Consider the following 52,751-nt stretch of genomic DNA (forward strand, 5'->3'; position numbering starts at 1 on the left):
GAATTCAAGGACTACTTGGCCGGCCTGCCCGCGGTGGAAGGAATCTTCTTTGTCACCGGAGACCGCGATTTCCTGATCCACGTGGCCGTGGCGGACTCCAATGCGCTGCGCAATCTGGTGGCGAACAACCTCAGCCTCCGGCCGGAGGTTGCAGGTACCAACACCACCGTGATCTTCGAACACGTCCGGCCGCCGGGAAGCTCGCTCGCCCCCTGATTAAGCACCCCCTCTGACCATTTGTTGACACGTCATTCTTCTCATCGCTAGGATTGTTGAAACGTCAAGCAATCTATCGAAGGCTGCCATGTCCTGGTTCAAGAATCTTTTCAGCAAGTCCAGCGCCCGCCGGTCTGCCGCCAACCCTGCGGCAGCAGCGGCCGAGTCCCGTGAGAACGAAACGGCCAGCGAAACGGTGTCCGCAGAAACTGCGGCCGGAGCTGCGCCCGTGGAGACTCCGGCTGCGGCAGAGGCCTTCGCAGGCCTCCCCAAGATCGCCATCATCACCGGCAGCACCCGCCCCGGCCGGGTCAACGACTCGGTGGCCGCTTGGGTGGCCGCCGAATTGGCCGGCCGGACCGACGCAACGTTCGAGGTTGTCGACATTGCCGACTTCAACCTTCCGCTGCTGGATGAGGCGTACCCCGCCGCCTACCAGAACTACCAGGGCGACCACACCAAGGCCTGGTCGGCCAAGATCAGCGAATTCGACGGCTACATCTTCGTGGCCAACGAATACAACCACACCGTCTCGGCGGCACTGGCCAACGCGTTGTCCTACCTGAACGCGGAATTCAACAACAAGGCCGCCGGCATCGTGTCCTACGGTTCGATGGGCGGCGTCCGCGCTGCCGAGCACCTGCGCAACCTCCTGGCCGAACTGCAGGTGGCAGTGGTCCGCAACCAGGTGATGTTCTCGCTGTTCACCGATTTCGAGAACTTCGCCGACTTCAAGCCGACCGACCAGAACGCCGGAACGCTTGCCCCGATGATCGACCAGCTCATTCCCTGGGCCCAGGGCTTCGCCACCATCCGCACCCCGCAGGCCGCCGCAGTATAGCACGGCATTTCCTGCCGTACCGCCCCGCCGTTCCCATCCGGCGGGGCGGTGCCATTTAACCTGCACGGCGTTTCAGGCTCCTAACCGCCCGCCGCCAGGATGCTGGCCATGGCGACAATGAACCCCGGCAGGCATGCCAGAGCAAGCCCGAGCAGGGCGACGCGCCCGGCCAGCATCACCTGCCGATCCCGCCGTTCGCCTCGCGGCTGTGACTGCCTGATCCTTGGCGCCGGCGCCGCTCCGCCGGTCTCCGCACGTTGGCTTGGCTGTCCGGCGGCCATGACAAGCCGTTGTCCCGCCGCTGCAGGCTCTCCCGACTCCCCGGTGCGGGACCGCCGCCTCAGGGCAGCCGCTGCCCACACCACGCCGATCGCGGCAATGATTCCTGCCAAGACCAAGACACTGGCGGCACTCAACAGCACCAGTACAAGGGCCAAAGGGATATACCAGCGCAGATCCTTCACCGCACCAATCAACGGGACGCGCCGGGACAGCCTGGCTGTAACCACGGCCAGCAGCATGCCATGGCCGATCGCCAGCGCAGAGAAGGCGGCCACCGAGAGCCAGCCGGGCCCGACGATTTGGAAGTCCCGATTGTCTGGCCGCAACGGATCCAAGACGGTGGACAGCACCAAGAGCAACAGCAGTCCGAAGGCTGCACCACCCGCCCGGCCGGCAGGCAGCCAATGCCGCAGCAACCCGTAGAGGAGGGCGGTGAGCATGCCGATAGCGACGCCAAGGACCACCAGGAATCCGGTCCCTCCCAAACTGATGTCCCCGATGACCGACCCGTTTTCAGTGAACCTGCGGTCGTCCTCGGGCGAAGTCATCGCCAGCAGCCGCATGACGAGCCGACCGCCGGCACCGGCCATGCACAAGCCGGCCACGCCGCCGCCGACCAGCAGGACGTTCGCCCACCACAGCACCCGGCGGGCAACGTTCGGCAGGAGGGCGCCGCCGTCGTTATTGGCAGTTGGCGGCCGGAACCGCTCCCCGCCCCCTAGCAACACCACAGCCAAACCCGCGGCCACCAGCAGGCCGCACAGCATCATGAGCACCATCGAACCAGTATCGGGCGACGCCAAACGGCACCGGACCCCAGTCATTGTCGACTGGGGTCCGGTGGCTGACCGGGCCCGCCGGGATGGCCGGCGGGCGGCAGCGGGTTAGGTTGTTCCGTGCGCTTCGTTCCGTTGGCGCATCATGTAGGTGATGCCCAGGGCCAGCATGACCGCGCCGAGGATGAAGTTCAGCCAGTTGGTGGCTGTGTTGGTGGACAGGAAATTGGCCCCATATGCGGCGGGTCCGACGATCAGGCCGTACAGCCACATCGCGAGGTACAGGATGCCTGCTCCCATCAGGAATTCCCGCGCACCACTGGCGCTGCGGCTCATGATGTAGCCCACCACGCCTACCACCAGGTAGACGATGTTGAGCAGCACGGACACTTGGAACACGTTGAGCAACTTCGCCTCTGAGCCTCCGGCGAAGGCCATGTCCCCGTAATGCATGGTGATGCCCGGGATGAAGCCCAGAACACCGATCACAAAGAGAACAATTCCCGAAGCCATCGCAGCGTTACGCACAGTCCCACGGGAGACATGTGCGTGTCCGGCATGCGGTGATGCGGTTGTCATTTCTCCTCCCAAACAATGAGTTTCGAAACTTCGTCGAGTAACAACTCGGCCGTTGGTAGGGCGCATCTGACGTCAGAACCAGCGCTTTCAGTGTACGTCCGTTTGCCCGCTCCGGCGCGAAAAAATCACGACGACGGCGGCCGGGTTTGGGGCGTCATCGCGGCCGTGCGGGCGGTCCCGTGGAGTGCGCCGGTCAGGCCTCGAGCAGTCGCTTGAGCGTGTGCAGATCCTGGTCCACCGCCGCCGCGTCGGCGTCGAACATGGCCTGGTCCATGCCTTCGCGGCGGTAGAGCGTGAAGACAACCTCCACGCCGTCGCCATTGCCCAGCACGCGCAGCGGGTTGTAAATCGACTCGCCTGAAGCGGTGATGACGTGGTGGTCCAACACACCAAACTCATTGCGTTCGGCAAACTTCACCCGCACCGGGCCGGCGGACGTTTCCGCCACCCACGAGTCGTCGACCATGCCGATGGAGGAGCTGAGCCCGGCGGCCCACTTCGGCAGGTTCTCCGGGTTGCTGGTGAACTCGTAGACCTCCCCAAAGGGGCGGTCGATGGCAATGCTGATGTGCCGCGCTGCAAAGGTCATGGGAACAGTCTTCAGGTTCGCTCCGGCGCGGACAAGACCCGGCGGCCGGTCCTCACCGCCGGAAGAGGCCGAGAGTGAAGTTCGGGCCACAAAGCGTGTACATGACAGACTTGGACCATGGCATCCAGGATTGGCAACGGCGAGGACCTCCAGGAGAAGGCAGCCCACATCGGCATGCGCATGGAAGACCGCTGGCAGGCGTACCGGGAGCGGCGGGCGCGGCGGCGCGGAGACGTCGCCACCGTGATGCCGTTTACCGGCTACGGCACGGACGGCTGGATCCGCGTGCTTGGCCGGGTGGTCATGGCCAGGCCCGGCGCCTTCGACAACGGCCGGATGCCCTCCAAGCTGGTGGCAGACGGCATCCGCGGCTGGCGGAACTTCATCAGCCCACCGGTGGCCAACGCGCGCGTGACCATCTCCGCCGCCGGCGTCGAACATCAAGTGGTGGCCGACCGCGGCGGCGTGGTGGACGCAAAAGTCTCCGTGGATCTTGCGCCCGGCTGGCACACCGTGACGCTGCGCTGCGAGGACTCCGAGCCGGTGGAAGCTGCGGTGTATGTGGTGCCGCCGGGGGAGCGCTTCGGTGTGGTCTCCGACGTCGACGACACGGTGATGGTCACCGCCCTGCCGCGTCCACTGCTGGCGGCTTGGAACACCTTTGTGCTGGATGAACATGCGCGCAATCCCACCCCGGGCATGGCGGTCATGCTGGAACGGGTCGCGCGCCAACATCCGGGCAGCCCAGTGTTGTACCTTTCCACCGGTGCCTGGAACGTTGCGCAGACCTTGACCCGGTTCCTGTCCCGGAACCTGTATCCGGACGGCGCGCTGCTGCTCACCGACTGGGGCCCCACCAAAGACCGCTGGTTCCGCAGCGGACAGCTGCACAAGGTCGACCAGTTGCGGCGGCTGGCCGAAGAGTTCCCGGACATCAAATGGCTGCTGATTGGCGACGACGGCCAGCACGACGAGGCCATCTACGCCGGCTTCGCGCTGCGCTATCCGGGGCACGTGGCGGCCATCGCCATCCGGCAACTGTCGGTCAGCGAAGCGGTGCTGGCTGGCGGGCGTTCACAGGACCGCCCCAGCGGCCCGGCGCGCAGCATCCCCTGGATCTATGCCCCTGACGGGAAGGGCCTGGCGAACCAGCTCCAGCAGCTGGGTATCCTGTAGCGCCGTCCCCGGTGGCGCTGGCAGTGTCGGCGTTTCCGGCTGAACACGACGGCGCCCCGCTCCTTGCGAAGCGGGGCGCCGGCGCGCGATCAGGATCGAGTATTCAACAGGCGGCCTTTTCAGAGCTGAAAAGGCCGCCTGGTGAATAGTGGATGTTTAGGCCGTGGCGTCGACCGGGCCGAAGACGGCTTCGATCATGCCGCGGGCTGTGTCGGTGTCGGTCTTCTCGGCCAGGGCAAGCTCAGAGCACAGGATCCGCATGGCCTGCTCCAGCTGGTGCTTCTCGCCGGCCGAGGAGCCGCGTCCGAGGGCCCGCAGCGAGAGGTCGCGGACCACTTCGCTGACCTTGTAGATGTCGCCGCTGTTAATCTTTTCCTGATTGGCCTTGAAGCGGCGCGACCAGTTCTCCTGGTCCTCGGGCACCTTCGCCTTGAGGATCGCGAAGACCTCCTTGACGCCCTTCTTGCTGATGGCCTTGCGCACACCGACCGTTTCCGCGTTGCCCAGCGGCAGTTCGATCATCAGTCCGTCGTGATGCGCGCGGAACTGCACAAACTTGGTCTGGCAGTCCTTGAACGGACGGGTCCGGAGATCGGTCACGGTGACGGCGCCGTGCGGGGGGTAGACGAGGGTGTCGCCAACTTTAATATTCATTGATGCCCTTTCATGCCATTATGGCAGATACTGCCACATTGGCAGCTAATACTCAAATATTGGGGTATCTTGGAAGCTGCTATGCCACAGAAATCGCCGATCAACGGCGCTTCCAGAACCGATGTGCCCGGCCCTTCCACGGCTGAGCTCCCTGCTGCTGCACCCGGATTAAGGGAGCGACGGCGGCGCCAGACCCGGACCGAAATCAGCGAGGCAGCGCTGCGTCTGTTCCAGGAATACGGCGTTGATGCCACCACCGTGGACGGCATTGCCCACGCCGCCGGGATCTCCCAGCGCACGTTCTTCCGCTACTTCACCAGCAAGGAAGAGGCAGCGCTGCCGGCCCACCAGGACTTCGACGCCGCACTTGAAGCCGGGCTGCTGACCATCGACCCCTCGGGCAATCCGCGCGAAGAGCTGGAGCGTGTCTACCAGCAGGTGATGGAGGGGTACGCGGACAACGATGCTCCGCAGGCCCGCAGCATGTTGCTGGTCAACCAGCTCATCAGGAAGGAACCGCTGCTGAAGGCGGCCCTGCTCAAGCACAATGCCACCCGCACCACGGGACTCGTGGATGCCCTGATGGACAGGTTCGGCCGCGACGGCGTCAGCGATCTGCAGATCAGGCTCGCCTTCGAGACCTGCGCGGCAGTGGTCCGGGTGGCCTTCGAAGTCTGGGTGACCCGGCGCGAGGCGGGCCGGAACGACAACCTGCCTGACATTTACGCCTCCGCCCGGCAGCTGGCCCACTGACGTGCGGTCCGAGCGGAACGCCCGGCCCTTCGTGCTGAGCGCGGGGCGGCCCGGCCGCCAAGGAGCCGGCAGGTGGCATTTTGGGCACGTCGCCAGCAGCTACGCCGAGCCGTGCGTGGCGGCGGCTCCATGAAGGCTCTCGGATCCGCCACCGCCTGTCCGTGCCAGAGCGGCCGGACGTACGGGGAGTGCTGCGGACCGCTGCACCGAGGCGGCTTGGAGGCACCGACGGCGGAAGCCCTGATGCGCTCGCGCTACACGGCGTTCGTGACAGGCGACGTGGACTATCTGCTGCGTACCTGGCATCCGGAAACACGGCCGGCGAGCCTTGAGCTGGATCCCACGCTGGTGTGGACCGGACTGCAGATCCTGAGAACCGTTCGCGGTGGCGAAGCGGACCGCGCGGGCACGGTGGAGTTCCGGGCTACTTACCGCGAGGGCGGCCAAGACCGGGTGCAACAGGAGAAGAGCACGTTCGTTCGCGAGGACGACCGCTGGGTCTACCGCGACGCCCTGTCTCTGTCCTGACTCCGGCCCGCAGCCCGTTGCCGGCTCCCGTCCCTGGCCCGGCCCAGCGGCGTGCTCCCGCCGCCCGCGCGCCTGCCGCCCGCGCGCCTGACGTCCGCCCGCCGCCTGACGCCCGCCCGCCGCCCGACGCCGCCCGCCTGCCGGGCGCGCGCCGTCGTCGTTCATCAGTCCAGGGTTAGGAACAGGACCGCGTAGATGCCGAGCGCGCCGAGCACCACCACGCTGCCGGCGACCCAGGCGGCCGCGGCGGCGTCGGCGTGGATCCTTTCGTTGGCGATGCCGGAGACTGCCCGGCGGTAGCGCAGTTTCTGGGTGAGGTAGATGCCCAAGGCCGTGCACAACGCAACGGTCACGAGCGTTGCCGTGAACCAGCCGTATTCCGGAAACCAGCGCAAAAACATCGCCGTCGCCACGATCATGGCCAGGGTGGTCCGGCTCCAGGCTAGCGACGTGCGCTCGGGTTGCAGGCCGGCGTCATGGTGTTCCGGCTCGGGGGTGGGCCGGGCGCGCCGCATCACGTCTGCCGCAGCAGGACGAAGACCAGCAGCAGCGCTGCCACCACTCCGCCGCCAATGGCCAGAATCGGGGCGATCAGCGGCAGCGGCAAGGGAGTCTTGTGTCGCATGGACCGTTCGATGTTCAGCCAGCGGAAAAAGGAACCGCAGCCGATCGCCATCGCAAGCACCAAGAGCACGACCGCGATGGTCGTGCGGATCGCCGGAACGAAAATGTCGGTGGTAAAGGCCTCCACCGCGATGCCGCCCGCCACCAGGGCCAGCGACGTGCGGATCCACGCGAGGAACGTGCGCTCGTTGGCCAGCGTGAACCGCGGATCGGGCTCGGTGCCGCCGCGGAGCAGTTTGGCGGCGAACTTGCCGCGTTCCGGACGGGGTGAAGGCGATGAAGTAGGCACGGCTTCATGGTAGTCATGTCCGCGGCTGGGCAGCGTTCATGACGGCCACGTCCGGCCCCGCGCCGACGCACGAGCGAACCCGAGCGTGCGCACGAGCGAACCCGAGCGTGCCCACGAGCGAACCCGCGCCGGCGCACGAATCCACCAGCCGCTGCCGGCAGAGAGTGCGTGCCTACGCCGCCGGGCGGTCCCCGTCGTCGTTCTCTTGGTCCATCCGCGTCACGGTGAAGAAGCGGTTTCCCGCACCCTTGCGGGAGCTTGGCACCAGGAGTTTGGAGTATTTTTCGCACCACTGGGCGGTTCCTGCGGAGTCTGCCGTTGCCGCCGCGATGGCGGCAATGTTGTCGGACCACCCCAGGACGCGCTCGCCCTCAAGGCAGAATTGAATGAGGCCCAGTTGGGTATCAACATGGAGTTCGACGTCCACCCAAACGTCGAAACCCGATACCGTGCTGGCTGTATTTTCTGTTTCGTATGTATTCATCATGAGACTTGTGTTGCGCATCACACTATGCGGCGCCCTCCTACTATAGGGTTCCGGATCCGGAATGCCAAACGGTTTCCACAGCGTAAACGGCCGGTAAAGTAAATCGGGCCATGACCGAGAGACCTTCTGCCCAGCGCCTGTCCTGCAACGTACCGATGCGTTGGGGTGACATGGATGCCTACGGGCACATCAACAACGTGGAAATCCTGCGGATCCTTGAGGAAGCGCGCATCCACGCGTTCGGCCCGCCGGCCGGGACCGGTGGACCCGGACTTGAGGTGGACCTACCGGTCTTCTCCGACCTGCCCGAATCCACCCAGGCGCTGGTGGTCGAGCATCGAGTCAAGTACGTCCGGCCGCTGAACTACCGCAACATCCCGGCCCACGTGGAGGTCTGGATCAGCGCCATCAAGGGTGCCAGCCTGACCATTGCGTACCTGATCATGGACCCGGTGACCGCCGAGCGGTGTGTGCTGGCCGAAACCACGCTGGCGTTCTTCCACACGGATTCCGGACGACTGCTGCGGCTGAGCGACGGCCAGCGGAAAATTCTGGAACCTTATGTGGGCGAGTCAAACTTCCGCTGAAACAACGACGGCGGGGCCCGGCTGCGGATCCCCGCGCAGCGGACACTTTGCTTGGGTTAGCCGGTTGTCTGCCTTGGAACCAAGGCGCGGCGTCAGTCGGGTTGTTGGCTGACGGCATGCCGGCCCAGCTGGGACAGCGCCAGCGGAAATGTGGGGCTGAACGGGAACGGCTTGCTCGATTGCACGTGCAGGTCAGGGCCTACGCAAATCATTTCCCCTGGTTCCAGCAGCCGCCAGCCGGCTTCGCCGTCCATCATTTCGCTGGCAATCACGACGCCGGGGTACCGCGCCAAGTCAGGAAAGCGCGCCCGAATGCGGCTGCTTCGGGCGTCGAGTTGGTGCTGCCCAGCAGGATCGTCAACGGTGTGCTCCAAGATGTACAGCTCGTTCGTTTCCGGATAGCGCAGCGCCCACAAATAGTCCGGAGTGGTGATGATCATGTTCAGGCTGTAGAGCGGCAGGGTGGCGATGATCCAACCGAGCGCGTCGTTGATGCCTTGGGCCACGTCGCCATGGCTGCGGCGTGTTTCGGCCGTAATCAGCGCGAAGATCCGTTCACTGTCGGTCTGGCCGCGCACCAGATGCGCGGCCCCCAGGTGCTGCAACCGCTCGTCAAGCAGTTCCATCCCGCGACAGACGCCGTTGTGTGCGAACAACCGGCCGTCTTGTTCGAAGGGGTGGGTATTCGCAACGGAGGCCTTGCTGCCCGACGAATACCGTACGTGGGCAAGGAAGGTTGAGGAGGTGAAATCCCGTGCGGCGAGTTCGAACGTCCTCCCGTGCCAGGCCGATTCGGCCTGCCGGCTGACTATCGGGGCGCCGAGCGACGTGAAGATGCCGATGCCTGCTCCATCGGGTTGGTGTCTGCCCTGCTCGGACAGGCTGTCCGGAGCGTCGAGCAGCCAGAAGGTGGCGTGGACGCGGTGTTTGCCCGCATGGAGCCCAAACAACCTGCACATTCGTGTTGCCCTCCGTCCTCGGGTGCTGGCTATTCTTCCCTTCGCAATGACTGTCCGGAGGCCGCGAGTGCTTCCGCCAGAATGCGTACCGCCTTCGGCCCCACGCCGTGCAGCGCCAGCAGTTCAGCCTCGGTGCGCCGTGCCACGGTGTCCAAGTCCGTGATGCCGGCCGAGACCAGGGCGCGGGTGGCCGGGCCCCCGACCGCCGGCAACGTGTGCGGTACGATCCCGGTGTCCGCGGCTGCTAGCTGCACGGCCAGCCGTTTCGGAGCACAACATAGCCAGGACCGGCGCAGCAGCCAGTTGAGGTCCATGCCGTTGATGTCGGCCAGAGGCAGCCGGACGCCACTCGGCGTCCCTGAGGGCGCCAACCGCTTGGCCGTCGGGTAGGCAGCCAAGGCGGCATCGGCGTCGTCGTTGGTCAGCTGTAGCTGCAGCAGGCCGCCCTGGGCCAGCGACGCAAACTCCTTCTGCCGGACGGAGAAAACAACCATGCCGGATGGCGAGGCCTCGGCCGTCTCCGGCAGGGCCAGCGCGCTTTTTCGCAGCTGGGCCGGCGTGGTCATGGTTCCGGGCCGTCCCAGCCGAGATTGCGCGCGATGCGTTCCAGGACATCGAGGGTTGCAGCGTACTCGTCGTCGCTGATGCCTTGGGCAAGAACGGTCCGGGTGCGGTCAACCACGTCGCCGAGCGAGGCCAGGCTGGCCCGGCCGGTGTCGGTCAGCGCGTAGTGGCCGTCGGTGGAACTTACCCAGCCGCTTTCCACCAGCTCTTCCACCGGCGCCAGCGGCCCTTCGTCTTCGGTTTCCGGGATGAACGGGCCCAGCGCTTCCGTGAGCTCCTCGGCGGTGGACGGTTTGTCCGCCAACAGGTTCATCATTTGCCACTGCCGGCGCGTGATGCCGTGTTCCTCCATGGTCTCGATGAACTGTTCGTCGATCAGCCGGTCAACGAGCTTCAGCCAAAATCCGATAGGTCGTAGAGGTGCCATGCCGCCACCCTACAAGGATGACCTCATAGTGATCGACAAAAACGTCGAACCCGCCGCGGAACTGGTGCCTGAACCGTTTTCTGCCGTCAGCAGACCATGCTGACTCCTGTGCCGCACGTTTCTACGATGGAACCAGCCAGGAGGGAGTTCCATCGTGCTCGAACTTCAAAAGCTTCAACGCCATCCCGTTTCCGGACCGGCGCCGCTGCTGCGGGACGTCTACGGGACCGTGCTGCGCCGGGAACGCCGTCGCCAGCATCGCACGCTTGAGGACGTGGCCACCCGCGCCGGGGTGTCCGTCCAATACCTGTCGGAGATTGAACGCGGGCTAAAAGAGGCATCTTCGGAGATCCTCGCCGCGGTCTGCGCGTCGCTGGGCTCCGGGCTGGCTGCGTTCCTGGCCGCGGCGCACCGTGAACTGGCTGCCTCCGAGCGCCGGCCGGTACTTGATCTGACCCGATCGGTTCCGCCGGATTCGTTGACGTCGGGCGCAGTGGACCCGGGCATCGGCGCAGAACCGGATTCAGGCGCAAAGCCGGGCCTTGGTACAGAATTGGGCCTCGGCGCAGAGCCGGACCTCGGTACAGAATTGAGCCTCGGCGCAGAGCCGGACCTCGGTACAGAATTGAGCCTCGGGGTAGAACTGGACCCGGGTGCTCAGGCCGCTCCGTCGCCGCCGTCCATCTTGATGGCCGCTTAGACCCGACCGTCACGGCGGCCGGCGACTCCCCCCTGGCGCCAACATCACGACGGCGGCGGCCCACCCTGATTGCCAACGTCACGGGACAAGCGGCCCCGGGCAGCGAGACCCCCGGCCTGTTGACCCGCGGATCGGTGGTGCGCGGACAGCACAACGGGCAGGTGCGGCCTTTGCGGCTGCGCCTGCCCGTTGGAGCTGCGGTGTGTGGCGTGGGTTAGGCCATGGCCGCCAGTTTGGTCTTGCCGAAGAGGGCACGGTCAACCGAGATTCGGCCGGGGCCGACCAGTGCCAGCGCCAGTGCGGCGGCGCCGAGCAGCAGCACCAATTCGTAGCCACCGGCCTCCACGAAGACGCCGGCGGACACGTGGACCAGCACCAGGGCGCCGAACATGTTCAGCGCCAGCAGGGCGGCGACCACGCGGGTCAGTACGCCGAGGATCAGGGCGATGCCGCCGCCCAGTTCCAGACCGGCCACGATCGGAGCCGCGATGTCGGCCACCGGGATGCCCATCTGGCCAAACGCGGCCTGGGTGCCGGCAATGGTCCATTCGTTGAACTTCTGCCAGCCGTGGGCTGCAAAGAGGAAGCCCAAAATAACGCGAAGGACGGTACGTGCGGTGGTGGTCAAAGCGGAATTGGTCATGATGTTGTCACCGTTTCGATGGTCAGGGGAACTCGGCCGTCTTGAACGAGCGCTAAGCATCAGGAGGTTGACGCTTCAACTAAATACTGACAGAAATTATGTTGAAGTGTCAACTTTCGCGTCGGGGAGGGATAGCTGCAGCGCTCTCCCGTCGGATGGCGCGCTCGGACGGGAGCCGAGGCTCCGTGCAGCAAGCCCGCTTGCCCAAGGTCGGCCCGGTCAGCAAGGCACCGCGGGCGGACTTAGCTACCTAAGCCCGGCGGACCGGCTGGCGCAGGATGGTCTTGAGCTTGGCCGGCTCAGTCTTGCGGGCATCGCTGAGGTAGATCTCGTGGTGCCGACCCACCCGTTCCAGCTTGTTCGCCGGCAGATATTCATCGTGCAGCCGGGCCAGCACGGGTCCTTCGTCGTCGTACGGGCCCCCATGCATGACCTGGACGCTGAGCCCTTCATCCAGTGAGCCGAGCCGGAGCGAGTCCACGGCGGGAAGTTCCTTCCTGGCCGCTGCCTGCCCTATCGCGTCTTTGACGTGGTCCGGTCCCAGCCAATCGGGCTGGCGGATCATCAGCGTCCACGACCACTCGTCCTTGGCTCGACGGGTAAACGCGGACATGTCGTTGGCCCACCACAGGCCTTCCAGCGGGCCGACCACATAGTCGCGGCCGAGCTGCTTCTTGCTGGCGAACTTCAACGTGTAGGAGACGGAATACAGTGCTTCGATCACCTGGCCGTACCACTCGGACGTGTTCGGATTGCCGTGGCCGTCTGCCTCCAGAAACTGCATCGGAGGGACGGTGAGCAAGCGGAAATCTTTGCCGGCGGAGTAAAGCTCCTTCTGGTCCTTCTTGAAATCCAGCTTGTCCATGTTTGCTTTCCGAAGTGGGGGAATGTGGTCTAGTTATATCGCGTAGTCACGGCTGAGACGAGGGAAAATGCTGCAGCAGTTCGCCGCCGAATGGTGGCGCAGGATCGCCGACGGATTCACGCGGGGTGAACCGCTCGAAACCGGAATTCTGGAGCTGGCGCTGATCCTGGCTGTTGCGCTGGTCTTGTCGGTCCCGCGCGGCAGCTGGCGGTACTTCGGGTTGTTCGTCACGGCGGTCCATGAGCTTGGACACGCTTTCGCGGCGCTGACCACTGGTCGGCTGGTGCGCGGAATCCATCTGCGGTTCGACCAATCCGGTGCGATGATCAGCCGTGGGGCAGGCCCTGCCTCGGCTGCTTGGGCAGGGTTCTGGGGATACCCGGTGCCCGCCCTGGTCGGAGCGGTATTGGTCTGGGCCGCATTCACGGGATGGTCTGGTGCGGCGCTGTCGGTGAGCGCGCTCCTGCTGCTGGCCACGTTGTTGTTCATCCGAAATCTCGAGGGCATCGTGATCGCCGTGGGACTGGCGGTTGCCTCCCAACTGCTGGTCTGGTTTGCGCCGGCGGAGTTCCTGGGCCATGTGACCCTGGCCCTTGGCATCGGGCTGCTGGTTGGAGCCGTGCGCGACTGGGTGAATCTGCTGAGCGTCCACACACGGCGCCGCCATCAGCTGGCCAATTCAGATGCCTTCATCATCGCCAAACGGACGGGGATTCCTGCCGCGTTCTGGCTGGCCGGGTTCGCCTTGGTGATCTTGGCGTGCTGGGCCGGGGCGGTGGCAACCGTCGCCGGCGTCGGCAATCTGGTGAACCTCTGACCGCCGCCGCACACCTCTGGTGGCGTCGCACCAACCACCGACCGCCCGCCGCCCACACCTCTAACCCAGCCGCCCGTGACCGTGGCTTTGCCCACAGTAATTTCGCCTGAACGGCGCACTGCGGCGGTTCCCGAGGGCCGGGAATTATCGCCCTAGGTCAGACGTTGTTGAAACGATGTTGAAATGTCTGGATGAGCAGCTATGATGGGCGCTCGCAGATAGGTCAAAACAAACTAGAGCATCAGGAGTTCTAAACCCGCATGGCAACCGATTACGACGCACCGCGCAACAAGGACGACGACAATAGCAATGAGTCGCTCGAAGCCCTTCAGGCCCAGCGCTCCGGTGGTGCGAAGACCGCGCTGATCGACGTCGAGGATTCGGACACCGCCGAGGGCATTGACCTTCCTGGTGCTGATCTCTCCGGCGAAGAACTGGTAGTGCAGGTTGTTCCTCCCCGTGAGGACGAATTCACCTGTTCCTCCTGCTTCCTGGTCCGCCACCGCAGCCAGGTAGCCCGCGAAAAGAACGGCGAGAAGTACTGCCGCGACTGCGAAGGCTAAATCTCAAATGCCGAACCCCGCGCTGTTTGCAGCGCGGGGTTCTGTTGTTAAACCAAAGCAGCGGTCTGCCAAGACCGAGTGCTCACAGCTCGCGGATGGCCTGGCTGATCGGTGTGCTTCCGTTGATGAATTCGATCACTTTCCCGGTGGTGGACGGAACGGCGAGCACCTCTGCCGCGACCAGCGCGACGTCCTCCCGGCTCACCTGACCGCCTGGCGTTCCCGGCCCGGCCTGAATCTTTCCAATCGCCGGTTCCAGAGTCAGTGCGCTGGGACCAAGAATCGTCCAGTCCAGCGACGTCGACTTCAGGTACTCGTCCGCGGCCGCCTTCGCCTCGGCGTAGGGGAAGAACGCATTGTCTTCGGGGACTCCATGATCCTTGCCGGCGCCCAGGTAGGACACCATGATGTAACGCTGCACACCGGCGGCCGCCGCGGCATCCATCGACCGGATGGCCGCGTCGCGATCCACTGCATAGGTGCGTTCTGGATTGCCGCCACCGGCACCGGCGGACCAAACAACAGCCTCGTGCCCCCGCAGTTGATCGGCCAATTCCCCAGCCGTGGCGGTCTCGACGTCGACAACCAACGGCGTCGCCCCGGCGTCCTGGACATCGGCGGCATGGTCCGGATTGCGGATCATCGCACTGACCTCGTGGCCCTGGCCGGTGAGGATGCGGGAGAGGTGCAGCGCGACCTTGCCGTGGCCACCAATAATGGCAATGCGGGACATATGCTTCCTTCCGTTGCGGTCTCTCCCCAACTTAGGCACGGACACCGGCCAATCGCCAGTGCCCAGCATGTCTGGAAGTACGACGGCGGTGCTCGCCTCGGGCAGCACCGTCCGGGGGGGTACCGTGAGCTGCATCGGGTTAGGGGTGTTTTGCCCTCGAGCGGGACGCCCTTGACTGGCGGCTTCCCCAGGCCTTAACCGTCGCTGCCGGTCAGATGGATCGCGGCCTCCGGGGTGGCCACGCGGAAGCTGAACGACTGCTCGATGTAGAAGTAAACGAACTCCTCGTCGTGCCGGTCGTAGCCGACCGAGAGGTCTTGGCCCGACTCGAACAGAAAGTCACCGCCGCGCAGGCTCATCACTATCGCCCCGCGGACCCCTGGGGCCCAGATGATCGGGCCGCCCAGCAGCTTGCGCAAGTGCTCCGACAGCAAATATCCGCCGCGCTCCGTCGCCTCCACCACTGCTGTGTAGTGCCCGGGGCCGAGCGCCAGCCCGAACGGCCCGGCGATGCCCACCCGCAGCAGGGCCGAGACGGCCTTGGCCACGCGCTTGGGGTAGTCGTTGAAGTCCGGCACGCGCGGTATGGGTGCGTGCGGCGTGGCGCTGGTGACTCCGGTGATACCCACCTGCCTCCAGCCGTGGAAGACGGCTGAGTTCTCCGCTATGGCAATTTGGAGTGCCGCCTCATCCAGATCGGTGAGGTCCACGTCCGCCGCTCCTCGATCATGGTCCAGCAATTCCATGCGGGAAACCTTGAACGGTGCCCGGACCTCCACCAAGGGGAGCACCCCGCGCCGTCGCGCCGCCACGCCGTCGGCCGGCACCGGCCCGGTCACCTGTTCCGTGCGTCCCAAATTCGTGGCGGAATACTCCCAGCCGAAGGGTCCTGCGAAATCGACCATCTTGCGGGCACCCAACGCCACGGTGAGCCGCTCCCTGGCTTCCTGATCCAACAGCTTCCAGCCGCCGTCGGAAATCGGGGCATGTTCGCGCAGCAGGTGGTTAAGGGTCATGAGAAGTCCTCCCGGAGGCTGCCGATCCCCAGCGACGGATCGGCGCGGCCCGGCCCGGCCCCGGAACCTGCGGGCGCTTCGGGGCTCGCTCCGGTTGCGGCCGCAGCCTCGGCGGCGCCGCCGTTGGCCACAATGTCGCCGTCTTGAAACAACGTGCCCCGGGCAATTTGGCGCCATCTCGGTTTCCGCCGCAGCAGGAACTCCAGATCCATGCTGAAATGCTTGAACTCCTCGGCCAGTGAGTCCTCCATGATGGCGACCGACTGCGGATCCTTTTCCAGCGACATCCGTTGCTCGTACCAGCCGATCGCCTCGGCTTCCTCGGTCAGATTGGCGCACATCCGCGCGAACGTCCGCGTCTCGGCGGAGAGCTCTTGGGCGGGTTCGTGATACTGGTCAAAGCCCATCTGGATTCCTCCGTGAGGTTGTGCCTCTGAGTCAGCGTAGCCACGGCCCAGCCACCTGACTACCCCTGACGACGGCGGAGCACGGCTGGTTCCGGGAAGCTCGGCTGGGGTGCGGGCCGAGCAACCCCGCCAGCTCCTCAGGACCGGCGACCCTGCATTTACCGCGGCGCCAGCGGTGCGGAACCGGCCCCGGATTCCATGCTGCACGGGCTCTCCGCGTAACAGTTTGAAACCGACTGTTGTGCCGGCTTTGATTTTCATACTCTAAAGGCCCTTAGCAGTTGCCCCACCGGGAGATTCCCATGAACAACCACACGCAGGTGCCCGCGTCCTTGACAGAACGGGCCGGCACCAACGATGCAACTTTCTGATGCAGAACAGCGTGAACTAGCCAAAATTGAACGGCATCTCGCCGCCGAAAATCCGGTCTTGGCCCGGATGCTGTCGATGCCGGGAAGGCCGTGGCCTGCCGGGACCCGGCATCCAAGCGAGACGGAACCACCGGGCGGCACCGGCGCGGTGATCACCCTGTCGCTGCCGATTGTCAGCCAGCAGACCCCGCCGGGGCCGGAACTGCCGCAGCCGTCATCGAAACGGCGCAGCTTGGGTCGCTGGATGATGGCTGCTGGAGTGGCAACGGTGGCTGCAGGTCTTGTGACTGGAACCGTCGCCGTCGCCGTTGGCGGTTTCCTGCTCATCGCTGCCGGCAAATACACGGCCGACGTCTAGAACGGATCTCCATCAGCTTGGGGTTTCAGTCGTCTGACTGCATGAAGCCGGATTGGTAGGCTGCGATAACGGCTTGGGTGCGGTCCCGGACCCGGAGCTTCGAAAGGATCGACCCGATGTGCGTCTTGATGGTCTCGGTGCCGAGGAACATCGACTGCGCCATTTCCTGGTTGTTATAACCGCGGGCCAGAAGACGCAGGACCTCGGCCTCGCGCCGGCTGAGCCCGGCAGCAGCAACGCGGTCGGGGGAACGGCGGCCGTTGAGTGCGGCCAACTCGCGAAGCTTGGCCGGGAAGACGATGGAATCGCCGGCGGCGACTGCACGCACGGTGTGGAGGAGTTCTTCCGGCCGGGCACGTTTGAGCAGGAAGCCGTCGGCGCCAGCTTTTAGCGCTTGGTAGACGTAGTCGTCGCTTTCGAAGGTGGTCAGGATCAGGATCTTGGGGCGCACGCTCCCGAGCGCCACTAATTGGGCGGTCGCCTCGAGGCCGTCCACCTGCGGCATCCGAACATCCATCATGACGAGGTCCGGCTGCAACCGCCGCACTTCCGGCCACACCTCCGTTCCATCGGAGGCTTCACCAACGACTTCGATGTCTTTGTGCGCACCGAGAATGGCGGCAAGACCGGAGCGGACCAACGGTTCGTCGTCCACCAGCAAGACGCGGATCGGCTGGTTCATGTGGCAGGCTCCTGCAACGGAATTTCTGCGGACAAGATCCAGCGGCCGCCGCTTAAATGGGACCGCGTGGTGCCGCCTGCAAGTCTGGCACGCTCTTGCATTCCCGCGAGGCCGCGGCCTCCGGCCCCCGAGGCGGTCTCATCCCGGCTCTTTTCTACCGGATTGGCGAGCCGGAGCTGCAGGCACCCTCCGATGGATTCGATGTGCAGCTTAGCCTCCCGCGGCGAAGCGTACTTCAGCGCGTTGGTGAGCCCCTCTTGCAGGATCTTGAACGCGGCCTCCGACGCTCCTGCCGGCACTTCCTGCAGCGTCCGGGGATCGTACGCGCGTGCTACTCGGAGGCCTTGGTCTTCCATATGGTCCAAATAATCGGGCAACTGCCGAAGTCCCGCAGGACTTTCTACTTGCTCTCCGGGGGAACGCAAAATGCCGATCACTCGATCGAGTTCGGCCAGCGCACTACGGCCGGTGTCTGCGACCGCGCGCATCGCCCGCGCTGCCCCATCGGGATCACGTCCCAGCAGGGCTTCGGCGGCAGTCGCCTGGAGGGTGGTCACCGTCAGGGCATGGCCCACCGAGTCGTGGAGCTGGCGGGCAAGCTCATTCCGTTTGGCTTCCAACCGCGCCTGCTCCTCTTCTAGCGCCCGATGCTCTGCCGGAGAGGGGCCCAGCAGAAGTGTGGCCCAGTGCGGCAATGCAATGCCGGCCAAAATGGTGAACATGATGACTCCGGTGCCCAGACCCAATGACCACAGCGCCGCCGTCGTGCCATCGGTGAAGGGGCCGACCGCGGCGGCCAGTTCGCGGGCGGAATCCGCGTTGCCGAGCAACGGCAGGATCAACACTGCGATGATTAGCGGGGCCGCGAACGCGATAGCCACGAGGGTCAGGCCACCGGCCATGAGATGAACGAGGTACCAAACCGCGCCCCTGATGCGGCGTTGCCGTGTCACGGGACCAGCGGGTTCAACCAGATTTACCGCCAAGAGCTCGCCGACGGCGGTTCGTTCCAATGCTCGGGTTGCGGAGAGCGCGGCCGGCACGGCGAGCAGCAGGACCAGCACGGTAAACGCGACGGCAGCTTTGGCTGGACTCACCGCCGCTAGCTGGGTGGCCCAGATAAAGACAACGATGTACGGCACGGCGAGCAGGGCGCCGATCATCATGAACACGAAGTGCCTGAAGATCCGCCCTGCTCGCTGCAAGGGCCTCCGGCCCGTTTCCGTCATGGGCTCATTCTCGGCCATCGCCTGCTGGCCGTCATCCGCTGAGCCCGCACCGGGGGCAAGAACCGCGGTGTTTGAGGTAGTAGGCCAGTGTTGCGGCGCCGAGCAGTAGGCCCCAGGGGATCCACAGAAGCGTCGGTCCGATCGTTGCCCAGTTGGCCCAGTCCAACGGGATGCCACCCGCGCCGCGGACTGTGAACACCCGAATCATCTCGGCCCCGGCGGGAATCGTGATGAGGGATACGAAGCCGGCCGGAATGACAGCCAACAGGACCGGGACCCGCCGTTCGCCCAGGAAGGGGATCCAGCCTGGAAACACCGAACCCCAGCGCTGGATCAGACCCAGCGTCAGCAAAACTCCAAGCAACGCCATGGCAGCCAAGCCAAGGCCGGCGTACACCAGACCAGTGTCCTGCATCTGCTGCAGAAAGACCGGCTCAACTCCGAGCGGGATGCCCGCCGCCCAAGCAAAACGCGTGATTGCATAGATCCCAGGAATGGTGGCTGCAGCGATGGTCACCGGCGTTGCCCACCGTCTGGCAGTTACCACTGAAGCCTGGCGACCGCAGCGGACACAAGCACTCGAACGCCTGCGAACGGCCACCACTGTGGTCAAGATCCACAGCGCGACCCCAATGATGCAAGCCAATTGATGGCCCACGATCGGCCACGGCAGGTCGATGGCTGTCTGAAAGAATCCCGGATCGGTAAAGGACTTGACCATAAGGAACGGCAGATAGCCCAGCGTCGCCAAAATATTGCTATCGACTACCACCAACAGCACGATGCCGCCATATGTAGAGGCAAAGACCGTGGAGCCCAACACGAAGGCCCGGGCAGAAAGCAGCCGATAGTGGGCGGCAAATCCAAGCAGGGATCCGGCCATCGCCAAGGAGGGGAGGAGATAGTTGAGGACGGCGCCCAGCGGCCCGTTTAACTCGTGAGATAGGGCCTCGGCGGGAACCAAAGGCAATGAACCTTGCGTCAGCAGGAAGAACATAGCGGCTAGCGCGTAGAAACCCGCCGCCAAGGCCGTGATCAACGGCGTGCGCTCGATGAAGCGGCCCCTAGCCACTGGAGGATGCTGTTTCACTTCTGAAGTAGTCATGATCTCAGTCTTCTCACCACGGTTCGCCCGCGGATCCCGCTGCCGGGCTAGAGGCATCCCCCGAATGAGGGAAAGCGAGTGCCTCATAGTAAAGTTGCGGGGTGATTCGCCGATACTCTGCTTTGCTGATGCTCCCGCTCGTGGCCCTGGTCGCCACCGGTTGTGGACAGATCGAACAGGCCGCCTCCGACGCAGCCGACCAGGCTGCCAACGCTGCTTCCGAAGCCGTCAGCCAAGCCGCGTCCGATCTGGCCAACGCCGCTGTTGGAGAAGCGGTCAAGCAGGCATGCGCTCCGATCCGCGACGGTAAAGTCGGTGCAGAGGAGAAGCAGTTGCTCGGCGGACTGGTCACGGCCGCAGACGCCGCCGGCGTTCCCGCCGAAATCACCGGCCCGATGTCGCAGATCGCCGAGTCCGGCGACCAGATCCCGGCCGAAACCGTCGCCTCCATGCAAAAGGCCTGCGACGACTACAGCGCTGGCTAAAGTTCCATCTGCCGCCCCTGGTCATCGTGCGGATGGCGAAAGGTCCTGACGGCACCTCGTGGCCGGGCGGCCCATCTCCCTCAGAACGGGGGAGTTTCCGGCTGCTCTGGCCACCCGCGGAATGGGCTGAAAGGTCCGCCCGGGCCGCCACCTTCTGCGACGGAGTCCAAGCCAATATCAAGTTCTGCTTGCACCGCCCGTCCCGGTGGATCCGTGTGGTCAACGGGTGTTCCTAGAGCGCCCGCGTCAGGTTTACCCAAGTCTCCCCGAGGTGGGTGCGCGGACTGCCCGGAGTTGGTGCCCAGCAGGGCCGGCTCGGGAGGTCGTTCGGGCAGCTGGGCGTCCTTGAGCCAGACGTGATTGCGTACTGGTTTTTGCGCCGGATCCACGTCGGGCGGCGGGAAGAACCAGGCGACGCCGTTGATGACCTCGATCCGCCAGTCTCCTTCGTGGATGAGGTGATGGTGGTGACTGCAGAGCATCACGCCGTTGTCGGTGGATGTTGGGCCGCCCTTTTCAAACCACCGGATGTGGTGCACCTCCGTCCAGGGCGAAGGGGCGGTGCAGCCGGGGAAGGCACAGCCGCCGTCCCTGGCGATGATTGCCAGCCGCATGTACTTCGGAAACAGCCGCTGCGACTGGCCGACGTCCAGAATCACGCCCATACCGGCAAGGACCACCGGGATGATGTCCGCATCGCAGGCTATCCGGCGGATGGTCTTCGCGCTCAGCGGTCCGGAGAAAGTACTGGCTCCCGGGCGGCCGAGCTCAGAGGCCAGGTCCTTGTAGTCGATGGTGGCCAGCAACTGGGGACGTCGTCCGCTTGCTGCCGGCAACAGATCCGTGGTCAGCGCGACCTTGCAGGCACCGATAAGCCCGTCCAGTTGCTTCTGCTGCCGGGTGCGCCCATCTGTTGGCACGGAATCGGTTGAAGCATCAGGACCCGTATCGTGTCCGTGACCCTGGTCCGCAGTGCCGCAGGCGTCAGTGGGACCGGCCATCGGGACGGATTCCTCGGCTGCCGGGGCTGTCTCGCTGTTGTCGATGAAGTCGGCCGCGTCGTCGTCATTGAGCGCGCTGACCGCGTCGGCGGCGTCGTATCCTACCGTCTCGGCCGTGGCGGTGCCTTCCCGCAATCGAGGGTTGGTGGCCGAGTTGTAGACCGTGGCCAGGACCTCGTTTTGCTCATCGGTGGCGTTGATCTCGTAGCAGTGAAGGCCGTTGCGCCGGCCCCGGTAAAACAAGCCCTGCCGTGATTTCAGGTCGGCCGGACCGGGATCGGCGCCGCCGGGGTTGAGTCCGCCCTCCCACTGCCGAATCAGGAGCCGCAGCGAGTCGACGTCGTAATCGGAGGCATGCTTGACCAGTGCCTCTTCCATCTTGCGGAGCTGCTCCGGATCGGCGGTGCGGCGCAGGCCGTCGATGGCCTTGCGGATCAAGCCGGCGGCTTGGCCGGAAACCATCCCCTCGTCCAACGCGCGGGCGAGCACCGGCAACCGCGGCGGGGGAACGGGCGTGCCCTCGGGCGCCGGCTTGGCTTCGGTGGCCTCCGCTAGTTGGAACCGGCGCGCCGCTTCCTGCCGGGCAATGCCCAGCTTCGCCCGGAGATAATCCTCGTTCGTCTTGTACGCGCCGTGCTTGCGACGATTCGGCTCGTCGGGGTCGTGTGGTGTGTCCGTCTCTCCGACGGCAGCGATGTTCTGCGCTTTGATGATGCGGGCCAGGATGAGCTGGGTTTGGGAAACGGTATTGGCCAGCTCTTCAACCTGTTCTGCCGTCCGGGCTACGGATTTTGTGCTGCGGGTCAGCCCGCCGTTCCGCAGCCGGCCGTTCAACCCAGTGATTTCGGCGCGCAACCGGTCCAGCAGAGCGGACTCATCCTGCTCTGCTCCCGGAGCCTCGTCCAGCGCCTCAATCGCCATAAATCCAGCCTATGCAGCGCGCGTACAGGCGAGCAGAACCCAGCACTCAAAGGTGGATAAGGTGGCCGCCATGGGTACTTGTGGAGGCGGAGTGCCCGCAACGGGAACCTGTGGAGTCGAGTGCCGGCGATGGGTGACCAAAACGGGTGCCTTGCAAGCGTGGAGCACCGTTTCGTGGCGCCGCCCCACAACGGTGCAGGTGAGCAACCGCCGCACCATGTTGCTGCGGCGGGCGCAGCCCACCAGGCTCAATGCGCGACCGGCGCACCTTTCCGGGCAACCTCGGCCGGTTCTTCCACCGGCTTCCGGATGAAGAACGCGGCGGCCACGGCCACCACGGAGATGATCGCTCCCGCCAGGAAGGCAGCACGCACGCCCCCCGCCACCGCCGTCGTCGTTTCCGCGCCGCCGGCGGCAAGCGCAGCGGTCTGCATGGACATCACGGTGACGAACATGGCGGTGCCGGCCGCACCGGCCACCTGCTGCACGGTGCCGATGATCGCGCTTCCATGCGAGTATAGTGGCCGCCGCACCGAGCCCAGGCCGGCTGTGAACAACGGCGTGAAAAGCAGCGCCAGACCCAGGCTGAGTACGAGGTGCGCGGCCAGCAGAGTCATCGGCGCCGTGTTCTCGGTGACCGTGGACAGGTACCAGAGCACGGCGCTGACCAGTACTGTTCCCGGCACCAAAAGCACCGTCGGTCCGAACTTGTCGTACAGTCGGCCGACGGCCGGTGCCAGCAGGCCCATCAGCAACCCGCCCGGCAGCAGCATCAGGCCGATCTTCAGCGGTTCCAGCCCCAAAACCTGCTGCATATATATAGGGAGCAAAATGATGGTGCCGAACAGTGCCGCCATGCTCACGGCCATCAGCCCCACGGACATGGAGAAGTTGACGACACGGAAAGGACGCAGGTCCAGCAGCGCCTTGTCCGAGCGCTGCAGCCGCACCTGGCGCAGCAGGAACACCAGCAGTGCCACCCCGCCGGCCGCAAACGCGACCCACATCGCGCCACCCGAGGTGGGCTCCGCCGTCGTTGTTCCATGTCCGGAACCCACCTGGCTGAGGCCGTAAATCAGCCCGCCGAAGCCAATGGCGGAGAGCACCACGGACGGCACGTCCAGCGGAACCTGCCTGGGCTCGCTGACGTTCTGGATCTTCCGGTTGCCGACCAGCAGCATGGTCAGAGCGATCGGCAGCACCAACCAGAACATCCAGCGCCAGGACAGCGCATGGAGGATGAGGCCGGAGATGGTCGGGCCGATCGCCGGTGCCACCGAAATCACAATCGAGACGTTGCCCATGGTTTTCCCGCGGTCCTCCGCCGGCACCAGGTTCATCAGCGTGGTCATCAGCAGCGGCATCATGATCGCCGTACCCGACGCCTGCACCACGCGCGCCACCAGCAGCACCTCGAACCCCGGCGCCAGCGCGGCCAGCAGCGTGCCCGACGAGAACAGCAGCATGGCCGCCGTGAAAACCTGGCGCGTGGTGAAACGCTGCAGTAGGAAGCCGGTCACCGGGATGACCACCGCCATGGTCAGCATGAACGCGGTGGTCAGCCATTGGGCCGCGCGGGCGCTGATGTGCAGGTCTTCCATCAGGTCGGTCAAGGCCACGGACATGATGGTTTCGTTCAGGATCACCACAAAAGCGGAAACCAGCAGGATGCCGATCACCCTGCGGTTGCGGCGCGATTCATCTGCCGTCAAACCGCTGCCTTGGGCCTGCCCGGGCCGCGCCGAGTCACTATTCGTCGACGGTTCATTACTCACGGGAGAATCCTCGGGTGGGAGTGCGTGCTGTTGTGGTCGGCCTCCGAAGGGCCAAGAACGCCGGCGAAAACGGCGGAATAGTAGTCTAACCCTCGGCCATCAGCTCCTATTCCCGCTACCCCTCACGGTCTGGCAAATAACGACGCCGGTGCTCGCCCGACGGGGCAGGGTCGCCTCGGAATGGGGCGGGGGAGTGCGCTGCAGTTCCCGATGCCAAGCCTTGGGCCAGAGACGGACTGCGGACCGCAAAGCCCGGTTAAAGAGGCAAAGCTTCGCCCCAAAGGGAGAAGCTTCGCCGGTTAAGGCAGCGATTACGCGTTACGGAGGCAACGCCCCGTTGTATAAGGGGCCCCGTGTTAAAGAGCCGTGTTAAAGAGGAGAAGTTTCGCCGGGAAGAGGCACGGGTCCCCTTGAGGAGGAGCCTGCCAGTTAAGAGGAGAAATCCTGCAGTTAAGGAGGAGATGCCCGTGCTTAAAGAGGAGAGGCCCCGTCGGCGCATGCCGACGGGGCTCCCTGTGGTCCTGGGCCGGCCGTTGGGGGGAATGACCGGCCCAGGAAACTGTGGGGCTACTAGATGGTGTAGTAGCCGGTGACCGGCATGGCGCTCACGTCGTGAACCAGGGTGCCCTGGCTCGGGTTGAGCGCGCTGATCATCTTGCCGCCGCCGAGGTAGATGCCGATGTGGGCGCCGCCGTTTTGCACGACCAGGTCGCCGGCCTTCGGGTTGCTGGTCGGCGTCAGGGCGCTGCCCTGAGTCTGGCTGGTGCGGGGCAGGTCGACGCCTACCTGGGCGTAAACCCACTGGGTGAAGCCGGAGCAATCCCAGCCGGAGGTGGAGGTGCCGCCCCAGACGTAGGGGGTGCCCACGCCCTGCATGGCGATGTCCACGATGCTCTGGTTGCCGCCGGTGGAAGCGGGCTTGATGTCGGTGCTGGCCAGCGAAACGGTGGCGGTGTCTGCCGGTGCAGCCTGGGTGGCTACGGTTGCCACGCTGGTGCCCTGGGCAGCCTGGCCGCCGCCGGACTGGGTGCCCTGCGCGGAACCGGTCAGCGCGATCTGGTCGCCCGGGTAGATGATCGTGTAAGCGTTCAGCCCGTTGGCGGCCAGTACGTCCTGCACGTTCTTGCCGTACTGGGCGGCGATCGTGCCTACGGTATCGCCAGCGACCACGGTGTGGGTGGCGGCGTCGGAAGCAGCTTCGGTGCTGGCGTTGGCCGGGGCGGCAACGGCGTCCGCAACATCGGCTGCACCGTAGGTCGGGACGATGACATCGGAGGCAGCGTTGGCTGGCAGGCCGACGCCCAGCATCAGACCGCCGGCAGCCGTGACAACGGCGGCGCTGCGGCCGACGGTGCCGGCGTGGGATGAAACAGCGTTGGTCAGGCCGGCCACAGTGGTGTTGCGGACGGGGGTGGCGCGGTGGCGTGCACGGTTGTTTTTGAGCAGCAAGAAGTAACCTCTCCCAATGCTTACGAGGTGAGCTGTCGGATTCGGATGGGAGTCACCCGGTCGTGCGGTAGTGCGGCATGCACTCCACGCGACTTAACCCCAAGGGCCCCAAAGGGGCCCGGAAAAGTGGGTCCCCCGCCTCTGCCAGATGTCTAGCGAACGAACTCGGGAAGGTTGGCAGAGCTCAGCAATACCTTCCGAGGACGGCGGCGGATGTTCGCCGTCGTTGCAATTACGTTACATAACGGTTCGATAACTGTCCAAGCCCTGAGATTTACCTGTGGATAACCTGAGAGCGGGGCCTCGTCGGGAAGAACAGACATCCGACGCGGGCGATACCACGGGGTATGGCCGCTACATCCACCGGCACAATCCGCCCAGAAATCCATCCACATCGCATTACTTGTACGGTGACTTGGTGGTCAACTTCACTCTCAAGCAACTGCAGTACTTTGTGGCAGTCGCCGATCACGGATCGATCTCCGCCGCCGCAGCCGCCAGCCACATCTCACAAGCGGCAATGTCTCAGTCGCTGACGGATCTGGAACGGATCGTGGGCGCGCAGCTGATGGTACGGCACCGGTCCCGCGGAGTGGCTCTGACAGGTGTCGGCCAACAGTTCCTGCGAGACGTCCGGAGCCTGGTCCGGCACGCCGATGACGTGCATAACAGCATCATCGAGCGCCAGCAGGGACTGGTCGGTCCGCTGGCCATTGGCTGCTACAGCACCCTCTCCGCCTTCTGGGTCCCGGTGATCAGCGAACGGTTCATCAAGCCCCATCAGCGGCTCACTGTGACCATGGAGGAAGGGGAAGCCGCCGAGCTGCAGCACCGGATGCAGGAGGGCTACCTGGATGCGGTGATTACCCATACGCGGCACTTGCTGCCCGGCGTGCAGGCGCGAACGGTCAAGGAAGGCCGGCCCTATGTTCTGCTGGCGGCCGACCACCCGCTGGCTTCCCGAAAAAGCGTCCGGCTTGCCGAACTGGCCGAAGAGGACTTCGTCTCGCTGGACATCCCGACCGTGCGGGACAACCAATTGGTCAACCTGCGGTTGTCCGGACTGGACCCGAAAATCGCTTGGCGTTCTTCGAGTTTTGAAGCTGTGCGGGGCATGGTGGCCCGCGGCCTCGGCTACACCGTGCTGGTGCAGCGGCCGCCGGCTAACCACAGCTACGACGGTCTTCCGCTGGCCACTGTGGAGATCGACGGGCCGGTCGGGCACAGCGACGTCTGCGTGGCCTACGCCAGCGGCACCAAGCCAAGCCTCAGGCTGAGGGCCTTTCTCGACTTCTGTGCGGAGGTTGGCGGCGCGGCTGCGAGCGGATCCGGCGAGCGCACGACGGCGTGACGCGGCTTAACGCGGCGCCCAGCCGACAAACGCACGACGGCACGGCACGGCTTAACCGTGACGGCAGCCGCTGCCTCGGGCAACGGCCGCCGTAACGTTCAGGCCTAGCGAGCAGAGACTACATGTTCTCCGCAGTGAGGTCCTGGTTCTTACCCTCCTTGATGCCCAGGATGCAAAGCCCGGCCAGCACGAACGCGCCGGCCCAGACCGCAGCGACCATCCACAGTTCACCGCCGGCCGCCAGCACGAGGCCGCTTGCGATCATCGGGGTGAACCCTGCGCCCAGCGTGGAGGAGAGCTGGTACACCAGCGAAGCGCCGGTGTAGCGCACCCGGGTCGGGAAGAGTTCGGCGGTGAATGCACCGAACGGGCCGAAGATGGTGCCCTGGATGACGCCGTTGGCCAGGAACAGGCCGATGGCAAAGAGCCACAGCGTTCCGAGTTCCAGCATCCACATGATGGGGAAGGCCAGTACCGCGCCGGCGGCGATGCCGATGAGCATCACCGGACGGCGGCCGAGCTTGTCGCTGTGCCGGGCGGCGAACCAAATGGCAACGACGGTTAATGCCGCGCCGATCGCTTTGACGTTCAGCACGGCGGTGCGGTCCAAGCCGACTTCGTCCACCACGTAGGAGATGGCCCACACGGTCATCAGGCCCTGCACGGTGTAGGAACTCATGCCCACCAGCGTGCCCATGACGACATTCTTCGGGTATTTCGTCAGCACTTCGAGAATCGGGATCTTCTTCTCGTCGGCCTTATTCTCCAACGCCAGGAACAGCGGAGACTCGGCTACTTTGAGCCGAACAACCAGGCCGATGCCCACCAAGACGATGCTGATCACGAACGGCAGCCGCCAGCCCCAGGCCAGGAACTGTTCATCCGGCAGCACGGACACGGCCGAAACCGCGAGTGTGGCCAACACTGCGCCGGCGGGGCCGCCCATGTTGGCGAAACTGGCCGCGAACCCGCGGCGCTCCTTCGGCGCGTGTTCCAAGGCCATCAGCATGGCACCGCCCCATTCGCCGCCCACGGCCAAGCCTTGGATGATGCGCAGGACGATCAGCGCCAGCGGAGCGGCCATGCCGATCTGGGCCGTGGTGGGTAGCAGCCCGATCAGCGTGGTGGCCACGCCCATCAGCATCATGGAGGTGATCAGCACGCCCTTGCGGCCGAGCCGGTCACCAAAGTGGCCGAAGATGATGCCGCCGAGCGGGCGGGCAAGATAGCCGACGGCCAGCGTGGCGAAGGAGGCGAATATACCCACGGCGGGGTCCAAGTTCACGAAGAAAACCGTGTTGAAAACCAGCGCCGCCGCGGTGGCATAGAGGATGAAGTCGTAGAACTCGATGGCGCTGCCCAAGAAGCTGGACGCCAGGATACGCCGCATTTCCGGCGTGTTGAGGCTGGGGATCTTCAGGTCGTCCGCAGGTTTGCCGTGCTTGGCCGGTGTCGACGCCGTTGTCGTGTCATTGCTCATTGTGCAGCCGCCATTTCATGGTCATCGGTTCCGCCGACTCCAGTCGGCCCCGGGTCGGTGGAAGAGAAAGAGATCACGTCCAGATCATCGGGGATCAGGAATGTGCCGTTGAAGTTCTGGCCGTGCGCCTGCCATACCGCGTCCGGCGTGGTTCCCGGCACGAGGTGGTGCAACGCCAGGGTTCGTGCCCCGGCCTGCTGTGCGATCGCGATCGCGTCCTGAGGCGAGGTGTGGGACCTGCGGTGGTGGTCGATCGAAGCCCGGGCTTCCTCGGTGTCGATGCTGCCATACGCGCGCTGGACCCAATCGAAGTCGATGGCTTCGTGCAGCAGCAGATCGGTGCCGCGGGCGAGCCGCACCATATTCTGGCAGGGTGCAGTGTCGCCGGAAATGGTGACCGACCCTTCGGCCGTATCGAAGCGGAAGGCGAAGGCGGGCGCGACGGGCGGATGCTCCACCAAAGTGGCCGTCACTGTGACCAGTTCATCGCGGTAGATCTCGAACGGCTCCATGCCGGCCGGCGTCGGGTTCTGGTTCGGGTGGTAGCCGATGGTGTCGGGGACGACGATGTCTTCGGCCACGAAATAGTCCAGCGGCGAGGGGCGCAGGGCGTCGATGACCCGGTCGTTGAGGTCGGTGGCGTAGGCCTGCATTAGGTGGTGGAACATGTCCCGGGTACCCGGTGTAGGCAGTTCCGGGAAGACCGGCGACGGCGGCACCGCCGCGCGGGGGGAGGGAGGCGGCAGTTCGCCCCGGTCACCCGGACCTAGAATGCGGATGCTGCGCTGTCCCGGCGTGAGGGTGAATAGTCCGAAGATCGCGAGCCCGGCCAGATCGATCGTGTGGTCGGAGTGCAGGTGGGTCAGGAAAATTCCGCGCAGTGACGAAACCTGGAGGCCGGCTTTCATCAGTTGGCGTCCCACTCCGTTGCCGGCATCCACCAGGTAGACGGCATCGCCGACGACGACGGCAGTGGAGATGCCGGTGCGGCGGCCTGCGTTCTCACCGGTCCACCAGCGAGGGCCGCCGGCTGTGCCCAGCGTGACGACGTGCGGTTTGAGGGAAAGGGTCATCGGGTCGAGCTCCTAAAGATCTGTCCGCCCGTGGTGCCGGCGGAACCTGAACTCCATGATGCGGCTCACAAAGACTTTCGTAAAACGGTAATAACCGGCTAACTTCAACGGTTTTACTTATGACTTGCGCCGTCCCGGACAGGACGCTCGCCCGTCCTGCCCCATTGTCCGAGCCCGACGGCGGGAGTAGGCTCCGGCTTAACCGGGCCGCGAGAACGACCGGCGCTTCGGCTTGCGGCCGGCGGCGTGGCCCAGCCACTTCGGAGAGGAATGAAGCGCCATGCCCATCACCCGCGATCTGATTATCAATGGCGAGCACGTCCCGGCGGTTTCCGGCAAGACAACCGAGGACATCAGCCCCTATACGGGCGACACTTACGCCACCGTCGCCGCCGCTGGTCCGGAGGATGTCACGCGAGCCGTCGACGCGGCGTCGTCGGCCTTTGACTCCTGGGCCGCCACCCCTCCTACCCAGCGGGCGAAGATCTTCCTGAAGGCTGCCGATCTGCTGGAGGAGCGGATGCAGCAGGGCATCGAGCTGATGGCCGGAGAAGTCGGTGGAGTGGCGGTCTGGGCCGGCTTCAACATCCAGCTGGCCGCCAACATCCTACGCTCCGCCGCGGCGGCCACCACTGCTCCGCGAGGTGATGTGCTCGCCACCGATCTGCCGGGCAAGTTCTCGCTCTCGGTCCGCCAGCCCTATGGTGTGGTGGCGGCGCTCTCGCCCTGGAACGCTCCGTTCATTCTGGGTATCCGCGCCATGGCCATCCCGCTGGCCGTGGGTAATACGGTGGTGCTCAAGCCCAGCGAGGACGCACCGCTGGCCTGCGGCCTGTTCCTCGCGGACGCCATGCTGGATGCCGGCCTGCCGCCGGGAGTGCTCAACGTGATCACGAACGACCGCGCGGACGCGAACGACGTCGTCAGTACCTTGATCTCCGACCCGCGCGTGCGGAACGTAAATTTCACCGGTTCCACCAAAGTCGGACGGATCATCGGCACGCTGGCGGCGCAGAACCTGAAGCCGGCGGTGCTCGAGCTCGGCGGCAAGAACTCGCTGGTGGTGCTGAAAGACGCAGACATCGATTACGCCGTCCAAGCAGCGGCTTTCGGCGCGTTCATGAACGCCGGACAGATCTGCATGTCCATCGACCGGGTGATCGTGGACCGCAGCATCTCCGATGAGTTCTCCAGCCGCTTTGCGGAAAAGGTGGCAAAGCTGCCCACCGGCGACCCGATGAATCAGGCCACGGTCATTGGACCGCAGGTCAACCAGAGCTCGGCGGACCGGCAGTACGCCCTGATCGACGACGCAGTTTCCAAGGGTGCGCAGGTGCTGGCCGGTGGGGAGAAGGCAGGCCAAGCGGTGGTGCCGGCGACGGTGCTGTCCGGCATCACTGAGGAGATGCGGATCTACGATGAGGAGATCTTCGGTTCAGCCACCACGGTGATGGAGGTGGACGGCCCGGAGCAGGCGGTAAAGCTGGCCAACGACACGAATTACGGGCTGACCTCCGGCGTGATCACCGAGAACCTGGCCGAGGGCTTTGAGGTGGCGCAGCGGCTCAAGACCGGAATTAGCCACGTTAACGACCAGCCGGTGCAGGACGAGCCGATGGCCCCGTTCGGCGGGATCCAGGAGTCGGGCTACGGCAAATTCGGCGGCCAGGCCGGCATCAATTCGTTTACCGAGGAGCGCTGGATCACCATTCAACAAAGCGGACACGCCCAGTACCCGTTCTAGTTTCAGTCGCGGATCCGCACGGCGGTCTCGCGCATGTAGCGGTCTACATGGGCGTAGGCGTCGCGGGTTAATGCTTTCCACAGCTCGACGGCGAGGCGCGGGGTTTCGCTCTCCAACCGGCTGATTGCTTCGGCCGGGAGGAGTTTGACCCGTACCGTTCCGTTGGCGCGGACGGTGGTTTCCTGCCGGTCCGCGCTGCCCAGGGCCATTTCGCCAAACGTCATGCCGGCGCTCAGGGTGGTGAGCTTGACCCGGCTGTTCTCCGGGCCGGGCGACGTGGTGACCACGCTGCCGGACAGGATGAAGTAGACACCGCCGAAGCGCTGGCGGATGCGGCGGATGACGTCGCCGTCGTCGTAGCTGTGCTCTTCCATCAGGTCGGCGAGCGCAGCGGCATCCTCGGCGGCGAGCGGGCTGAGCGCGGGCGAGTCGGCAACGTCCACGGTGGCCGGCTGGCAGAGCTCGTCCCCGTAGCTGGCGATCAACTGGTTTTCGGCGAATTCGACCGCGGCGGTGCGGGTGGCGAACGACGGCACCGCCCGCCCGTCTTCTTCGAACCGCTGCGCCAGGGCGCCTTCGCCGTCGATCAGCACCAAGCCGCGTCCGGCCTGTGCCAGCGACGTCCGGAGCTGCTCCAGCATGTCCAGGGCGACCGGGGCAATTTCATCCACCCGGCGCATGTCCAGGATGATCAGTTCCACCGACTCGTCCAGGTCGCTGACCTCGCGCACCATGGATTCCGTGCCGGCGAACAGCAGATCGCCGTTCAGTTCGATCACCCGGGCGCGGTGTGCGTTGTCCCGCAGCACATCTGCGGCCTCTTCGGTGCGGCGGATGCCGGACGGGGCGTCGGCGATGTCATAGCTGGCGCGGATGGCATTGCGGCCGGTGCGGGCCGCCCGGACGAAGTGCAGCCCCATGTCGTGCGAGATCCGCCGGCTGGCCTCCACCCCGCGGACGCTGCTGCCGTGATCGTTCAGCGGCGGTGAGTAGACGGCCAGACCCAGCTGGCCCGGCAACACCGCAAGCAGTCCGCCGCCGACCCCTGATTTGGCCGGCATCCCCACGTCGGAGAGCCATGCCCCGGCGTCGTCGTACATGCCGCAGGTGGCCATCACGGAGAGGACCCGTTCCTCCACCTCCAGATCCAGCACCTGTTTGCCGGTCAGCGGGTTGGTGCCGCCGTTGGCCAGCGTGGCGGCCATGACGGACAGGTCCCGGCAGGTGACCAGCACCGAGCACTGCCGGAAGTAGTCCTCCGCCACCGGGTCCGGCTCCTGCTCAATGATCTCGAAGGAGCGCAGCAGGTGTGCCAGTGCCCGGTTGCGGTAGCCGTGCCGCGCCTCCGACTGGTAGGTGCGCTCGCTGACCGACAATTCCCGGCCGGCGAAGGCCGAATAGTGTTCCAGGATGCGGCGGAAGCCGGTCTTGCCGCCACTGCCCTTGATCAGCGACGTGGCGGTCAAGGCCCCGGCGTTGATCATGGCGTTGGCCGGTCGGCCGGTGCCGGGCGCCAGCGAAATCTCGTTGAACGCGTTGCCCGACGGCTCCACGTCGACCTTCCGGTCCACGGCCTCCAGGCCCAGATCGGACAGCGCCAGCCCGTAGGTGAAGGGCTTGGAGATGGACTGGATGGTGAACTCTTCGCCGGAGTCGCCGACCTCATAGACATAGCCGTCCACGGTTGCCAGGCAAATGGCGAACTTGTCGGGGTCCACGCCTGCCATCGCGGGAATACCGCCGTAGGGCTTGCCGTCCTTAAGCCCGGCGAGCTCGGCGTGCAAGGTGCGCAGGTAGCTCTGGATAGGGGAGTCCATGCTTGCCAGCCTATGCGGTCGGGCGGCGGGGCTGGATCCGGTCGCCTGCGGAGCCTACCCCTGAAGCGGAACCAACGATCACCTGCGGGAAGTATTGGGGCGGCTAGATTGGCTGCATGAGTGATATTTTGCCGACGTCGGCGGTCGACAATCCGCTGTTCGAGTTGCTGGCGGCCGGCGATCGAGCCGGGACGCTCGCTTACGTGGCAGCGATGGACGACGGCGAGAAGCGGCGGCAGAAGGCACTGGTCCGGAAGCTCCGGCTGGTGGTGTCCGCGGAGCCGACCGGTGCACGCTCTCCTGACGGGTGGTGGCAGGGCGAGTTGCAGCCAGACCACTGGGCCGCGGCGGACATCGCGCACATGGGATGTATCGGCGCGGAACGTTCGGCCGACCTGTCCTACACCGATCGCAAGGTGGCCCGCGATGCGCCGCCGGTGCTGTTTCCCGGCCAGCTGGAGCTGTTCGTCGAATCCTGGTCGGCCCGGTACGAACGAAACCCGAAGGGCTGGGACCGCAACCGCGGTATTGAAGCGATGTTTGACTGGGTGCGCGACGGGCTGGTCCCCGCACCGGTCCAGCGCGGGGCAATGCTGCTCCTGCTGAGCCAGACGCAGGTGCAGCGCATCAACTTCCTGAAGTTCCTGCGTGCACGGCCCGGACTGGTAGACGTAACGCTGAAAGAGCTGTTCCGCGTGCCCGGAGTCAAGGGCGCCAGCGCCATGCAGTTCGACGAGGCCAGCCCCGAGGACCGCAGGTTGTCCGTCCTGCTGCCGCAACTGGTCAAGCTGGGCTACTGGGACGGCGAGTGGGTCCGGCGCAGCATTGAACGAGTGCTGGCCGGCGACGAATGGCCGGAGTACCAGAAGCGTTTTTTCAAGCTCCTGCGCAGCAATCTGGCGGAGTAAGTTGCACGTGAACCAGCCGATGAAGCAGCGGAACGCAGCGCATGTGCCGCCTGAGCCCGGTGTCGGTCGGAGGACTGTTCGTCTACGCTGTGGGAAAAGGCGGCAACGGCGAAAGGCGGGACAGTAATGACTTCCAATCCGCGGGGTACCGGGCCGAACGACGTCGAGGCCGGGGGCTCCGGCCTCGCAGCCTCCGACGCAGTGGGACCCAAGAGCGGTGGACCGGGCAGCGACCGGCCGGAACAGCCAGTGGATGATAAGCGCAGCACACGTTTGGGAATGATCTGGACGGCCACTGTCGTTGCGCTGATTCTGCTGGTGCTGCTGATCATCTTCGTGGCACAGAACCAGGACCAAGTGATGCTGCGCTACTTCGGCTTCGAGGGCCAAGTGGCGCTGGGGCTCGCGCTGTTTGTCGCAGCGGTCGCCGGCGGCCTTGTCGTTGCTGCTGCCGGCGCCGCCCGCATCATCCAGTTGCGGTACCGGGACCGCAGGATCCGCAAGAACGGCTCGCAGCCGCGTTAGCACCGGTAGCTTAGATGGCCCAGAACGGTGCCCGCCGGCTGTTCACCTTCGGCCACGGCACCAGCACGCCCGGCGAGTTGGCCGAACTGCTCACCGGTGCTGGCGTGCAGCAAGTTGTGGACGTCCGCCGCTTCCCGGGCAGCCGCAAGCACCCGGAAATGGGCAGCGATGCGCTCGCCGGATGGCTTCGCGACGCCGGCCTCGGCTACCGCTGGGAAGAAGCCTTGGGCGGACGACGGCGGATTCCGGCAGGGGAGCCGGAGCCCGACAGTTGGTGGCGCGTCGCCGCCTTCCGCGCCTATGCCGCCTATACCCGCACGCCGGAATTCGCCGGCGGCCTGGCTCGCCTGCTGGCGGACGCCGAGGCGGCCGACGTGGCGATCATGTGCAGCGAGAGCGTGTGGTGGCGCTGCCATCGCCGGCTCATCTCTGATGTCTTGGTGGTCCTGCGCAATATTGACGTCGTGCATCTGCTGCCGGGCGGCAAGGAATCACCGCATGAACCGTCGGCAGGCGCCAGGAACGACGACGGCCGGCTCTTTTGGGACCGCGCTGAGGACTAGGTCAGCGCTTGCGGCCGAAGACCAGGGACGCCACCGCTGTCGCCGCCGTCACTGTATAGACCGACGGCCAAGCACCGATCTTCTTGGCCAGCGGGTGGGACAGCCCAAAAGCGGCCAGATATCCGCCGGTGAGCGCAGCAGCCCGGCCCGTACCGACGTCGTGCTTCCAGAGTGCGTAGGCACAGGCGCCGGCCGCGGACAGGACGGCTCCTCCCAGCGGACGGTTTTTGGTGGCGCGGGCGGTCTGGAAGCCGCCGATCAGTCCGGCGCTGGTCAGCAGGGCAGGGGCAACGGAAGCCATCGAACTCTCCTCACATTCGGGACTTCCAGCCTAGCGTTGAGCACCGGAGGGCGAAGCCTCACCCGAGCGGCCATGCGGGAAGCCGGTGGGGAAACCGAGGAGAACCGGTGCCGGCGCAGAACAGCAGCTTCCCGCGGGTTCCTCGGGAGCCAGTCCTGCTGCGGCCGTGACCTCACGTCCCGCGGTCACGGCGGCCGGAACATCGCAGCTACTGCCGATGTCGGCGGAGCAGACCCCGGTTTCCGGCAGATCCAACTCCACGTTGTCGGCTGCCGCAGTATCCCCGGCCAGCGCGGCGGCGATGGAGCGGACCTGTTCGTAACCGGTGGCCAGCAGGAACGTCGGGGCCCGGCCGTAGGATTTCATCCCGGCAAGGTAGAAGTCGTGGTCGGGATGGGCCAGCAGCTTGGCGCCGTGCGGCGGTACGGTGCCGCAGCTGTGGAATTCCGGATCGATCAGCGGGCCGAGTTCCCGCGGCGCTTCGACGGCCGGATCCAGTTCCAGCCGGACTTCGCGGAGCATATCCAGGTCGGGCCGGAAGCCGGTGGCCGGGATCAGCAGGTCTACGTCCAGCTGCACCTCGCCGTCGGGCGTGCTTCCGATGACCACCAGGCTGTCCGCGCTTTTGAACCCGGTGATGGTGAACGAGGTGTGCAGCTCGACATGGCCGTCCTCGACCAGTTGGCGCAACCGGGTCCCCAGCTGCCCGCGGGCCGGCAGCCCGTCCAAGTCGCCGCCGCCGTAGAGCCGCGTGACGCTGGAACCGCGGACAGCCCAGCTGATCCGGGTGCCCGGTTCGTTCTTGGCCAGCTGGCCGAGGTTGAGCAGGGTGTTGGCGGCGGAATGGCCGGCTCCGACCACCACAACCTGCTTGCCGGCAAAGCGTGCGCGGTCGCGACCGGTGACGTCGGGCAGCGGTTCGGTGATGAAGCCGGCGGCGAAGGCGTCTGCTTCACCGGGAGCGGACAACCCGGCTTGGCCCAGCGGGTTCGGCCGGCTCCACGTGCCGGAAGCATCGATGACGGCGCGGGCCAGATGGTCAGTGACGGTGCCCGCAGTATTTTGGACCCGGACCAGGAACGGCGTTTCAGTCCGGTCCCGTGAATGGGTCTTGTCCATACCCGCCCGGCTCACCGCCACCACGCGCGACGACGTGCGGAGTGCATTCCGGAGCGCCGGAAGGGCAGCAAGAGGCTCGAGGTAGCGCTCCACCAGTTCGGCGCCGTACGGCAACGCCGACAACCGTGGTTCTTCCCAGCCGGCAGCCTCCAGCAGCCGGCGGGAAGCAGCATCGATGTTGTAGCGCCACGGCGAGAACAGCCGGATATGTCCCCAGGCGCTGATCGCGGCGCCGGCGCCAATCCCGGCTTCGAAGATCAGCGGCGTCAGCCCGCGCTCCAGCAGGTGAGCCGCGGCAGCCAATCCGATGGGGCCGGCACCAACAACGACGACGGGGAGTTCCGCGGGGTTCTCATCCTGGCTCATGGTCTGCTTCCTTGCGATGGAACGGGGATCGGATCGGATCTAATTGGCGTCGGGGTGAGCGGCGGGCAGCAGTTCGGAAATCAGCTGCTGGATGCGGCGCTTGATCTCGTCGCGGATCGGCCGGACTGATTCCACGCCCTTGCCGGCAGGGTCCTCCAGCACCCAGTCTTCGTAGCGCTTGCCGGGGAAATACGGGCATTCGTCGCCGCAGCCCATGGTCACCACCACGTCCGAGTCCTTGACGGCTTCGGTCGTGAGCACCTTGGGCAATTCGGCGGAAATGTCGATGCCTTCTTCCCGCATCGCCTCGACCGCGGCGGGGTTCACCTGGTCGGCCGGCTGTGATCCGGCGGAGCGGACTTCGACGGCGCCCTGGGCCAGATGGCTGAGGTAGGCGGCGGCCATCTGCGACCGGCCCGCGTTGTGCACGCAGACGAACAGGACGGAGGGCTTCTGAGCGGTTTCGGCGGTCATGGGCGGGATGCTCCTAGGGACGGAAGTCGGGGTGTCGGTCAGGGGCGCAGGCCGGACATCAGCTCAGCGGGAGACAGCGGCAGGCGGCGCCTCGGCAGGCGAGGTGAAGAACCGCCGTCGTGCCCAGAGCGCCACGTAGACAAGGGCCACCAGCACCGGAACTTCAATCAACGGACCGACGACGCCGGCCAGCGCCTGCCCGGAGGTCACCCCGTAGGTGCCAATCGCCACCGCGATGGCCAGTTCAAAGTTGTTGCCGGCCGCCGTGAAGGCCAGCGTGGTGGTGCGCCCATAGCCCATGTTGAGCAGCTTGCCCACCACCATGCCGGCGCCGAACACCACCACAAAGTAGACCAGCAGCGGCAGCGCAATCCGGACCACGTCCAGCGGTCGGGAGGTAATTTCGTCGCCCTGCAGCGCGAACAGCAGCACGATGGTGAACAGCAGGCCGTACAGCGCCCACGGCCCCAGCTTCGGCAGGAACGTGCCCTCGTACCACTGGCGCCCCTTTGCCCTTTCGCCCAGCGTGCGGGTCAGGAATCCGGCCAGCAGCGGGATACCCAGGAACACCAGCACCGAAGCGGTGATCGCCCAGAAGGAGAACTCGGCGCTGGTGGTCGGTAGGCCCAGCCAGGACGGCAGCAGCTGCAGGTAGAACCAACCTAGCGCGCCAAAGGCCACCACCTGGAACACGGAGTTGACCGCCACCAGCACGGCCGCGGCCTCGCGGTCGCCGCAGGCCAGGTCGTTCCAAATCATCACCATGGCGATGCAGCGGGCCAGCCCCACAATGATCAAGCCGGTCCGGTATTCCGGCAGGTCTGGCAGGAAGATCCACGCCAGCGCGAACATGAACGCGGGCGCGGCCAGCCAGTTAATCACCAGCGAGGTGACCATTAGCTTTTTGTCGCCGACCACCCGGTGGGTTTCGTCGTAGCGGACCTTGGCCAGCACCGGATACATCATCACCAACAGCCCGACGGCGATGGGCAGCGAGACATCGGCGATCTGCACCGAATCCAGCGCCGGTCCAATGCCGGGGACAAAGCGGCCGAGCAGCAGTCCGGCGACCATGGCCGCGATGATCCAGACCGGAAGGAAGCGGTCGAGGGTGGACATGCGGGCCGCCACCTGGCTGGTATCCGGTGCTGCAACGGTCGGGCTCACAGGGCTCCTCAGGGCTGGGACGTGGCGGTGTTAAGGCGCCGGGCAGGTATCGATGTTGGTCGATACAGAGTATGGGCGTAGATATCGACGAGTGTCAATCTCCATGCATAATGGATGGCATGACCTCCGTAACTGACCTAGTGCCCGGTCCCGTGCAGACCGGTCGCGACCGCGAACCAGTGCAAACCGGCCGCGACGGAGATCCGGATTCCTGCTGCACACCTAGCGGTGCGCCGCCGATGAGTTCGGACCGGGCCGTCACCTTGGCAGGCCAGTTCAAAGCTCTGGCGGACCCGAACCGCTTGCGGCTGGTCTCCATGATCTCCGCCAGCGACGGAGCGGAAGCCTGCGTTTGCGACCTGACCGAGCCACTGGGTTTGGGCCAGCCCACGGTGTCGCACCATTTGAAGGTGCTGGTCGAGGCAGGAATCCTGCACCGGGAAAAGCGAGGCGTGTGGGCGTACTTCTCCCTCGTCCCGGGTGCACTTGACCGTCTTGCCGGCGTCCTCGTCGAACCCACCTAAATCGCCTCGGCCCCGCGTGAAATCGGTATAATTGGTCTCCGGTGATGGATCCCGCCGGAGCTTCCTTTGCTCGAACTGCCTCTTGGCTGATGGTTCCTACCTTGACCACAGGTAGGTGAAGTGTTGACGGCATCGAGTTCCCAGGACAGGCGGCCGGAAGATCGCGGGCCGCATAGCGGACCGATTCTGGTCGGCGTTATTCCCGGACAGCCCGCAATTGTCGTTGTCCGCGCCGCGGAACTGGCCGCCCGGCTCGGCGTCGAGCTGGTCTGCGCCTACGTCGATACCAGCACCTACGAAGACGTCAGGGACGACGAAACCCCCGTTCTGCTGCCGATCGACCCCGACGGGGACTACGACTACATTGCAAAAACAGCCGGAGAAATCCAAGCCCATCTTGCACACGCACTGCAAGGAAGCGGCGTCGCCTGGTCCTTCCGGTATCTGCCCGGCGAGCCCGCACGGGCCTTGGCAGAGACCGCCGATACGTTGGACGCGATGATGATCGTTATTGGAACCCGCGAACCAGGGCTGGCCCACCGCCTGGAGGAGATCATGGCCGGCTCCGTGGCCGTGCACCTGGCGTACCACCAACACCGTCCCGTCCTGGTTGTCCCCTTGAACCCCCAACTGTCCGCGGAGCAAGGCTGATGACACGGAATACGAGTGGCGGGCGCCGGGAAGAACTTGCGGTTCCGGGTGTGCATGTTGGGGGAACGCCGCGCGCGGAGCGACCGGTGCATTTGCGCCTCGGCTACATTGGGCTTGTTTTTGCCGGCGGTGTGCTGGGTGCGCTGGCTCGGTACGGTGTAAACCATGCGCTGCCTGCCCCGAACGGGTGGCCGCTGCCAACGCTGACGGTGAACCTGTGCGGTGCCTTCGCGCTGGGCCTGCTGTTGGAGGAGCTCGTCCGGAGGGGGAGCGACCGCGGCGGCCGCCGGGTGCTGCGGCTGCTGCTTGGGACAGGGTTCTTGGGCGCTTTCACTACCTACAGCACGCTCGCGCTGGATGTTAATCTCTTGTTCGGCGCGGGCGACATCGCCGGTGGCGTCGGCTATATTCTTGCGGGGTTGGTCGGTGGCCTCGTGGCCGCGTGGTCAGGCGTTCTGGTCGGTGCCGCACGACACCGGCACCGGGCAGCGCGGACAGCCCGGGCAGGCACCGTGCCGCCTCAGGCCGCCGGGGAGGACGCTTCGTGATCGTTCTTCTGCTGGGGTTGGCTGGGGGAGCCGGCGCCGTTTCCCGGTTCGTCATCGACGGGACGATCCGGTCCACTTTCCGCACGGTCCTTCCGTGGGCAACCATTTCCATCAACATCAGCGGGTCGTTCCTGCTGGGTCTTCTCGCCGGGTTCGTGCTGGGCGGTGCCCTGCCGGCAGAGGCCCAAACGATAGCAGGGACAGGCTTCCTCGGCGGCTACACCACGTTTAGCACGGCCAATGTGGAAACCGTCCGCTTGATCCAGGACCGGCGCCCGGGCATGGCGCTCGTTAACGCGCTGGGAACCTTGGCCGCCACGGTGCCCGCCGCCGCGGCCGGACTAGCCTTGGCCGGCGCGTTCTAAAGGCTTCCCCGGCTGAGTGCACGTGACGCTTCCCCAGCTGGGTGCAAGGGCAAGCCCCCTCACCCAGGGTCGGAGCCGCGGCCGTCCGGGTGGCCACCAGCGGATTGCGCGGCGGTGGCAGGGGCCCGGTACCAGACCGTCAGATAGAGCCGGTGGGCAGTGATGACCAAGGCCAGCCAGGCGACCCCAAGCGTCCAAGCGACCAGGACATCGGTGAACCAGTGGTGCCCCAAGAAGACCCGGCTCAAGCCCATTGCCACCGAGAACAAGCCAGCGGCAGCGGCGGTCAGGATCTTCGACCGCCGGGTCGTTTGGCGCAGGATGAGCAGGTAGGCCACCACACCGGCGACCACGATCGCGTTGAGCGAGTGCCCGCTGGGAAACGAAGCCGAATGTTCATACGGTGGCACGGCGTCCGCCAGCGACGGCCGGGCACGCCCAATGAACTGCTTGGCCACAATGGTCATCAACAGCGACCCGCCCGCGGCGGTGACAATCAGGATGGCCGGAGTCCAGGAACGCCGACGGATGGTCAGCACGGCCAAGGCCAGGCACGCCACAATGGGCATCCCGATGGGTCCGCCGATGTTCGTGAAGGCCGTCAGAGCTGAATTGAGCCAGGGCGTCCGCAGGCCTTCCGCCGCTGCCAGCATCGGATGGTCCAGTTGGGCCACGCCGTCGCCCTCGGTCACCGCCTCATAGATTTCCGCTGACGCGACCGCGAGCAGGACAGCGATCAAGAGCCCCACGGCAAGGGTCAGGATCAACACGGCCCGTGGTCCCAGGATCCGGCTGATGCGGTCCGTCACGCGCGCCGCAACCCTGCCCGCCCGTGTGCCCCACGCGGTCAGGTCCCGCCCGCCAACAAAACGGTCTTCGCCCATCGGCCTGCACTATTGCCGCGCTACTGCGCAGCCTTCCGCCTCGCCGCCAGCAGTTTGTGTGTGCCGTCGCAGTAGGGCTTGATGCCTGACCCGCCACAGCGGCACAGCGCTACGGTTTCCCGCGACCGGGCCACCGGCTCACCGTCGCCGTCCACCAGGTCAAAGTCGCCGCGCACCAGCAGCGGTCCGTCGGGGCAGACCACGATCTCGGTCGGTTCCTTGCTCGTCATGTTGGTTCTCCTAGGTCAAGGTGGCTCAGCTGCCGCCGTAGTGCCGCCGGGCTGCTCGCTGCGGTCCGCAGGCGCTTGCCGGCATACGGCACGCCGCCGGCAAAGCGCCAGGCCAGCGCCATCCACGAGGTGACCGCGCGCTCCAGTAGCCAGAGCGGCGCCCACCAGGCAGCCGAGGGGCTGAACACCTGCGCCCCGCCGGCACGCTGCCGCCCTGCTTCCGCCAGTACGACGGCGGTGGCAGCCAGCGCGGTGCAGGCCGCGGGGCGGCGGACCAAGACCAGCGTCAGCGGCAGCAGCAGCAGTTCAACGGCCAGCCGGGCCGGCTGGGTCTGCGAATCATAGGCCTGCCGGACCCGTTGACCCACGAAGTGCCGCAGCGTCGGCGTCAACCGGCGGACATACACCCCGTCGGCCCTGATCTGGCGGCCGCCGGCGGCCTGAACGGTCCGGATGAGTTCCAGGTTCTCGAACAAGACGTCGCCGCGGTACCCCTGTGTCTGCAGCAGGGCCGAGCGGCGGACCGCCAGCGTGCCGGGATAGTCGGAGGCGAAGGCCCGGTTCAGCAGCGACCGGGCCGTGTCCCAGCGAGCGTGCCAAGGCAGCTCCTCGTAGTAGTTCTGCGGCCGCACGAGTTCGGCATGCTCCAGCATTGCCGCCACCGAGGCCAGCGACTCCGGGGCGTAGCGGACGTCGTCGTCGGCAATGATCACGAACTCGTGCCGAGCGTGCCGCAGCCCGGTGAGCACGCCCTGCACCTTCCCGTTGGGCGTGGCCGGCCCGTCCGGTCGCAGATGCTGCGCACGCTGCCGCCACAGCCGGTGATGTGCGGCGAAAACGGGATCCGGCGAGCCGTCCACCACCGTGAGGTCCACCCATTCCGGCAGCGACTCCAGATAGGTGGTCAGTTCGGCGTCGCCGGCGCCGTCCTGCCACTTCAGCGGCAGGACGTACTCGATCCTCACGCCGATGCACCGGCGGTGACCGCCACCTCCCGGCCCGGCTCGAGCGGCTGACGCAGCGCGGAGCGGCCGGCGGTCCAAGCCTCCAGCTGCCAGCCGCCCGCAAGCCCGTCCAGATAGAGCGCGCTGCCGGCGCCGAAGAAGACATCCCCGGCCAGCGCCGGGTCCTCGGCAATCAGCCCGCCGGCCAGATCCCGCCCGGCAATCTGTTCGTGCACCGCATCCGCTTCTACATGTTCATCGAAGTACTCGGTCACTTCGTCGCCGAATCCCAGCCGGCGGAAACCGCGGGCGTACTTGCCGTTGGGAATCGACGAGGTCATCTCGTAGATGGCCAGGTGGCCGCAGATTGCGCCGCGCAGGCGCCGCTGCAGCCCGAAGAGGGACATGGTGTTGACCGAGGCCAAGGTGATGGCCGGAATGCTGTCCACGTAGGTTCCGAAGGACGGATCGAGCCCCAAGCCCTGCATGGTGCGGGCGAAAAGCTCCGCGTGGATCCGGCCGGGTTTGCCGCCGCCGTATTCATCTGCCTGGATTTCCACCATCGCCGACTTGGCCCGACCGCGCAGCCGCGGGATGGCCCAGGTATGCGGGTCGGCTTCCTTCAGCTGGTACACCGAACGGAGCACCACGAATTCCTTGGCCTGCTCCAGGGTGGCTTCCCGGGCCAGGAACGCGGAGACGCTGGGCCCGTCGTCGTCCGCCGCCAGTTCGAAGAGCCGGTCCGCCACGGCCTGCTGCGCCAGCTTCGCCGGTGCCGTCACAGCCACCGAGGCGCGCAGCCGCGTCTCCACACTCTGCTCAATCAGAGCACGGACCTGCAGCAACTGCACGTCCCATTCCCACCGGTCGTCCACGCTGGCCAGCCCGCCGTAATGAAGTTCGTACAGGCAGAACAGCGCCAACTGCAGATCGTCGTCGTACAGCACATCCTCAGTTGCGGCCACGGCGCGTCCAGCTGCGGTCAGCAGCTGGGGGAGGGCCTCCGAGGCATCATCGCGTGGCAGTACGCTCAGCAGGGTCTCGCTGACCGGACCCCGGGGATGTGGAAGCTTCACGGCGTCTCCTTACTGAACCGGCGCAGGGATGGCGGCGGTTCGCTGATTTCAAGTGCATCCTCACGGTCCCGCTACGTCAAGAGGCCGCACGGCGCCGGAGGCCAGTGCCGGGCCGGGCTGCGGCCAGGGCCCTTGGCTTCGGTTCCCAGCGGTGGCAAGGTGGGAAGAGTCCGAACATCCCTGTAGGAAGGACGGAAAACCATGCCCGAAATTGCAGGCAAAAAAGTCCTGGTTGCGGTCAGCAATCGCGGCGTCGAGCAGGACGAATTGAAAGTTCCGGTGGAAAAACTCCGGGCAGCCGGAGTCGATGTACTTGTCGCTGCGCCCGAAGCCGGCGAGGTGGAAACCATGGTCGGTGACTGGGAGCGCGGCGAGAAAATCCCGGTGGACAAGCCCTTGCCCGATGTTTCCGACGGCGACTACGACCTGCTGGTACTGCCCGGCGGCACGCTGAATGCGGATGCGCTGCGGCTGGACCCGGATGCGCAGGGAATCGTGCGGTCCTTCTCCGAATCCGGCCGGCCAATCGCCGCCATCTGCCATGGGCCGTGGCTGTTGGTGGAAACCGACCGCACCCGAGGCAAGACGCTGACCTCGTACATCTCGCTCAAGGCGGACATCATGAACTCGGGCGGTCGATGGGACGACGAGCCCGTGGTGATCGACCGTGAACACGGGTGGACGCTCATAACCTCCCGCAATCCCGGCGACCTGGACCAGTTCGTCGATGGGATCAAGGAAGTCCTCGCCGAAACCACCTGAGCGGCGCCCTCAAGGTCTCCACAGTGTGCGGTGTGAAAGTTAATTTCACACCGCACACTGCTGCGAGAAGAGCCTGGCTGATCTTCGGGTAGACACCGTCCATCGGACCGGCTCTGGAGGTGCAATAACCCGTCTCCGCAGGTTAAACGCCACGTCGTTGACACTCCAGAATTTGGCCTACTAAGCTGAGCCGCACATCCTACATGTGCTATCCGGGCGCCGATTACGGTGCGTGGTGTTTAGCCTCCTCACCCTGGTTTTGCACCACACTCTACAGTTCCACACCTCAATCATCACCAGTATCGTGATGGAGTGAACATGGGCAGTGTCGGTTTATTGTATGTTGGGGCCGTTTTGTTCATTAACGGCTTAATGCTGGTGGGGCTAATTCCGGGAAAATCTGCGGCCGTCCTCAACTTCTTTGTCGGTGCCATGCAGGTAATCTTCCCGACGCTTATTATCCTGCAGGCAAATAACGACCCAGCGGTGATTTTTGGAGCGGCTGGGCTGTATCTTTTCGGCTTTACCTACCTTTATGTTGGAATTCTCCAGGTCACCGGTTGGCCGGGCGAGGGGCTGGGCTGGTTCTCGCTGTTCGTTGCCATCTGCGCCGTCATCATTGGAGTTATTCAGTTCACGTCGGTCCATGATCCGGTCTTCGGCTCCATCTGGCTTATTTGGGCGGTGCTGTGGTTCATGTTCTTCCTGGTGCTAGGACTGCACAAGGAAGGGCTAACCCTCGCAACCGGCTGGTTCACCATCCTCGTCAGTTTCCTGACCGGCACCATCCCTGCGTTCCTCCTGCTGCTGAACCGATATGCGACAGGAGGAGGCAGTGCGCTGATCATGGCAGTCGCGGGAGCCATTTGCTTGGCCGTGGCCTTCTTCCTGGCCAGCAGGGGACTTCCTCATACGAGTACCACCGGAGACACAGCCACGGCCTCCACTGCTTGAGTGACATGTCGGCTCAGGGGAAAGTGCCGTAGGAAGGAAACCGCTGCTGATGCCTATCTACGAATACCGGTGCCCCGAATGCTCAGTTTTCGAGCTGATCTGTGGAATGGGTGCAGCGCCCGATTCGACACACTGCCCGTCCTGCGGCGCCACGTCACCTCGAAAAATGAGCGCGCCGCACCTTTCCCGTGCCGGTTCGACGGAATTCCGGCTGATCGACGACTCAAAGCGCAGTGCACACGAGCCGCCGGTTGTCACCGCGCTGCCAGGCAAGGGAAGGAGTCGGCCGGCGTACACCGCGAACCCGCTGCATCAAAAGCTTCCCAGGCCCTAAGGAACATGTTTCTTCCGATCATCCTAAGGAGAGAGAACAATGCCCGAGGTTATATTCCCCCTTGATTCGACAAAGAAGTTCGAGGATCAGGAGAAAGTCGGCCACAACCGGTGGCACCCGGAGATTCCGCCAGTGGCTACGGTCAGGCCGGGAGACTCTTTTCGTGTGCACTGCCGTGAATGGTTTGACGGCGCGATCGTCAATGATGATTCGGCGGAGGATATTCTCAACGCCCCGCTTCCGACCGTGCACAAACTCAGCGGCCCCTTCGCCGTTGAAGGGGCGCAGCCGGGCGACCTATTGGTGGTTGACATTCTGGATGTGGGACCGATCCCGCAGGAGGATTCGGGACCGTTGGCTGGACAGGGCTGGGGTTACACCGGCATCTTTTCCCGGAACAACGGCGGCGGATTCCTGACCGATCAGTTCCCGGATGCCTACAAGGCGATATGGGACTTTACCGGCCAGGTGGCCTCCTCCCGCCACGTTCCAGAAGTTTCCTTCACCGGGCTGATCCACCCCGGACTGATGGGTACGGCCCCGTCCGCGGATTTGTTGGCCAAATGGAACCAGCGCGAGGGCGACCTCATTGCGACGGACCCGGACCGGGTGCCACCACTGGCGTTGCCTCCCCTGCCTCAGGACGCTGTCCTCGGCGGCGTGCCCGAATCCGATTTCGACCGGGTAGCCGGTGAAGCTGCCCGTACCGCTCCTCCACGCGAGAATGGCGGAAACCAGGACATCAAGAATTTCTCGAAGGGCACCCGGGTCTTCTACCCGGTCTTCGTGGACGGTGCCAACCTGTCGATGGGCGACCTGCACTTCTCCCAAGGCGACGGCGAGATCACCTTCTGCGGTGCCATCGAAATGGGCGGCTTCCTGGACCTGCACGTCGATCTGATCAAGGGAGGCATGGACACCTACGGAGTCAGCGAAAACGCCATCTTCATGCCGGGCATCGTGGATCCGCGGTTCAGCGAATGGCTCGCGTTCTCCGGAACCTCGGTGACGCTGGACGGTGAGCAGAAGTACCTGGATTCACACCTGTCCTACCAGCGGGCTTGCCTGCACGCCATCGACTACCTCACCAAGTTCGGCTACAGCCCGGAGCAGGCCTACCTGCTGCTCGGTGCCGCGCCGATCGAGGGCCGGCTTTCCGGCGTCGTGGACATCCCGAACTCGTGCTCCACCGTGTACCTGCCCACCTCCATTTTCGACTTCGATGTCAGGCCCTCCGCAGGAGGTCCGCACCAGGTCGAGTCGCAGATGGCGGCGCCCACAGCGGCCAACAAATAACACCAGGCTCCTCCTGGCTTAGCAGGGGGACCGCTGGCCAAGCCGGTGGCAACTGGCAGAATCGAACTCATGGATGCACGTCTGCCGCTTGCTTGGCCAGAGGTTCCGCCGGCGCATGGTGGTGTGGTGCTGCGCCAGTTCCGCAGTGAGGACGCACACCTGGCCATGGAGTTGGCCGAGGACCCGTATATCCCGCTGATCAGTTCCATCCCGTCGCCATGTCCGCAGGACGAAGCAGTGGAATGGATTTTGCGCCAGAACGGGCGGTTCACTTCCGGCGCGGGGTACTCGTTCGCCGTGGCGGATGCGCAGACGGACCGTGCACTAGGGCAGATCGGGCTCTGGCTGACGTACCTGCCGGAGGGCCGGGCCACTGCCGGCTACCTGGTAGCGCCGGTTAATCAAGGACAGGGCCGGGCGGCCGACGCCTTGGCGGCGCTGGCAGCCTTCGGCTGGACCATTCCTGAGCTGCACCGGCTGGAGCTCTACATTGAGCCGTGGAACAAGGCGTCGTTCCGCACCGCCGAAGCGGCCGGCTTCAGTTGCGAAGGACTGCTGCGCAGTTACCAAGTCATCGGTGGCGAGCGCCGGGACATGCTGCTCTACGCGGCGGTCCGGCGGCCTGTTCCTGGAGCCGGCGGATCATCACCAGCTGTTCCCGGTTGATGCCAGCAGCTGTTCGAAGTCGCGGACCTGAGTGCGACGACGGTGCCCGCCCAAGGGGGCAGGCACCGCCGTCGTACTTCCGAGGTGGGGAGAATCAGAGGTGGATCTTGACGTCCGCCTTCTCCCGCAGGCCGGTGACCAGCGCCTGGGTGGCCTCGGTTTCCTTCTGCGCCTTCACCTGCTGCTCCAGGTTGGGTCGCATTTCCTCCATGGAGGGGACCTCGGCCTTCTGGCCGGACTGTTCGCCCATCGCCTCCTGCTGCTTCTTGGCCTGAGCGTAGGCGGCCTTCAGCTCCTTTTCGGAGGGCTTGGTGTCGCCGGTTTCCTCGGCGATGAGCTTGTTCACCTTAACCTGCGTCTGCATTTCGGCATTGACCTCGCCCTCGTCCATGCCCTGTTTCTTGATCGCGGCCAGGAGTTCATCCACGGTCTTGAACTGGTTGGTCTTCGCCATCTTCTCCAGTTCAGCATCCACGTCCTTCTGCGGTGCCTTGATGCCGCGGTGGTCCGCTTCCTGGATCAGCAACTGCGTGCCGACCATGGCCTCGGCGGTCTGCTTCTTCAGCGCGTCCTGATCCACTTCCTGCCCGGTCATTTGCGACTGCATGGCCATCTGCTGGAACTGGCCCTCGTACGCGGCGGTGAATTTGGCCTTGGTGATCTTCGTACCGTTGACCTCGGCCACCACATCCGGGATGCCCTTCAGGTCCGGCTCTGGCATCTGCGCCTGTCCCTCGGCGCCTGCGCTGGACTCGGCCGACGCGGCCGGGCTGGCGCCGCCGTCCGCGGGCGCTCCGGCGCAAGCGGTGAGGACGGCGATGGAGCCGGCAACAGCCAGGCTCAACAACCATTTCTTAGTCACACTGATCTCCCATCTCGGTGGCCAGTGTGCGACGTTACCCTGCGCAGATGGGCGCCGGCACGGCAAAAGCTGGGAGAAACCTTGGCGCCCCGCGCAGAATGTCCTCCGGCACGGCGAAAGAGCGGTTGCGGCAGCCGGTAGTCTATGGCCATGAAACGCTTTGAGCGCTGGTTTGGGGCGGTTGCTTGCGCTGCTGCGGCGGTGGCGCTGCTGGTCTCATCCGGACGGGACGGCAACCGGCTGGCGGACATCGTTTTCGCCGTGCTGCTGCTGGCCGCCGCGTGGGCGGTCAGTCCGTTCTTCGGCGGCCGACAGGAGCCGTGGGCTTCGCTCAAAGACAAGAACGACGACGGCGGTGTGGTCATCTTCTGGCGGCCCGGCTGCGTCTACTGCCTGCGGTTGAAGGTCTCCCTGGGCCGCAGCGGCCGCAGTGCGCACTGGGTGAACATCTGGCGGGATCCGGAAGGCGCTGCGTTCGTGCGCGAACACAACCACGGGAACGAAACCGTCCCCACCGTGCTGCTGAACGGCGAGGTGCTGACCAATCCGGAACCCGGGATTGTCAGCCGGGCGTTGGCCGGAAGGTAAGCACCGCCGTCGTTAGCCGTACCAAGCCCTATTCACGTATCGGGGTGCTGAGTAGCATGGTGCCTGCAGCCGTACGGGGCCGGTGGGGACCAGCCATCCGACGGATTGGGGGAAGCACACCAAGGGGGGTGGTGCCGCAGTGCGGGTCTTGATCGGTCATGCCAGCGCCCACGGTTTTACCGGGGAATCGCAGAGTGGGCACGGGAGATCGCCCACGACGTTCGCGCGGCCGGCTCCAGACGTCCGCTAAGACCTAAAGGACGTTGCAGAAGGAGCACAGCATGGCAGTAGCCGTGGTTTACGAATCCATGTACGGCAATACCCACCAGATCGCGAGAGCCATCGGCCGCGGCCTGACCGAAGCGCACTGCCCAGCAGAAGTTTTCTCCGTCGAAGCTGCACGTGATCGGGGGATCCGTCCCGACGACGTCCTGGTAGTGGGTGCGCCCACCCACGTGCACGGACTCAGCCGGGACTCCACCCGCAAGGCAGCGGCGAAGGAAGCCCCGAAGAATGAGCTGGAGATGGACCCCGCGGCCCAGGGACCGGCCGTGCGGGACTGGTTAGCGTCGCTGGGAAAGAGCACCGGACGGGCCGCTGCGTTCGACACTCGCGTCAAAGCTCCCGCGCTGTTCACCGGCCGGGCCAGCCACACGATTGCCAAGGCCCTGCGCCGGCACGGATTCGAGCTGTTGGCCGAGCCGGAGAGCTTTCTGGTCACCTCTACCAACCAATTGATGCCGGAGGAGGAGGCCCGGGCGCGTCAGTGGGGAGTTGATCTGGCCGCCAGGATTCTATCCATCCAGCCCTAGGCGGCTGCGCCGACCACGGTGTTGGCGCGGTGCGAAAGGATCGCCATGACCGCCCAACCAGCCCCATCGTACGCACCCCCTCCCGGCCCGCCGCCGGCCCGTATGAAGCCCGGCAACTGGGTCCTGCTGATCCTTGGCGTGCTGCTGAGCACGCTCGGGATAGGGATGATCATCGCCGCATCGATCGTGTTGGGCGCCTCGGCCGCGCAAAGCAACGGCGGCTACCTGACCGGCGGCACCAAGCACTACCAGAGCACCGGCTACGCCCTGACCAGTCCGTCCGTGGTGGTCGACCCCTGGTCCGAGGGGATGCCACCGGTCGGTGACCTGGCCAGTGTGCAGGTGCGCGCCGAGGCCGTGGTCCCGGACCAGGAAGTCTTCGTGGGCATCGCCAAGGCCTCCGACGTCCAGACTTATCTGCGGGACGTGCCTGTTACTCCGCTCACCACCGGTGCCTCTTGGCCCCAAACCGCGGAAGGGCAGATGTCATGGCGGGACAACCGCGACCGGACGACGCCCGGCAACCGCGCCCCCGCCGCACCTGCGGAGCAGGACTTCTGGACCGAATCCGCCACCGGCTCCGGTTCTCAAACGATCTCCTGGCAGGTGCAACCCGGACAATGGTCCTTGGTGGTGATGAACGCCGATGTCAGCCGGCCGGTCTGGGTGGACCTGCAGGCCGGGGCCCGCTCCGACTTGCTGGGGCCGATCGGGGGCGGTTTGCTGATCCCCGGCATCATCGCGCTGGTCATCGGAATTCCCTTGCTCTTGCTCGGTTCCGCCGGGCTGGGCCGGAACATCGACCCCGGCCGTTCCCGCCCCGGCGACGGTCCGGGAGCGGCCCTGGCCTCAAACGCAGGAGCGGAGAGGACACCGACCGGGGTGTACCCCGTCCGACTGGCGGGTTACCTGGACGGCCGGCTCTCGCGGGGGTTGTGGCTGGTCAAATGGTTGCTGGCGATCCCGCACTACATTGTTCTGGCGCTGCTGTGGTTCGCGCTGGTCATCAGTACCATCGCGGCCGGAATCGTCATCCTGTTCACCGGCCGCTACCCGCGGTCCTGGTTCGTCTTCAACGTCGGCGTGCTGCGCTGGTCTTGGCGGGTTGGCTTCTATGGATACTCGGCGCTGGGCACCGACCGGTATCCGCCGTTCACTCTGGCAAGCGCCGATTATCCCGCCGATTTGGACGTCGCCTATCCGCAGCGTCTCTCGCACGGTCTCGTGCTGGTGAAATGGTGGCTGCTGGCAATCCCGCACCTGCTGATCCTGGGCATCTTCACCAGCGGCAGCGGACTCCTCTGGAGCCGCAGTTGGGGCGACGACGTATCCGTGTCCTCCTGGGGCCTGTCCCTGCTGGGCGTGCTCATCCTGATCACTGCCGTGATCCTGCTGTTCACCGCCCGCTACCGCTACGAATTGTTTGCCTTCATCATGGGGCTCAACCGCTGGTGGTACCGGGTCGCAGCGTACGTGCTGCTGATGCGCGACGAGTATCCGCCTTTCCGCCTCGACCAGGGCGCCGACGAACCCCCGGCCTCAGCGCCGCCCGCGGGGCCGGGGATGCCCGGAGGACCGGGAACGGCGACGGGAAACTGGACCACCGAGCCGGGAACACCGGGGGCTGCGCCGGGAACAGCCCCTTGGCCAGGGTCCGCCCCGCCAGGTAGCTGGAACCCGGAGCAGGGGAATCGCCCGCCCGGCACCTGAGCCGCTTACGCTGTGTGGGGTGGGACGCCGTCGTTCCTTCAGTCGACCAGCGATTCGGCCTAACGGCGCCCTGCCAAGCGCAGGCATGCCGCGGTAGGCTGTGCTGCGATGAGTACTCAAGAGATTTTGTTGCAGCGTACCGGCCGTCTAGGGCACATTGTCCTGAACCGCCCGAAGGCCATTAATGCCCTAAACGACTCCATGATCACCGCGGTCACTGCAGCGCTGCGGGAGTGGGCGGAGGACGACGCCGTGGAAACCGTCCTGATCTCCGGCGCCGGCGAGCGGGGGCTGTGCGCCGGCGGGGACATCGTGGCCATCTACCGGCATATGAAGGATGGCGGCGACGAGATCTTTTGGGAAGACGAGTACCGGATGAACTCGATGATCTCCCGGTACCCCAAGCCGATTGTCGCGTTCATGGACGGTGTGGTGCTCGGCGGTGGCATCGGCATCTCTGCGCACGCCTCGCACCGGGTGGTGACGGAGCGGACCAAGGTGGGTATGCCGGAGACCCGCATCGGCTTCATTCCCGACGTCGGGGGCTGCTTCTTGTACTCCAAGGCACCGGGGGAGCTGGGAACCCACTTGGCACTTACCGCCGGAACCGGCACCGGGGCCGATGCCATCGCCCTGGGTTTGGCCGACTACTTCGTGGACAGCGCCGAACTCCCGGCCTTGGCCGCCGCGCTCGCCGACGCCCCGGCCAAGGAAGTCCTGGCGGCTTTCTCCCACACGGACGTCCCGGCGTCGGAGCTGGCCAAGCAGCGCCCCTGGATCGACGAGTGTTACGCGCACGACGACGTGGAGCACATCCTCGCCGCCCTGCAGAACTCTGCGGAGCCGGCCGCGCAGGTCGCCGCCGAGGAAATTGCGGCAAAGTCGCCCACGGCGGTGAAGCTCACCCTTGAAGCGCTGCGCCGTGCCGGCAAGATGGAGACGCTCGAGGAAGTGCTGGACCAGGACTACCGGCTGGGCGTTCGACTGGTCGCTGCCCCGGACTTCGCCGAAGGCGTGCGCGCCCAAGTCATCGACAAGGACCGCAACCCTCGGTGGAATCCGGCCACGCTGGCCGAGGTGGACCGGGCCACGGTCGAGGCCTACTTCGCCGATCTCGGCGAGGACGAACTGGGCATGGCCGGATCAGTAGAAGCAGAATCGGCCGCCGGAAGCTGAATGACGACGGCGCGGGCCCCCCGTCGTCGG

General features: G+C 65.5%; 62 protein-coding genes and 2 riboswitches (1 of these 64 only partly in view). Of the genes, 29 read left to right on the forward strand and 33 right to left on the reverse strand.

The features are described from left to right. Both AC5RW2_RS13545 and AC5RW2_RS13550 read left to right on the forward strand, forming a co-directional pair. Window positions 1–216: the 3' portion of an Lrp/AsnC family transcriptional regulator gene (locus tag AC5RW2_RS13545; protein ID WP_493963174.1), read on the forward strand. 294 nt of this gene lie to the left of the window's left edge; only the last 216 of its 510 coding nucleotides appear in the window; the start codon falls outside the window, past its left edge; its stop codon occupies window positions 214–216. A gap of 88 nt (window positions 217–304) precedes the next feature. Continuing rightward, the gene (locus AC5RW2_RS13550; protein ID WP_493963175.1) at window positions 305–1,057 is read left to right on the forward strand and encodes an NADPH-dependent FMN reductase; all 753 of its coding nucleotides are present in this window, start codon (window positions 305–307) and stop codon (window positions 1,055–1,057) included. An 80-nt stretch (window positions 1,058–1,137) separates the two neighbouring features. Here the strand turns inward: AC5RW2_RS13550 and AC5RW2_RS13555 are convergent, their stop codons facing one another. The 3 genes from AC5RW2_RS13555 to AC5RW2_RS13565 form a co-directional block, all read right to left on the reverse strand. Next, complete coding sequence (locus AC5RW2_RS13555; protein ID WP_493963176.1) at window positions 1,138–2,118, reverse strand: hypothetical protein; 981 nt, start codon at window positions 2,116–2,118, stop codon at window positions 1,138–1,140. 105 nt (window positions 2,119–2,223) lie between these two features. After that, a complete protein-coding gene (locus tag AC5RW2_RS13560) occupies window positions 2,224–2,694 on the reverse strand; it encodes a DUF4383 domain-containing protein (RefSeq protein ID WP_493963177.1) in 471 nt (156 codons plus the stop codon). 193 nt (window positions 2,695–2,887) lie between these two features. Continuing rightward, window positions 2,888–3,283, reverse strand: a complete 396-nt coding sequence (locus AC5RW2_RS13565) for an SRPBCC family protein (protein ID WP_493963178.1) — start codon at window positions 3,281–3,283, stop codon at window positions 2,888–2,890. Window positions 3,284–3,400: 117 nt separating this feature from the next. On the opposite strand from AC5RW2_RS13565, the gene AC5RW2_RS13570 reads away from it, so the two are divergent. Continuing rightward, a complete protein-coding gene (locus AC5RW2_RS13570) occupies window positions 3,401–4,459 on the forward strand; it encodes an App1 family protein phosphatidate phosphatase (RefSeq protein WP_493963179.1) in 1,059 nt (352 codons plus the stop codon). Between the two features lie 156 nt (window positions 4,460–4,615). Here AC5RW2_RS13570 and AC5RW2_RS13575 read toward each other — a convergent pair whose 3' ends face one another. Next, window positions 4,616–5,113 carry a CarD family transcriptional regulator gene (locus tag AC5RW2_RS13575; RefSeq protein ID WP_493942355.1) on the reverse strand — a complete coding sequence of 166 codons (498 nt, stop codon included), beginning with the start codon at window positions 5,111–5,113 and terminating at the stop codon, window positions 4,616–4,618. An 81-nt stretch (window positions 5,114–5,194) separates the two neighbouring features. Between AC5RW2_RS13575 and AC5RW2_RS13580 the strand changes: the two genes are divergently transcribed. Further along, on the forward strand, window positions 5,195–5,866 hold the full coding sequence (locus AC5RW2_RS13580) for a TetR family transcriptional regulator (protein ID WP_493963180.1): 672 nt from the start codon (window positions 5,195–5,197) through the stop codon (window positions 5,864–5,866). A 129-nt stretch (window positions 5,867–5,995) separates the two neighbouring features. Next, entirely contained in the window at window positions 5,996–6,394 is a 399-nt protein-coding gene (locus AC5RW2_RS13585) for a YchJ family protein (protein WP_494074090.1), read from the forward strand. A gap of 164 nt (window positions 6,395–6,558) precedes the next feature. Here the strand turns inward: AC5RW2_RS13585 and AC5RW2_RS13590 are convergent, their stop codons facing one another. The 3 genes from AC5RW2_RS13590 to AC5RW2_RS13600 form a co-directional block, all read right to left on the reverse strand. Further along, a complete protein-coding gene (locus tag AC5RW2_RS13590) occupies window positions 6,559–6,909 on the reverse strand; it encodes a DUF202 domain-containing protein (RefSeq protein WP_493963182.1) in 351 nt (116 codons plus the stop codon). Further along, window positions 6,909–7,307 (reverse strand): YidH family protein, encoded by a 399-nt coding sequence (locus AC5RW2_RS13595; RefSeq protein ID WP_493951064.1) that lies wholly within the window; start codon window positions 7,305–7,307, stop codon window positions 6,909–6,911. Before AC5RW2_RS13595 ends, AC5RW2_RS13590 begins: the two co-directional genes overlap by 1 nt. Window positions 7,308–7,479: 172 nt before the next feature. Then, a complete protein-coding gene (locus AC5RW2_RS13600) occupies window positions 7,480–7,794 on the reverse strand; it encodes a hypothetical protein (protein WP_493951063.1) in 315 nt (104 codons plus the stop codon). Window positions 7,795–7,904: 110 nt separating this feature from the next. Here AC5RW2_RS13600 and AC5RW2_RS13605 point away from each other — a divergent pair, with 110 nt between their 5' ends. Next, the gene (locus AC5RW2_RS13605) at window positions 7,905–8,381 is read left to right on the forward strand and encodes an acyl-CoA thioesterase (protein WP_493963183.1); all 477 of its coding nucleotides are present in this window, start codon (window positions 7,905–7,907) and stop codon (window positions 8,379–8,381) included. 92 nt (window positions 8,382–8,473) lie between these two features. On the opposite strand, the gene AC5RW2_RS13610 is transcribed toward AC5RW2_RS13605, so the two are convergent. Genes AC5RW2_RS13610 through AC5RW2_RS13620 form a run of 3 tightly spaced genes read right to left on the reverse strand, consistent with a single transcriptional unit; the run spans window position 8,474 to window position 10,331 of the window. Next, the gene (locus tag AC5RW2_RS13610; RefSeq protein WP_493963184.1) at window positions 8,474–9,340 is read right to left on the reverse strand and encodes a class II glutamine amidotransferase; all 867 of its coding nucleotides are present in this window, start codon (window positions 9,338–9,340) and stop codon (window positions 8,474–8,476) included. A 29-nt stretch (window positions 9,341–9,369) separates the two neighbouring features. After that, window positions 9,370–9,906 (reverse strand): hypothetical protein, encoded by a 537-nt coding sequence (locus AC5RW2_RS13615; protein WP_493963185.1) that lies wholly within the window; start codon window positions 9,904–9,906, stop codon window positions 9,370–9,372. Then, window positions 9,903–10,331: a MarR family winged helix-turn-helix transcriptional regulator gene (locus AC5RW2_RS13620; RefSeq protein ID WP_493963186.1), complete on the reverse strand. Its 429-nt coding sequence runs from the start codon at window positions 10,329–10,331 to the stop codon at window positions 9,903–9,905. Before AC5RW2_RS13620 ends, AC5RW2_RS13615 begins: the two co-directional genes overlap by 4 nt. A 154-nt stretch (window positions 10,332–10,485) precedes the next feature. Between AC5RW2_RS13620 and AC5RW2_RS13625 the strand changes: the two genes are divergently transcribed. Next, window positions 10,486–11,031, forward strand: coding sequence for a helix-turn-helix domain-containing protein (locus AC5RW2_RS13625; RefSeq protein ID WP_493963187.1), 546 nt, complete (start codon window positions 10,486–10,488; stop codon window positions 11,029–11,031). A 214-nt stretch (window positions 11,032–11,245) separates the two neighbouring features. Here AC5RW2_RS13625 and AC5RW2_RS13630 read toward each other — a convergent pair whose 3' ends face one another. Both AC5RW2_RS13630 and AC5RW2_RS13635 read right to left on the reverse strand, forming a co-directional pair. Continuing rightward, entirely contained in the window at window positions 11,246–11,674 is a 429-nt protein-coding gene (locus AC5RW2_RS13630) for a DoxX family protein (protein ID WP_493951057.1), read from the reverse strand. A gap of 250 nt (window positions 11,675–11,924) precedes the next feature. Then, window positions 11,925–12,539, reverse strand: a complete 615-nt coding sequence (locus AC5RW2_RS13635; RefSeq protein WP_493963188.1) for a GyrI-like domain-containing protein — start codon at window positions 12,537–12,539, stop codon at window positions 11,925–11,927. Between the two features lie 67 nt (window positions 12,540–12,606). Here AC5RW2_RS13635 and AC5RW2_RS13640 point away from each other — a divergent pair, with 67 nt between their 5' ends. Both AC5RW2_RS13640 and AC5RW2_RS13645 read left to right on the forward strand, forming a co-directional pair. Then, entirely contained in the window at window positions 12,607–13,356 is a 750-nt protein-coding gene (locus AC5RW2_RS13640) for a M50 family metallopeptidase (RefSeq protein ID WP_493963189.1), read from the forward strand. Between the two features lie 260 nt (window positions 13,357–13,616). Next, window positions 13,617–13,919, forward strand: a complete 303-nt coding sequence (locus AC5RW2_RS13645) for a DUF4193 domain-containing protein (protein WP_493951054.1) — start codon at window positions 13,617–13,619, stop codon at window positions 13,917–13,919. An 82-nt stretch (window positions 13,920–14,001) separates the two neighbouring features. Here the strand turns inward: AC5RW2_RS13645 and AC5RW2_RS13650 are convergent, their stop codons facing one another. The 3 genes from AC5RW2_RS13650 to AC5RW2_RS13660 all read right to left on the reverse strand — a co-directional run bounded on the left by AC5RW2_RS13650 (window position 14,002) and on the right by AC5RW2_RS13660 (window position 16,075). Further along, window positions 14,002–14,652 (reverse strand): SDR family oxidoreductase, encoded by a 651-nt coding sequence (locus AC5RW2_RS13650; RefSeq protein WP_493951053.1) that lies wholly within the window; start codon window positions 14,650–14,652, stop codon window positions 14,002–14,004. 194 nt (window positions 14,653–14,846) lie between these two features. Further along, entirely contained in the window at window positions 14,847–15,668 is an 822-nt protein-coding gene (locus tag AC5RW2_RS13655; protein ID WP_493963190.1) for a family 1 encapsulin nanocompartment shell protein, read from the reverse strand. Then, the gene (locus AC5RW2_RS13660; RefSeq protein WP_493951051.1) at window positions 15,665–16,075 is read right to left on the reverse strand and encodes a ferritin family protein; all 411 of its coding nucleotides are present in this window, start codon (window positions 16,073–16,075) and stop codon (window positions 15,665–15,667) included. Before AC5RW2_RS13660 ends, AC5RW2_RS13655 begins: the two co-directional genes overlap by 4 nt. Window positions 16,076–16,432: 357 nt before the next feature. Here AC5RW2_RS13660 and AC5RW2_RS13665 point away from each other — a divergent pair, with 357 nt between their 5' ends. After that, window positions 16,433–16,804, forward strand: a complete 372-nt coding sequence (locus tag AC5RW2_RS13665; protein WP_493963191.1) for a DUF3040 domain-containing protein — start codon at window positions 16,433–16,435, stop codon at window positions 16,802–16,804. A gap of 25 nt (window positions 16,805–16,829) precedes the next feature. Here AC5RW2_RS13665 and AC5RW2_RS13670 read toward each other — a convergent pair whose 3' ends face one another. From AC5RW2_RS13670 to AC5RW2_RS13680, 3 genes are read right to left on the reverse strand one after another with little or no spacing between them, the layout of a single operon-like run. Continuing rightward, window positions 16,830–17,486, reverse strand: coding sequence for a response regulator (locus AC5RW2_RS13670; RefSeq protein WP_493951049.1), 657 nt, complete (start codon window positions 17,484–17,486; stop codon window positions 16,830–16,832). Continuing rightward, on the reverse strand, window positions 17,483–18,715 hold the full coding sequence (locus AC5RW2_RS13675) for a sensor histidine kinase (RefSeq protein ID WP_493963192.1): 1,233 nt from the start codon (window positions 18,713–18,715) through the stop codon (window positions 17,483–17,485). Before AC5RW2_RS13675 ends, AC5RW2_RS13670 begins: the two co-directional genes overlap by 4 nt. 31 nt (window positions 18,716–18,746) lie before the next feature. Next, entirely contained in the window at window positions 18,747–19,820 is a 1,074-nt protein-coding gene (locus AC5RW2_RS13680) for a hypothetical protein (protein ID WP_494074080.1), read from the reverse strand. A 101-nt stretch (window positions 19,821–19,921) separates the two neighbouring features. Between AC5RW2_RS13680 and AC5RW2_RS13685 the strand changes: the two genes are divergently transcribed. Further along, window positions 19,922–20,305, forward strand: a complete 384-nt coding sequence (locus tag AC5RW2_RS13685; protein ID WP_494074081.1) for a hypothetical protein — start codon at window positions 19,922–19,924, stop codon at window positions 20,303–20,305. Between the two features lie 80 nt (window positions 20,306–20,385). On the opposite strand, the gene AC5RW2_RS13690 is transcribed toward AC5RW2_RS13685, so the two are convergent. The 3 genes from AC5RW2_RS13690 to AC5RW2_RS13700 all read right to left on the reverse strand — a co-directional run bounded on the left by AC5RW2_RS13690 (window position 20,386) and on the right by AC5RW2_RS13700 (window position 25,451). After that, window positions 20,386–22,227 (reverse strand): HNH endonuclease signature motif containing protein, encoded by a 1,842-nt coding sequence (locus tag AC5RW2_RS13690; RefSeq protein ID WP_493963194.1) that lies wholly within the window; start codon window positions 22,225–22,227, stop codon window positions 20,386–20,388. A 248-nt stretch (window positions 22,228–22,475) separates the two neighbouring features. Next, window positions 22,476–24,002, reverse strand: a complete 1,527-nt coding sequence (locus AC5RW2_RS13695) for an MDR family MFS transporter (protein WP_493963195.1) — start codon at window positions 24,000–24,002, stop codon at window positions 22,476–22,478. A 570-nt stretch (window positions 24,003–24,572) separates the two neighbouring features. Further along, entirely contained in the window at window positions 24,573–25,451 is an 879-nt protein-coding gene (locus AC5RW2_RS13700) for a C40 family peptidase (RefSeq protein WP_493951043.1), read from the reverse strand. 3 nt (window positions 25,452–25,454) lie between these two features. Beyond that, window positions 25,455–25,619, reverse strand: a riboswitch (cyclic di-AMP (ydaO/yuaA leader). Window positions 25,620–25,869: 250 nt separating this feature from the next. Here AC5RW2_RS13700 and AC5RW2_RS13705 point away from each other — a divergent pair. Continuing rightward, entirely contained in the window at window positions 25,870–26,802 is a 933-nt protein-coding gene (locus AC5RW2_RS13705; RefSeq protein WP_493951042.1) for a LysR substrate-binding domain-containing protein, read from the forward strand. 118 nt (window positions 26,803–26,920) lie between these two features. Here AC5RW2_RS13705 and AC5RW2_RS13710 read toward each other — a convergent pair whose 3' ends face one another. Together AC5RW2_RS13710 and AC5RW2_RS13715 are read right to left on the reverse strand one after the other, a co-directional pair. Then, window positions 26,921–28,282, reverse strand: coding sequence for an MFS transporter (locus AC5RW2_RS13710; RefSeq protein WP_493951041.1), 1,362 nt, complete (start codon window positions 28,280–28,282; stop codon window positions 26,921–26,923). Continuing rightward, complete coding sequence (locus AC5RW2_RS13715) at window positions 28,279–29,355, reverse strand: MBL fold metallo-hydrolase (RefSeq protein ID WP_493963196.1); 1,077 nt, start codon at window positions 29,353–29,355, stop codon at window positions 28,279–28,281. Before AC5RW2_RS13715 ends, AC5RW2_RS13710 begins: the two co-directional genes overlap by 4 nt. Window positions 29,356–29,635: 280 nt before the next feature. On the opposite strand from AC5RW2_RS13715, the gene AC5RW2_RS13720 reads away from it, so the two are divergent. Continuing rightward, the gene (locus tag AC5RW2_RS13720) at window positions 29,636–31,099 is read left to right on the forward strand and encodes an aldehyde dehydrogenase family protein (RefSeq protein ID WP_493963197.1); all 1,464 of its coding nucleotides are present in this window, start codon (window positions 29,636–29,638) and stop codon (window positions 31,097–31,099) included. Between the two features lie 2 nt (window positions 31,100–31,101). Here the strand turns inward: AC5RW2_RS13720 and glsA are convergent, their stop codons facing one another. Next, window positions 31,102–32,916 (reverse strand): glutaminase A, encoded by a 1,815-nt coding sequence (gene glsA, locus AC5RW2_RS13725; RefSeq protein WP_493963198.1) that lies wholly within the window; start codon window positions 32,914–32,916, stop codon window positions 31,102–31,104. Window positions 32,917–33,032: 116 nt separating this feature from the next. Between glsA and AC5RW2_RS13730 the strand changes: the two genes are divergently transcribed. The 3 genes from AC5RW2_RS13730 (at window position 33,033) to AC5RW2_RS13740 (ending at window position 34,912) form a co-directional block, all read left to right on the forward strand. Next, entirely contained in the window at window positions 33,033–33,824 is a 792-nt protein-coding gene (locus AC5RW2_RS13730) for a MerR family transcriptional regulator (RefSeq protein ID WP_493963199.1), read from the forward strand. A gap of 126 nt (window positions 33,825–33,950) precedes the next feature. After that, the gene (locus AC5RW2_RS13735) at window positions 33,951–34,349 is read left to right on the forward strand and encodes a lipopolysaccharide assembly protein LapA domain-containing protein (protein WP_493951036.1); all 399 of its coding nucleotides are present in this window, start codon (window positions 33,951–33,953) and stop codon (window positions 34,347–34,349) included. A gap of 14 nt (window positions 34,350–34,363) precedes the next feature. After that, window positions 34,364–34,912, forward strand: a complete 549-nt coding sequence (locus tag AC5RW2_RS13740) for a DUF488 domain-containing protein (protein ID WP_493951035.1) — start codon at window positions 34,364–34,366, stop codon at window positions 34,910–34,912. Window position 34,913: 1 nt separating this feature from the next. Here AC5RW2_RS13740 and AC5RW2_RS13745 read toward each other — a convergent pair whose 3' ends face one another. The 4 genes from AC5RW2_RS13745 to arsB form a co-directional block, all read right to left on the reverse strand. Next, window positions 34,914–35,213 carry a hypothetical protein gene (locus AC5RW2_RS13745; protein WP_493963200.1) on the reverse strand — a complete coding sequence of 100 codons (300 nt, stop codon included), beginning with the start codon at window positions 35,211–35,213 and terminating at the stop codon, window positions 34,914–34,916. A 30-nt stretch (window positions 35,214–35,243) separates the two neighbouring features. Beyond that, window positions 35,244–36,698: an FAD-dependent oxidoreductase gene (locus AC5RW2_RS13750; protein WP_493963201.1), complete on the reverse strand. Its 1,455-nt coding sequence runs from the start codon at window positions 36,696–36,698 to the stop codon at window positions 35,244–35,246. 39 nt (window positions 36,699–36,737) lie between these two features. Further along, window positions 36,738–37,172: an arsenate reductase ArsC gene (locus tag AC5RW2_RS13755; protein WP_493963202.1), complete on the reverse strand. Its 435-nt coding sequence runs from the start codon at window positions 37,170–37,172 to the stop codon at window positions 36,738–36,740. Window positions 37,173–37,235: 63 nt separating this feature from the next. Next, window positions 37,236–38,291: an ACR3 family arsenite efflux transporter gene (arsB, locus tag AC5RW2_RS13760; RefSeq protein ID WP_493963484.1), complete on the reverse strand. Its 1,056-nt coding sequence runs from the start codon at window positions 38,289–38,291 to the stop codon at window positions 37,236–37,238. A gap of 287 nt (window positions 38,292–38,578) precedes the next feature. Here arsB and AC5RW2_RS13765 point away from each other — a divergent pair, with 287 nt between their 5' ends. The 4 genes from AC5RW2_RS13765 to AC5RW2_RS13780 all read left to right on the forward strand — a co-directional run bounded on the left by AC5RW2_RS13765 (window position 38,579) and on the right by AC5RW2_RS13780 (window position 40,427). Next, window positions 38,579–38,863 (forward strand): ArsR/SmtB family transcription factor, encoded by a 285-nt coding sequence (locus tag AC5RW2_RS13765; RefSeq protein WP_493963485.1) that lies wholly within the window; start codon window positions 38,579–38,581, stop codon window positions 38,861–38,863. Between the two features lie 31 nt (window positions 38,864–38,894). Next, a riboswitch (Fluoride riboswitch) is annotated at window positions 38,895–38,969 on the forward strand. A 17-nt stretch (window positions 38,970–38,986) separates the two neighbouring features. Continuing rightward, the gene (locus tag AC5RW2_RS13770) at window positions 38,987–39,514 is read left to right on the forward strand and encodes a universal stress protein (RefSeq protein WP_493951031.1); all 528 of its coding nucleotides are present in this window, start codon (window positions 38,987–38,989) and stop codon (window positions 39,512–39,514) included. 86 nt (window positions 39,515–39,600) lie between these two features. Then, a complete protein-coding gene (locus AC5RW2_RS13775) occupies window positions 39,601–40,062 on the forward strand; it encodes a fluoride efflux transporter FluC (RefSeq protein ID WP_494074082.1) in 462 nt (153 codons plus the stop codon). Then, complete coding sequence (locus tag AC5RW2_RS13780) at window positions 40,059–40,427, forward strand: fluoride efflux transporter FluC (protein ID WP_493951029.1); 369 nt, start codon at window positions 40,059–40,061, stop codon at window positions 40,425–40,427. Before AC5RW2_RS13775 ends, AC5RW2_RS13780 begins: the two co-directional genes overlap by 4 nt. A 59-nt stretch (window positions 40,428–40,486) precedes the next feature. Here the strand turns inward: AC5RW2_RS13780 and AC5RW2_RS13785 are convergent, their stop codons facing one another. From AC5RW2_RS13785 to AC5RW2_RS13800, 4 genes are read right to left on the reverse strand one after another with little or no spacing between them, the layout of a single operon-like run. Then, window positions 40,487–41,311, reverse strand: coding sequence for a phosphatase PAP2 family protein (locus tag AC5RW2_RS13785; RefSeq protein ID WP_493963203.1), 825 nt, complete (start codon window positions 41,309–41,311; stop codon window positions 40,487–40,489). Window positions 41,312–41,331: 20 nt separating this feature from the next. After that, a complete protein-coding gene (locus AC5RW2_RS13790; RefSeq protein WP_493940945.1) occupies window positions 41,332–41,541 on the reverse strand; it encodes a CDGSH iron-sulfur domain-containing protein in 210 nt (69 codons plus the stop codon). Beyond that, window positions 41,538–42,506, reverse strand: a complete 969-nt coding sequence (locus tag AC5RW2_RS13795; RefSeq protein WP_493963204.1) for a glycosyltransferase family 2 protein — start codon at window positions 42,504–42,506, stop codon at window positions 41,538–41,540. The genes AC5RW2_RS13790 and AC5RW2_RS13795 overlap by 4 nt, the downstream gene beginning before the upstream one ends. After that, complete coding sequence (locus tag AC5RW2_RS13800) at window positions 42,503–43,561, reverse strand: iron-containing redox enzyme family protein (protein ID WP_493963205.1); 1,059 nt, start codon at window positions 43,559–43,561, stop codon at window positions 42,503–42,505. Before AC5RW2_RS13800 ends, AC5RW2_RS13795 begins: the two co-directional genes overlap by 4 nt. A gap of 201 nt (window positions 43,562–43,762) precedes the next feature. On the opposite strand from AC5RW2_RS13800, the gene AC5RW2_RS13805 reads away from it, so the two are divergent. The 5 genes from AC5RW2_RS13805 to AC5RW2_RS13825 all read left to right on the forward strand — a co-directional run bounded on the left by AC5RW2_RS13805 (window position 43,763) and on the right by AC5RW2_RS13825 (window position 47,573). Continuing rightward, complete coding sequence (locus AC5RW2_RS13805; RefSeq protein ID WP_493963206.1) at window positions 43,763–44,323, forward strand: type 1 glutamine amidotransferase domain-containing protein; 561 nt, start codon at window positions 43,763–43,765, stop codon at window positions 44,321–44,323. A 318-nt stretch (window positions 44,324–44,641) separates the two neighbouring features. Next, window positions 44,642–45,277 (forward strand): AmiS/UreI family transporter, encoded by a 636-nt coding sequence (locus AC5RW2_RS13810; RefSeq protein ID WP_493951024.1) that lies wholly within the window; start codon window positions 44,642–44,644, stop codon window positions 45,275–45,277. 49 nt (window positions 45,278–45,326) lie between these two features. Then, the gene (locus AC5RW2_RS13815; RefSeq protein WP_493963207.1) at window positions 45,327–45,611 is read left to right on the forward strand and encodes an FmdB family zinc ribbon protein; all 285 of its coding nucleotides are present in this window, start codon (window positions 45,327–45,329) and stop codon (window positions 45,609–45,611) included. Window positions 45,612–45,650: 39 nt separating this feature from the next. Then, window positions 45,651–46,907, forward strand: a complete 1,257-nt coding sequence (gene fmdA / locus AC5RW2_RS13820; RefSeq protein WP_493951022.1) for a formamidase — start codon at window positions 45,651–45,653, stop codon at window positions 46,905–46,907. Between the two features lie 69 nt (window positions 46,908–46,976). Next, complete coding sequence (locus AC5RW2_RS13825; protein WP_493963208.1) at window positions 46,977–47,573, forward strand: GNAT family N-acetyltransferase; 597 nt, start codon at window positions 46,977–46,979, stop codon at window positions 47,571–47,573. A 94-nt stretch (window positions 47,574–47,667) separates the two neighbouring features. On the opposite strand, the gene AC5RW2_RS13830 is transcribed toward AC5RW2_RS13825, so the two are convergent. Further along, window positions 47,668–48,435, reverse strand: coding sequence for a SurA N-terminal domain-containing protein (locus AC5RW2_RS13830; protein WP_493963209.1), 768 nt, complete (start codon window positions 48,433–48,435; stop codon window positions 47,668–47,670). Window positions 48,436–48,585: 150 nt separating this feature from the next. On the opposite strand from AC5RW2_RS13830, the gene AC5RW2_RS13835 reads away from it, so the two are divergent. From AC5RW2_RS13835 to AC5RW2_RS13850, 4 genes are all read left to right on the forward strand, one after another. Continuing rightward, the gene (locus tag AC5RW2_RS13835; protein WP_493951019.1) at window positions 48,586–49,023 is read left to right on the forward strand and encodes a glutaredoxin domain-containing protein; all 438 of its coding nucleotides are present in this window, start codon (window positions 48,586–48,588) and stop codon (window positions 49,021–49,023) included. A 281-nt stretch (window positions 49,024–49,304) separates the two neighbouring features. Continuing rightward, a complete protein-coding gene (locus AC5RW2_RS13840) occupies window positions 49,305–49,835 on the forward strand; it encodes a flavodoxin family protein (RefSeq protein ID WP_493963210.1) in 531 nt (176 codons plus the stop codon). Window positions 49,836–49,880: 45 nt separating this feature from the next. After that, window positions 49,881–51,545, forward strand: a complete 1,665-nt coding sequence (locus AC5RW2_RS13845) for a DUF4389 domain-containing protein (RefSeq protein WP_493963211.1) — start codon at window positions 49,881–49,883, stop codon at window positions 51,543–51,545. A gap of 108 nt (window positions 51,546–51,653) precedes the next feature. Next, window positions 51,654–52,721, forward strand: a complete 1,068-nt coding sequence (locus tag AC5RW2_RS13850; RefSeq protein ID WP_493963212.1) for an enoyl-CoA hydratase/isomerase family protein — start codon at window positions 51,654–51,656, stop codon at window positions 52,719–52,721. Window positions 52,722–52,751 lie beyond the last annotated feature (30 nt).

It is taken from the genome of Arthrobacter sp. B0316-1-20 (assembly GCF_059091865.1).

Bases quoted from the DNA above. Each gene is read 5' to 3' on its own strand.
- AC5RW2_RS13550 (WP_493963175.1), top strand. From the start codon at position 305: ATGTCCTGGTTCAAGAATCTTTTCAGCAAGTCCAGCGCCCGCCGGTCT.
- AC5RW2_RS13555 (WP_493963176.1), bottom strand. From the start codon at position 2,118: ATGGTGCTCATGATGCTGTGCGGCCTGCTGGTGGCCGCGGGTTTGGCT.
- AC5RW2_RS13560 (WP_493963177.1), bottom strand. From the start codon at position 2,694: ATGACAACCGCATCACCGCATGCCGGACACGCACATGTCTCCCGTGGG.
- AC5RW2_RS13565 (WP_493963178.1), bottom strand. From the start codon at position 3,283: ATGACCTTTGCAGCGCGGCACATCAGCATTGCCATCGACCGCCCCTTT.
- AC5RW2_RS13570 (WP_493963179.1), top strand. From the start codon at position 3,401: ATGGCATCCAGGATTGGCAACGGCGAGGACCTCCAGGAGAAGGCAGCC.
- AC5RW2_RS13575 (WP_493942355.1), bottom strand. From the start codon at position 5,113: ATGAATATTAAAGTTGGCGACACCCTCGTCTACCCCCCGCACGGCGCC.
- AC5RW2_RS13580 (WP_493963180.1), top strand. From the start codon at position 5,195: ATGCCACAGAAATCGCCGATCAACGGCGCTTCCAGAACCGATGTGCCC.
- AC5RW2_RS13585 (WP_494074090.1), top strand. From the start codon at position 5,996: ATGAAGGCTCTCGGATCCGCCACCGCCTGTCCGTGCCAGAGCGGCCGG.
- AC5RW2_RS13590 (WP_493963182.1), bottom strand. From the start codon at position 6,909: ATGCGGCGCGCCCGGCCCACCCCCGAGCCGGAACACCATGACGCCGGC.
- AC5RW2_RS13600 (WP_493951063.1), bottom strand. From the start codon at position 7,794: ATGATGAATACATACGAAACAGAAAATACAGCCAGCACGGTATCGGGT.
- AC5RW2_RS13605 (WP_493963183.1), top strand. From the start codon at position 7,905: ATGACCGAGAGACCTTCTGCCCAGCGCCTGTCCTGCAACGTACCGATG.
- AC5RW2_RS13610 (WP_493963184.1), bottom strand. From the start codon at position 9,340: ATGTGCAGGTTGTTTGGGCTCCATGCGGGCAAACACCGCGTCCACGCC.
- AC5RW2_RS13615 (WP_493963185.1), bottom strand. From the start codon at position 9,906: ATGACCACGCCGGCCCAGCTGCGAAAAAGCGCGCTGGCCCTGCCGGAG.
- AC5RW2_RS13620 (WP_493963186.1), bottom strand. From the start codon at position 10,331: ATGGCACCTCTACGACCTATCGGATTTTGGCTGAAGCTCGTTGACCGG.
- AC5RW2_RS13630 (WP_493951057.1), bottom strand. From the start codon at position 11,674: ATGACCAATTCCGCTTTGACCACCACCGCACGTACCGTCCTTCGCGTT.
- AC5RW2_RS13635 (WP_493963188.1), bottom strand. From the start codon at position 12,539: ATGGACAAGCTGGATTTCAAGAAGGACCAGAAGGAGCTTTACTCCGCC.
- AC5RW2_RS13640 (WP_493963189.1), top strand. From the start codon at position 12,607: ATGCTGCAGCAGTTCGCCGCCGAATGGTGGCGCAGGATCGCCGACGGA.
- AC5RW2_RS13645 (WP_493951054.1), top strand. From the start codon at position 13,617: ATGGCAACCGATTACGACGCACCGCGCAACAAGGACGACGACAATAGC.
- AC5RW2_RS13650 (WP_493951053.1), bottom strand. From the start codon at position 14,652: ATGTCCCGCATTGCCATTATTGGTGGCCACGGCAAGGTCGCGCTGCAC.
- AC5RW2_RS13655 (WP_493963190.1), bottom strand. From the start codon at position 15,668: ATGACCCTTAACCACCTGCTGCGCGAACATGCCCCGATTTCCGACGGC.
- AC5RW2_RS13660 (WP_493951051.1), bottom strand. From the start codon at position 16,075: ATGGGCTTTGACCAGTATCACGAACCCGCCCAAGAGCTCTCCGCCGAG.
- AC5RW2_RS13665 (WP_493963191.1), top strand. From the start codon at position 16,433: ATGCAACTTTCTGATGCAGAACAGCGTGAACTAGCCAAAATTGAACGG.
- AC5RW2_RS13670 (WP_493951049.1), bottom strand. From the start codon at position 17,486: ATGAACCAGCCGATCCGCGTCTTGCTGGTGGACGACGAACCGTTGGTC.
- AC5RW2_RS13675 (WP_493963192.1), bottom strand. From the start codon at position 18,715: ATGACGGAAACGGGCCGGAGGCCCTTGCAGCGAGCAGGGCGGATCTTC.
- AC5RW2_RS13680 (WP_494074080.1), bottom strand. From the start codon at position 19,820: ATGACTACTTCAGAAGTGAAACAGCATCCTCCAGTGGCTAGGGGCCGC.
- AC5RW2_RS13690 (WP_493963194.1), bottom strand. From the start codon at position 22,227: ATGGCGATTGAGGCGCTGGACGAGGCTCCGGGAGCAGAGCAGGATGAG.
- AC5RW2_RS13710 (WP_493951041.1), bottom strand. From the start codon at position 28,282: ATGAGCAATGACACGACAACGGCGTCGACACCGGCCAAGCACGGCAAA.
- AC5RW2_RS13715 (WP_493963196.1), bottom strand. From the start codon at position 29,355: ATGACCCTTTCCCTCAAACCGCACGTCGTCACGCTGGGCACAGCCGGC.
- AC5RW2_RS13720 (WP_493963197.1), top strand. From the start codon at position 29,636: ATGCCCATCACCCGCGATCTGATTATCAATGGCGAGCACGTCCCGGCG.
- glsA (WP_493963198.1), bottom strand. From the start codon at position 32,916: ATGGACTCCCCTATCCAGAGCTACCTGCGCACCTTGCACGCCGAGCTC.
- AC5RW2_RS13730 (WP_493963199.1), top strand. From the start codon at position 33,033: ATGAGTGATATTTTGCCGACGTCGGCGGTCGACAATCCGCTGTTCGAG.
- AC5RW2_RS13735 (WP_493951036.1), top strand. From the start codon at position 33,951: ATGACTTCCAATCCGCGGGGTACCGGGCCGAACGACGTCGAGGCCGGG.
- AC5RW2_RS13740 (WP_493951035.1), top strand. From the start codon at position 34,364: ATGGCCCAGAACGGTGCCCGCCGGCTGTTCACCTTCGGCCACGGCACC.
- AC5RW2_RS13745 (WP_493963200.1), bottom strand. From the start codon at position 35,213: ATGGCTTCCGTTGCCCCTGCCCTGCTGACCAGCGCCGGACTGATCGGC.
- AC5RW2_RS13750 (WP_493963201.1), bottom strand. From the start codon at position 36,698: ATGAGCCAGGATGAGAACCCCGCGGAACTCCCCGTCGTCGTTGTTGGT.
- AC5RW2_RS13755 (WP_493963202.1), bottom strand. From the start codon at position 37,172: ATGACCGCCGAAACCGCTCAGAAGCCCTCCGTCCTGTTCGTCTGCGTG.
- arsB (WP_493963484.1), bottom strand. From the start codon at position 38,291: ATGTCCACCCTCGACCGCTTCCTTCCGGTCTGGATCATCGCGGCCATG.
- AC5RW2_RS13765 (WP_493963485.1), top strand. From the start codon at position 38,579: ATGAGTTCGGACCGGGCCGTCACCTTGGCAGGCCAGTTCAAAGCTCTG.
- AC5RW2_RS13785 (WP_493963203.1), bottom strand. From the start codon at position 41,311: ATGGGCGAAGACCGTTTTGTTGGCGGGCGGGACCTGACCGCGTGGGGC.
- AC5RW2_RS13790 (WP_493940945.1), bottom strand. From the start codon at position 41,541: ATGACGAGCAAGGAACCGACCGAGATCGTGGTCTGCCCCGACGGACCG.
- AC5RW2_RS13805 (WP_493963206.1), top strand. From the start codon at position 43,763: ATGCCCGAAATTGCAGGCAAAAAAGTCCTGGTTGCGGTCAGCAATCGC.
- AC5RW2_RS13810 (WP_493951024.1), top strand. From the start codon at position 44,642: ATGGGCAGTGTCGGTTTATTGTATGTTGGGGCCGTTTTGTTCATTAAC.
- AC5RW2_RS13815 (WP_493963207.1), top strand. From the start codon at position 45,327: ATGCCTATCTACGAATACCGGTGCCCCGAATGCTCAGTTTTCGAGCTG.
- fmdA (WP_493951022.1), top strand. From the start codon at position 45,651: ATGCCCGAGGTTATATTCCCCCTTGATTCGACAAAGAAGTTCGAGGAT.
- AC5RW2_RS13825 (WP_493963208.1), top strand. From the start codon at position 46,977: ATGGATGCACGTCTGCCGCTTGCTTGGCCAGAGGTTCCGCCGGCGCAT.
- AC5RW2_RS13835 (WP_493951019.1), top strand. From the start codon at position 48,586: ATGAAACGCTTTGAGCGCTGGTTTGGGGCGGTTGCTTGCGCTGCTGCG.
- AC5RW2_RS13840 (WP_493963210.1), top strand. From the start codon at position 49,305: ATGGCAGTAGCCGTGGTTTACGAATCCATGTACGGCAATACCCACCAG.
- AC5RW2_RS13845 (WP_493963211.1), top strand. From the start codon at position 49,881: ATGACCGCCCAACCAGCCCCATCGTACGCACCCCCTCCCGGCCCGCCG.
- AC5RW2_RS13850 (WP_493963212.1), top strand. From the start codon at position 51,654: ATGAGTACTCAAGAGATTTTGTTGCAGCGTACCGGCCGTCTAGGGCAC.